Origin of the sequence: Acidomonas methanolica (assembly GCF_004346035.1) — a bacterium.
Taxonomy (GTDB): domain Bacteria; phylum Pseudomonadota; class Alphaproteobacteria; order Acetobacterales; family Acetobacteraceae; genus Acidomonas; species Acidomonas methanolica.
Map to the genome: position 1 here is coordinate 1 of NZ_SLZN01000020.1, position 44,299 is coordinate 44,299.

Here is a 44,299-nt window from a genome sequence, read left to right on the forward strand (position 1 = left end):
ACCCCGATATTATGCGGAGCAGAAACCAGACCAAACCCGCAGAAAACCGCCATCCCGGATCACCCGCTCCGCATAATCCCGGACTCCACATAATCGACCTTATGCGGTGCTCCGCATAATGGTGAGATCGGGGCGGCATGGTCCCGGTGCTCCAACGAGGGACGCGATTATCTGAGCCTCAAGCTCGACGATCCGAGCCTCAATGCCCCGATTTTCGCCAATCTCGTCGATGGCGAGGACGGCGAGGGCTACAACCTGATCTGGTCCCGCCCTAACGGCCGCCGCAACGGCGACTGAGGCGCCTGCGAACCCCGCCCGGCTGGTCCGGGCGGGGCCTTCCTGCCAGATGACGCGGCTGGAAGCGGTGATCCCGACCGCGCCCCCCGATCACATGCCGTGCGGGTGAAAGAGAAGGACAAGGCTTTCCCTCAGCCTTCCCATTGTACCATGCGCGAGAGCGAACCGCGTCAAGGACGCGCGGTGCCCCCAATTTTGCCCGGCGCACCCGTTCCGGGCACGCCGGACAAAATCGGCACCCCCACGCGCCGGCAAGCCGGTCGCCTGCCGGCGATCCCTGACCCGGTCCGCTCCGGCATGAGCCGTCCGTCCTGTCTTCGAGAAACGAAAGGAGCAGGACGATGACCAATTTGCACGACACGATCCAGGAACTGCGCGCCGAACTCACCAGCTACGGCCTCAGCCGCCGCGAGCGGGCGCAGATCACGCGGGAACTGAAACAGGCCCTCGCGGAACTGGCCGCGAAGACCCGCGCGACGGACGAGGAGGCTCCCGCGTAAGCGGGGCCTTTTCTTCTGGTCGCCTGCCGATCTTCCGTGGAGATCACCCGATCTCCAGAATCGGGCTTCCTTTTTCCAGCGTCGCGCCGGGATACTGGCCGTCCGGGCAGGCAGGGCCGCCCGGTCTCATGCACACGAGGGAGGGCGTCATGCCCGGAGCAGACTGGCAGGTCCAGGCGCAATACCAGTCTTTGCGCCACGCGATACCAGCCGAACTCGGCTGGGAATATCTGCGTCGTAACCGGCGCTATCGTGACGAACAGCGCGCGGTGGCGGCACTTCCGCCCGACGACCCCCGACAGGCGGCATTCGCCCGCCGCTGGGGGCCGCGATTTCGCCGCCGATCCTGACCTGCCGTTCGGTGCCCTGGCCGCGCTCTGGTCGCGCCTGATCCTGCCGACGGTGCTGATCCTCAAACCGCTCGCGCCGGGCCAGACGCTCGCACCGCGTCGTCTGGACGTCCATGCCCTGTCGGATGCGCGCCTGATCGAAACACCCGACGGCGTTTACATCACCTGCGTCTGCGGCGGCGTGACCTGGCAGCTCTGGATGGAGCGGGATTGGCCCAGAGCGCGCCATTTCGCCTTCGATCACGCCTATGACCGCTTCACGCCGCTGCGGGCGCATGAAACCTTTCGCTTCTGGCGGGTGCTGTCGGGCCTGTCCGATCCCGGCCCCTGGCACAGAATGTCCCGCCAGTCCCTCGACCGGCATATCCTCGCCCTGCGCGTGGCGGATGCCCGCGCCGCCGGCATGAGCGAGCGCGTCATCGCCGAGCGGCTGTTCGATCAGCCGGTCGGTCGCTCCGTGGACTGGCCGGACCTGTCGCTGCGGGCGCAGTTTCGCCGTCTCGACCAGCTCGGAAAACGCATGATCGACGGCGGCTATCGCGATCTGATGGGCTATCCGCTGTCCCGCCGCATCTGAGCGCGGCCTGTCTCCAACACCCGTCATCCCGTCGAGTCTCCGCGCCTGTCCTGTCGGCAGCGGAGCAGAAAAACGTCGTATTCGGAAGGCATGTTTCGCGCCACGACGGAAAACGGCGGCGTTCGGGGAGGAAAAAGGACGGGTTCCGCTTTCGTTTCATGGACGTTTTTGTCGCCGACAAAAACGTCCATCCCCCTACCGCCGATTCTCCACGAATTTCCCTTCATATCCCGCCGGTCCCTGTCCGGCGCGGTATGGAAAGGGAGATATGGTCATGGCGATCACACCGCGCCTGATGCGTGTTCGTGAAGCGGCCCGGTTCCTGGGGATCTCGCTCCGCACGCTTGAAAAACATCGCACCTACGGCACCGGGCCGCTCTACCGGAAGGTCGGCGGACGGGTGCTGTATTCCGTCGAGGACGTGATGGACTGGACCGCCGGGGGCGCACGTCACTCGCCGTCCGAGACGACACCCACCCGCGTCTTTCCGGCGCGCCCGCTGACCCAAGAAGAACGGGAGAGCCTGTAATGGCCGCCGGGGAAAGCTGGCGGGAGCCAGACCGCCGCTTCGTGGTCAGTGGACCGGCCAGTCCGCGCGATCTCCGCGACCTGATGGGGCGCCCGTTCTTCGGCCTGGGGAAAACACCGCGCGTCATCCCCATCGAGTACGAGACACGGTATGCCGGCGTGTCGGTATCCGCACCGCGTGGAGCGGGGATCGCCACGATCTGGGACGCGGACGTGCTGATCTGGCTGACCGGACAGATCGTCGATGCCCTCAACCACGGTCTCTGGGTCTCGCGCCATGTGCGTTTCACGCCCTGGCGACTGTTTCGGGATCTCGGCTGGGCCACGGGGGCGAACGAGTATCAACGTCTGCACGGCGCGCTCGGGCGTCTGGCCGTCACGACCGTCGCAACCAGCATCCGTCACGGCGCGGACTGGCGGAACAAGCCGTTCACCTGGATCAGCGGCCTCCGTGTCACACAGGACGAAGGCGTCGCCCTGACACTGCCGGACTGGCTGATGGAGGCCGCCTGCGACCGGTCGCGCGTCCTTACCCTCGATCCCGCCTATTTCCACCTTGGGGGCGGCCTGGAACGGTGGCTTTACCGGCTGGCGCGGCGGCACGCCGGACGACAGAAGGATGGCTGGCGCTTCGATCTGGCGCACCTGCACGCGCGCTCCGGCAGCCTGACCCGGCGTCGTGATTTCGCCGCGAAAATCCGTGCCATCGCCCTCGCGCGGACGGTCCCAGGTTACACGTTTCGCGTCATTTATGGCGGAAAACTGGGAGTTTTATGCGCCGTTCCAACGAGTCAATCCACAGAGGGTGTGGATAACGATGTGAAACCTGTCGTCGGACCGGCGGCGCATAACATCATCGGACCGTTGGCGGAATCATCGTCGGACCGTTGGCGAAAATCGGCGCAACCCTTTGTTTATGAAGGAGAAATCGTCCTCTTAACTTATATAACTTATATAATAACTTATTATGGAGGGGATTTCGGTCTTTTCGCCCCCCACTCGGCAGCCCCGATGAGGCGGGAAAAAGAGGCTCGGGAAGCGGTCGCGGATCACGGGGCAGGTGTCCCATGATCGCCCTTTCTTTCCGGCCGGACGCTGTTCTCACCACGGTTGAACTGACGTGGATCGAGAAACGCATCGAGCACTGGGTACGGTTCGGCCATCCCGTCGAGGATCGCATTCTCGACCGTCGGCGCAGGCTGATGAGCTTCACGCCGGACAGCGTGTTCGCGTTCATCCGGTGGGCCGCGAACGATTTCGGAACCGTGGTGTCCTGCATCGACATCGTGCGCGCCGTCGGGGCTCAGGAAGCCTGCCAGACGGTGCCCTTCGTGCGGCCCGGTGGCGAGAGCCTGTTGCGCCAGAGCGGCTGGCCCAAGGTGCGGCGCGTGCTGGAGGCGATCGACGGCGTGGAGGCGCTGGGTGTCGATCCGGCGGTCGCCTGTCCCGATCACTGGCGGCATCTGCATCACCGGCTCACGGCAGCGCAGGAACCGCGTCCCTACACGCGAGACCGCCACGAGGCGTGGCTGCGCAGGGGAGCCGTGTCATGACCCGGCGCGGCTGGTTTTTCACCACGTATCTCGCGGCGCTTGGCACGCTGGCGATGGTCGATTTCCATCCCGAACCGCGCTGGGTCTGGAACGAGACGGCCAGCGTGCCGGTCGGGCTGTATCGCATCCAGCCTACCGTCCCGGTGCGCATCGGCGACATTGTTGCGCTCCGCCTGCCCGAGAGGGAGGCCACGCTGCTGGCGACACGCGGCTACCTGCCGTTCGGCGTGCCGCTGCTCAAGCCGGTCGCGGCCCTTGCGGGGCAGAATGTGTGTCGCTCCGGCATCCACGTCACCATTGACGGCAAGCCGGTCGGAGACGCGAAGACCGTCGATCATCGGGACCGCAAGTTGCCGGCCTGGCAGGGCTGCCAACGCCTCGAACCGGGGCAGGTGTTCGTCATGAATGCTGCCGTGCCGACCAGTCTGGACGGGCGGTATTTCGGCGTCCTGCCGATGGACACCGTCATCGGGCGCGCCGTGCCGGTTCATGTCCGCACGGGCGAGGCGGAGCCACCGCCGCCGCATTTCGATCCCCTCCCGGATCTGCGCGATCCGGTGCGGGAACGGCCGTTGCTGGCACCGCCCATGATGCCCGTGAAACCGGGCGAACCGCCGATCGAATGACGGTCGTCCGGCACATGGATTTTCCATCACGCCTATCATTTCCGAAAGGACTTCTCTCATGAGCCAGATCGGATTTTTCACGCGCACGTCAGATGGTTTTGCCGGGCGTGTGCGCACCCTGTCGCTGGACGCCGAACTGACCTTCGTGCCGGCGGAAAACAACGGCGCGGAGCATGCACCGGATTACCGTATCCATCTCGGGGACGGGGAGACCGGACCCGAGGTCGGTGCCGGGTGGATCCGCACCGGGGAGCGTGCCGGCGAGTATATTTCCATCGTGCTGGACGATCCCGCTTTTACACAGCCGGTTCGCGCCACCCTGTTCCAGGCGGGACGTGGCGGACGCGAATGGCAACTGGTGTGGAACCGGCCCGCGAAACGTCTGGGAGGCCGGGAATGAATGCCCGGTTTTTCCTGTCCGCTGGCGTGTCAGGGAGCATGTTGGCCATGCTCGCGCTGACGCTCTCGCCGGTTTCCATCCGCGCACAGGATTGGGGCGGTCTCGTGCAACAGGCGGCGGCGCGGAACGCGATCCCGTCCGCATGGGTGCAAGCGGTTCTGCAAGCCGAAAGTGCGGGCGATCCGCACGCGATATCCGGTGCTGGTGCAATGGGTCTGATGCAGCTCATGCCGGGCACCTGGAAGGAGGTCCGGCGCACACTCAATCTGGGGGCCGATCCCTTCGATCCGCATGACAACATCGCAGCCGGGGCAGCCTACCTGCGATGGCTGCATGACCGCTATGGCGATGCCGGTTTCCTTGCCGCCTACAATGCCGGTCCCGCCCGCTATGACGACCATCTGGCGACGGGCCGACCGCTTCCGGGAGAGACGATTTCCTATGCCGTGCAGGTCCGGACTCTGATCGATAATCCGGGTGCGTTTCTCTCCGGTCCGAGGTCGAAAATCGTCGTGGACTGGCGCGCGGGATCGCTCTTTGCCGGTGCGAAAACCGTCCCGAAATCGATAGCATCGGCCATGGTTTTGGAGGCGCAGAACGGCCCGGATTTTTCTCTCTTTCCGGCCGGATTTTTCAACAGACGCGATGCTGCCCGCCATCCCGATTTCTTCGTCGCTGCTGGGGCCGCGCCACAGGAGAGCGGTGCGGGGAAGGGAGTCACGAAACCATGAGCGCATCACAGGGAAGAACGGGATCGGGAAACGGCAAGATTAAAGGGTGCGGCACTCCGTCCGGCCCGAACCTGCGGTTTTGTCTGTCTGCACATGGGGTTGGCATCCTGCGTTGCGGCACTGTCGATTTTCGGTCCGCAGTGCGGCGGTTTTCCGGAAACGGGCCGTATTCTGCCAGTCCTGACAGCACTCTGCGGCAAACGGCGGTGATTTGCGGTGTTGGTCATGTCGTTTGATGATGACACAAGGTTCCGCGTCCGGCCCGGTCGCATCCGTGGCAAGGGGAGCGGAAAGACCCGAAGTTTTCTCTCGCGGATGCGTGCCTCCGTGCGGCGATCCGGAGCGTCCCGTAAGCTTCATACGCATGGTTCTGCCGGCCCCACCAAACCTGATGGTTCGGAGGGCGGTGCCCCACGTCGCGGCGGTCGCTCCGGCGTCCGGAAGGGACGCGGCGCGTCCTTCGTGCGGGCGCGCCAGATCGCAGGCTGGAATCATGCGAAATCCGGTAGCCGCCGCGTCATCGTCAAGTCGCGCATGATCCGCGCTCCCGGCCGTGACGGCAGGGCGCGCGCCCACTTGAATTACATCCAGCGCGACGGCACGTCCCGCGACGGGCAGCGGGGGCAGCTTTACGGGCCGGAGACCGATCGTGCCGACGCCGATGCCTTCCTCGAACGCGGGCAGGACGACCGGCATCAGTTCCGCTTTATCGTCTCGCCGGAGGATGCCGAGCAAATGCAGGATCTGACCGCCTTCACGCGCGATCTGATGACGCAGATGGAGGCGGACCTCGGCACGAAGCTGGATTGGGTCGCGGTGAACCATTTCAACACCGGCCATCCCCACGCTCATATCGTCATCCAGGGTCATGACGACCGGGGCGAGGATCTGGTGATCGCCAGCGATTACATCACCCAGGGGGTGCGTGAACGGGCGACCGAACTGGTGACGCTGGAACTCGGTCCCGAGACGGCGCTGGAGCAGCGCCGCAAGCTGGAAAATATGGTCGGGCAGGACCGCTTCACCCGGCTCGATCGCCAGCTTCTGGCTCTGGCGGAAGACGGTCCCATCGACATGCGTGGCGACCAGGGGGGCGATCATGTCCTGCGCCAGCGGCGGCTCGCGAAGCTGGAGCGGATGGAGCTTGCCAGCCAGGTCGAGCCGGGCATTTGGCAGATTGCGCCGGAGATGGAGAAGACGCTGCGCGACCTCGGCGAGCGGGGCGATATCATCCGCGCCCTGAACCGGGCGATGCGCGAGCAGGGTCGCACGCCCGATCCCGCCCTGTTCGTCTTCCATGGTCCGGCGTCGCGCGAGACAGTCGAGGGGCGGATTCTCGACCGGCATCTGTCCGACGAACTGGGCGAGCGGATCGGCCTGGTTATGGACGGGGTGGATGGGCGCACCCATCATGTCACTGGCATCGACCCGGCTGCCCTGGAAGGCGCGCGAAACGGGAGCATCGTCGCGGTCGGGCTGGAGGTCTCTGGCCCCCGTCCCGCCGACCGGGAAATCGTGTCGGTCGCCGCCGCAGAGGGCGGCGTCTATCGCACCGACGCCCATCTTGCCCGGGTGCGGGCCATGCCGCGTCTTCCGGGCGGCGATGCGGAGGCTTACGTGGCCTCCCATGTCCGGCGTCTGGAAGCCCTGCGTCGTGCCGGTGTCGTCGAACGCATCGAGGACGCGCGATGGCAGATCCCCGGTGATTATCTGGACCGTGCGACGGCCTATGATACGAGCCGCGCGAAACAGCTTTCCGTTCGCGTGCTGTCGAGTTTCGATCTCGACGCCCAGATCGCGGCGGACGGGGCGACATGGCTGGACCGCGGATTGCTGTCGCGCGGCAACTCGAACGTCGTCGATGCTGGGTTCGGACATGAGGTGACGATTGCCCGTAAGCGGCGTCAGGACGTGTTGATGGAGCGCGGGGATGCCTGGTCCGACGAGCACGGGCAGGTCCGCTATCGCAAGGGACTCCTGGCGACGCTGGAGCGGCGGGAACTCGATCGCGTCGGCGGTGAGATGGCGGCCGCGCGTGGCACGTCCTACCGCACCATGGTTGATGGCGAGAGAGTCCGGGGCACGCTGAAGGAAAAGGTCCGGCTGGCAAGTGGAACCTATGCCCTGGTCGAGAACGCGCAGGAATTCGTGCTGGTGCCGTGGAAGCGCGTCATCGAAAAGCGGCTCGGGCAGGAGATTGCCGGCGTCATGCGCGCGGGCACGATTGACTGGCAGCTCGGGCGGGAAAGGGGGCTTGGCGTGTGACAGGATGTGTGCCGACGGCAGGCACACAGTTCCATCGCATTCGACCTGTCAGGCCGCGTGGGTGCGCGCCTTTGGTTTTCCCCGGCGTCTCGCGGCCATCCTGCTGGAAGTCGCGGCGATGTCAGGATCGACATCGCCCAGATGCTCGATCCGCAGCGGCGCCCGTGACGGCAGGCGCACGATCAGATCGAGTTCTCCGCCGATTGCCTCGACATAGCTCCGAAGCGTCGAGAGGTACATATCGGCCTGCTTCTCGATTTTGGAGACCGAAGGCTGCTTGACGTTAAGTGCTGACGCGATTTCGGCTTGGGCCTTGCCTGCCAGCCGACGCAGTTCGCTCAGGCTTTCCACCTGCTCCTTCAGCTCCAGCGCGCGCGCCTCGACGTGGGTGCGGCGCTCTTCAGGGAGAGCGGCGATGACATCGTTCAGATCCCGGCCCATCATTTCTTCCCTTTCTTTGTGGCGTTCTTCGCGGTTTCCAGTCGATCGAGATGGCCCTGAAACCGCTTGTCCGCCTTGGCGATCAGGGTCTTGTAGAAACGCTTTTCGCTGCCGCCCGACTTGTCGCCCGCGACCAGCAGGATCGCCTTTCGCTCCAGGTCGAACGCGAAAGCCACCCGCCAGACGCCGTCATCGGCGTCGAAGCGTAATTCCTTCATGTTCGCAAACGACGAATCATTCAGCGTGTCCGCGTGTGGCCGACCGAGCTGCGGACCGAACGTGGCGAGCAGTCTGGCGGATGCCAGCAATTCGTCCTGCACGGGCGCCGGCAAGTCCTCGAACTCCGCATCGAATTCATCGCCAAAAGCGACAGTCCATTCCATATATAGCCTCCAAGCTATATCGTCAAGATTGGGCTTCAGGGCAGTGCGTACCCTGTGGCCGAGTTCACCGTGGATCGACCGATGCATCGGACACCCGGCGCCATGAGGGAATCGATTAGCGCGGACGACGCATCATGGCGGCGTTTCCGTCAGCCCGTCCAGAAGCACGCGCCCGTCCACCCCGATCGCATCCGTGATATCGAGAAATTCGATCACATCGAGCCTCCGTTCTCCATTCTCGTATTTCGCAACATAGGATTGCGGCTTGCCCAGTCGGGCGGCCAGTGTGGCTTGCGTCAGTCCTTTGGCGTGCCTTGCCGCGATCAGCAGATCCATGAGACGCTGCTGACGTGGAGAGCGCAGCGATTTCGGCATAGGAGCGGTTCCGGATGAAAAGCAGAACCGCCCCGATAATCCTGTATCGGGATTATCCCATTTCGGGATATGGTGGTGCCCGACAGGAAGGGGCACGATCATGACGCAGCGACCCGATGCGGAGGCCATTCCCGGCGATGAGGCGCCGGACTGTCCGATGCTGACCGCGTATGACCACCTTCATCACATCACCTATCTGCGCCTGCTCGACGCCGAGGCGGACGGCGCCGACTGGCGCGAGGTTGCCCGCATCGTGCTCGGTCGTGATCCGGCGTGCGACGGGGCGGCAGCGCGACGATGCTGGGACTCGCACATGGCGCGGGCGCGCTGGATGCGCGATAGCGGCTATCGCCAGCTTCTGACTATCCCCGGCGGGAAGACGGCGGACTGACCGACCCGTCCGATTAGCTACAGTTTCGCCGCCGATTGCCGTACGATTCCTGATTTTTCTTGCTGAAATCTCCATCCTTCCTTCGCTGACAGACGAATGGTTCGTCAGGGGAGGAAGCCATGTCCGCGTCGCGCGTGCTCTGGGGCCAGATTGTTCTGGTCCTCGCCATCATGTTGCTGTCCTGGTGGGGGGCTACCGAGTGGACGGCCTGGCGTCTCGGCTTCCAGCCGGAACTCGGACCGCCCTGGTTAATGCTGGACCATCGTTGGCCGGTATACGCCCCGCCGCTGTTCTTCTGGTGGTGGTATGAGTTCGACGCCTACGCACCGGCGATCTTCGTCCAGGGCGCGCGGATCGGCGTCACGGGTGTCGTCCTTGCCGTCCTCGTAGCGTTCGGGCTGTCGATCTGGCGCGCGCGGGCGCGGCGGCGGGTGGAAACCTACGGTTCCGCCCGCTGGGCGAACCGGCACGATATCCGCGCGGCCGGCCTTCTCGGCGAGGATGGCGTCGTGTTGGGGAAGTATCGGCGCGACTATCTGCGGCACGCAGGCCCCGAGCATGTGCTGTGTTTCGCACCCACCCGTTCCGGGAAAGGCGTCGGGCTGGTCATCCCGACCCTGCTGACCTGGCCGAGTTCGGCCATCATCCATGACATCAAGGGCGAGAACTGGGAGCTGACGGCCGGTTTCCGCGCCACGTTCGGGCGGGTGCTGCTGTTCGACCCGACCAATCCGGCCTCTTCCGCCTATAATCCGCTGCTGGAGGTGCGACCGGGCGCGTATGAGGTCCGCGACGTGCAGAATATCGCGGATATCCTGGTCGATCCCGACGGGGCGCTGGACCGCCGCAATCACTGGGAGAAGACCTCTCACTCCCTGCTGGTCGGCGCGATCCTGCATGTGTTGTATGCCGAGGACGACAAGACCCTGGCGGGGGTGGCGAATTTCCTGTCCGACCCGAAGCGGTCGATCGAGGCGACCCTGTCCGCCATGATGCGCACCAACCATCTCGGCGAGCAGGGGGTGCATCCCGTCGTGGCTTCGACCGCGCGGGAACTGCTCAACAAGTCGGACAACGAGCGATCGGGCGTTCTCAGCACCGCCATGTCATTTCTCGGTCTTTACCGCGATCCGGTGGTGGCGACGGTGACGCGCCGGTGCGACTGGCGGATCGAGGATCTGGTATCATCCGCCCGACCCGCATCGCTGTATTTCGTGGTGCCGCCCTCGGATATCAGCCGGACCCGGCCGCTGATCCGGCTGGTCCTGAATCAGATCGGCCGCCGTCTGACGGAGGATATGGACAGCGCGGCCCGACGGCGGCGCCTGCTGCTCATGCTCGATGAATTTCCGGCCTTCGGGCGGCTGGATTTCTTCGAGAGCGCGCTGGCCTTCATGGCGGGATATCGTATCCGGGCTTTCCTGATCGCCCAGTCCCTGAACCAGATTGAGAAAGCCTACGGCGCCAACAACAGCATTCTGGACAATTGTCACGTCCGGGTGTCCTTCGCCACCAATGACGAGCGCACCGCGAAGCGGGTATCCGACGCGCTCGGCACGGCGACAGAGCAGCGGGATTCCACCAATTACGCCGGGCATCGCCTGTCGCCCTGGCTTGGGCATCTCATGGTCTCGCGGCAGGAGACCGCCCGGCCCCTGTTGACGGTCGGCGAGGTCCAGCAGCTCCCGAAAGACGAGGAAGTGGTCATGGTGGCGGGTTGCCCACCGATCCGGGCGCGCAAGGCTCGCTATTACGAGGATCGCCGTTTCACCGCGCGCCTCCTGCCGCCCCCCGATCCGGCAGGTCTCGCCGCACCGGATGGCAGCGGAGGTGACGATCTCTGGTCCGGGAAGCGCGCGGCCATGGCGGACCCGAGACGGAAGGACCCGGTGGACGCGACCGATGCGGCCGCTTCGGGGAGCGAGACAGACACTGCCAATGGCGGCGTGCGGCGCGAGCCGGAACTGCCTGAACACGAAAACATCGCGCCCGAGCATGCCGATCCGGCGGCGGAGTTCGAACTCCCTGACAATGATCCGGAGGCGGATGCCCGGAGGGCGGCGGAACTGCGGAGGCAGGCGAACATCACCCGTCAGGCCGGCATGGACCGCGCCGACGGCCTCGAACTCGGGGGAGAGTGACCGTGCAAAAGCGAAGCAGGCGACTCAATGTCTATTTCGATCCCGAGATCCATAGGCAGCTCGAGGCCCGCGCCGTCCGGCGGGACATATCCAAATCCGCCCTGGTCGAGACGGCGGTGCTATCGTTTCTCACGGATGATGATGCCGAAAGGCAGGAAGCTGCGACGTCACGTCGTCTCGACCGGCTGTCGCGGCAGATGGCCGGGCTGGAGGAAGATGTCTCGATCCTGGCGGAAACGCTGACCCTGTTCATCCGGTTCTGGCTGACCAGCACGCCACCCCTGCCCGAGAGTGGCCGGGCTGCGGCGAAAGCGCTCGGTCTGGAGCGCTTCGAGGGCTTCCTGACGGCGCTGGAACGCCGTCTCGCCACGGGCGACCGATTCCTGCGCGAGCGTCAGCGCGAGATCGCGGCGAGGCAGGAACCGCGAGGTGACGAACCTGCCTGAACGTCCCCAATGACATACGCTTTTACCGCATCAGCGAAAATCCTTGTTGCGTAATGGGAAATTCGCTCCCTTCTAATTATCCCCGTCGTCGTCCGGAGTGCCCGGATGGCCTGCAAAGACGGGGATACCCATGGTGGTCACACCCATTGACAGCGGTGCTCGACAACGCGGCATCTCCATGCTGCGCACGGCGATGGGACCGGCGATCGCGTCGCTGCTGGCGGACCCTGCTGTCGTTGAGGTGATGCTCAATCCGGACGGAAAGCTCTGGATCGACCGCTTGTCCGAGGGCCTGTCCGATACAGGTGAGACGATCGCGCCCGTCGATGCCGAGCGTATCGTGCGGCTGGTCGCGCACCATGTCGGGGCCGAAGTGCATGAGGGTGCGCCCCGCGTGTCGGCGGAACTGCCGACCGGTGAGCGTTTCGAGGGGCTGCTGCCTCCGGTCGTCACCGCGCCGAGCTTTGCGATCCGTAAACCCGCCGTCGCGGTGTTCACGCTCGACGATTACGTCGAAGCCGGGATCATGACCGACGCCCAGGCCCTTTTCCTGCGCCGTGCTGTCGCGGATCGGAAGAACATCCTCGTCGCGGGTGGGACGTCCACGGGCAAGACCACGCTGGTCAACGCCCTGCTGGCGGAGGTCGCAAAGACCGACGATCGCGTCGTGCTGATCGAAGACACGCGCGAGCTGCAATGCCGCGCGCCAAACCTCGTATCGCTCCGCACCCGTGATGGTGTCGTCACCCTATCCGAACTGGTGCGCTCGGCCCTGCGCCTGCGTCCGGACCGTATTCCCATCGGCGAGGTGCGCGGTCCCGAGGCGCTCGACCTGCTCAAAGCCTGGGGCACGGGTCATCCCGGCGGCGTGGGCACGCTTCACGCTGGCACCGCCATCGGCGCATTGCATCGTATGGAGCAACTGATCCAGGAAATCGTCGTCACCGTACCGCACGCCCTGATCGCCGAGACCATCGACGTCATTGCCGTGCTGTCGGGCCGGGGCGATGCCCGTAGCCTGTCCGAACTGGCCACGGTGAACGGTCTCGATCCCGTGACGGGCGACTACCGGCTGGTCCCGGCCGACCTGCCGGAAAGGACCGGCGCTGCTTCTTTCTCCTTCACCGAACTCAAGGAAACGCTCTGATGTCGCCAATTCATTCCGGGCGCGGTCTCGCGCGTCTCGATCTCCGCCGTGTCCCGAGGCTGCTCGGTACGGCGATGCTGCTGATGTTCGCCATGGCTTCCTCGGCCATGGCGTCCGGTTCGGACATGCCATGGGAGGAACCGCTCAACCAGATTCTTGAAAGCGTGCAGGGTCCGGTGGCCAAGATCGTCTCGGTGATCATCATCACCGTCACGGGTCTGACGCTCGCTTTCGGGGAAAGCTCAGGCGGGTTCCGTCGCCTGATCCAGATCGTCTTTGGACTAAGCATCGCTTTTGCGGCGTCCAGCTTCTTCCTGTCCTTCTTCTCCTTCTCGGGCGGGGCGCTGATCTGATGGCGGGCTATGACGATGACGCGGTGCCAGGATTTCATGTCCCGGTGCATCGCTCGCTGACCGATCCAATCCTGCTGGGTGGCGCACCCCGCGCCGTGGCTATTGCCAATGGCACGCTGGCGGCGGCGATTGCGCTGGGGTTGAGGCTCTGGCTGATCGGCGCGGCGTTCTGGATCGTTGGCCATACGCTGGCGGTCTGGGGGGCGAAGCGTGATCCGTTCTTTATCGAGGTGGGGCGGCGGCATCTCCGTTACCCCGCCTGGCTGCGGGCATAGGGGGATCGGCCATGATATCCCTTGGAGAATATCGCAATCGAAATTCCCTCTTGTCCGACTTCCTGCCCTGGGCGGCACTGGTCGAAAAAGGTGTCGTCTTGAACAAGGACGGTTCCTTCCAGCGCACGGCAAAAATTCGTGGCCCTGATCTGGATAGCGCCACGCCCGCTGAACTGGTCGGCGTGACCGGACGGCTCAACAATGCCCTACGGCGTCTTGGTTCAGGTTGGGCCGTGTTCGTGGAGGCACAGCGTGTGCCGGCGACACTCTATCCCGACAGCGATTTTCCCGATGCGGCTAGTCAGATGGTCGATCTGGAACGGCGGGAGCAGTTCGAGGATGAGGGGGTGCATTTCGAAAGCCGCTACTTCCTCACGCTGGTCTGGTTGCCACCAGCGGAATCCTCCGACCGGGCTGCTCGGTTTCTCTATGAGGGGCGGGAACACGACGGGCCGGACCCGCATGGGATGCTCCATGCCTTCGTGGATCGCAGCGATCGTCTGCTGGCCCTGCTCGACGGTTTCATGCCCGAAGCGGCCTGGCTTGATGACGGCGAAACCCTGACCTACCTGCATTCCACCATTTCCACGCGTAACCAGCGGGTCCGCGTGCCGGAAATTCCGATACATCTGGATGCGCTACTGGTGGATCAGCCGCTCGCGGGCGGGCTGGAGCCGAAACTCGGTGACGCTTTCCTGAAAACCCTGACCGTCACGGGTTTCCCGTCGCGGACCTTTCCCGGAATTCTCGATGACCTGAACCGGCTGGCCATGCCGTATCGCTGGTCCACGCGGGCCACCCTGCTCGACAAGACCGATGCCACGAAGGTTCTGACGAAAATCCGGCGTCAGTGGTTTGCAAAACGCAAGAGTATCGCGGCCATCGTTCGGGAAGTGATGACGAATGAAGCGTCGGTGCTGGTCGATAACGATGCGGCCAACAAGGCGGCCGATGCTGACCTCGCGTTGCAGTCCCTCGGCGCTGATGACGTCGGGCAGGCGTACATCACCGCGACCGTGACGGTCTGGGACGGTTCCGCATCAATTGCCGCCGAGAAACTCCATCTCGTGGAGAAGATCATCCAGGGGCGCGACTTCACCTGCATGGCGGAAAGCCTGAACGCGGTGGAAGCTTGGCTCGGCTCCTTGCCCGGTCATGTCTATGCCAATGTCCGCCAGCCTCCGGTCTCGACGCTCAATCTTGCCCACATGTTTCCGCTCTCGGCCGTATGGGCGGGGCCGGACCGGGATGTGCATTTCAAGGCGCCGCCGCTCTTCTGCGGCAAGACCGCCGGGGCCACGCCGTTCCGGTTCTCGCTGCACGCCAGCGATGTCGGTCACACGCTGATCGCGGGGCCGACGGGGGCGGGAAAGTCTGTGCTGCTGGCGCTCATGGTGCTCCAGTTCCGACGCTATCAGGGCGCGCAGATCTTCGCCTTCGATTTCGGCGGTTCCATGCGCGCCGCCACACTCGGCATGGGCGGAGATTGGCACGATCTTGGTGGTGGCCTGACCGACGATAATCTATCGGAAGAACAGGGCAGCGGTGTCTCGCTCCAGCCGCTGGCGCGGATCGATGACCCGGACGAACGGAAATGGGCCAGTGAATGGCTCGGTCAGATCCTTCTCGGCGAGGGGGTCACGCTGACTCCCGACGTTAAGGCGTATCTCTGGTCGGCGCTGAATTCCTTGGCATCGTCACCACCATCGGAACGCACTTTGTCGGGGCTGGTAGCCCTCCTCCAGTCCAACGCGCTCAAGCAGGCGCTTGCCCCATACTGCCTCGGCGGTCCTTACGGACGGCTCCTTGACGCCGACAATGAGCGTCTGGGGAATGCCGATGTCGTGGTGTTCGAGACCGAAGGTCTGATCGGGTCCGGCGCGGCTTCGTCGGTGCTGTCTTATTTGTTCCATCGCATCGAGGGCCGTTTGGACGGTCGTCCGACCTTGCTGGTCATCGACGAGGGGTGGTTGGTTCTCGATGACGGGAATTTCTCTGGCCAGTTGCGGGAGTGGCTGAAAACCCTACGGAAGAAAAACGCCAGCGTCATCTTCGCGACGCAGTCCCTGTCGGATATCGCCAATTCACCTATCGCGCCTGCGGTGGTGGAAAGCTGCCCGACGCGGATCTTCCTGCCCAACGAGCGCGCCATCGAGCCGCAGATCAGGGCGATTTATCGCGACTTTGGTCTGAACGACCGCCAGGTCGCCATCATCGCCCGCGCCGCGTCGAAGCGGGAGTATTATTGCCAGACCCAGCGCGGCAACCGCCTGTTTGAACTCGGCTTAGGTCCGGTGGCGCTGGCGTTGTGCGCGGCCTCCGGCAAGGACGATCACAGGCTGATCGATGCGGTTCTGGCGGAACACGGGCGAGAGGGCTTTCTTCCGGCCTGGTTCGAGGTGCGTGGCGTCACGTGGGCGGCGGAATTGCTGCGGGAGGGAACCGCGCCATGAGGTCTCTTTCTCTTCTCTGCGGCGTAGTAGCCCTGTTGTCGATTGGCGTTTCACCGGCCCACGCACAATGGGCGGTCTATGATGGTGCCAATCACGTCCAGAATGTTCTGATTGCGGCCCGGACGCTCCAGCAGATCGACAACCAGATCACCTCGCTGGCCAACCAGGCGCAGATGCTGGTTAACCAGGGGCGTAATTTGGCGAGCCTGCCGCTCTCCACGTTGGGCACACTGCAATCCACCATTTCCCAGACCACGGCGCTGCTCGCGCAGGCGCAGAACATCGCCTACAGCGTCCAGTCCGTCGAGCAGCAGTATCAGCAGGCGTACACATCTGTCTCGTCGGGTATGTCTGACAGTGCCCTGTTTTCTCAGGCGCAGACACGCTGGCAGAATTCCGTCGGTGGCTTCGAGGATGCCTTGAAGTTACAGGCGCGGGTGGTAGGGAACATCCCGAGCGACAGTTCGGCCATGACGCAACTGGTCTCGGCCAGCCAGACCTCCACCGGGGCGTTACAGGCCGCACAGGCCGGGAACCAGCTTCTCGCCCTGCAATCCCGGCAGCTCTCCGACATCCAGGCCGAACTCGCTGCCAATGGCCGCGCCACCGCCTTGCAACAGGCGCGCGACGCCGCCGCGGAAGCGGAAAGTGACGCCCAGTATCAGCATTTTGCCCAGCATGACGCTTACGTGCCCGGCACGGTGTCCATGTTCGGCGCCAGCGGGAACTGACCGCCATGGCCACCAACGGTGTCGGCGTGATCGATACTTTCCTGAACACCTTTACCACCACGATCGACAGCGGGTTCGGGCTGGTGAAGGGGGATGTGATCTCGCTGGCCGGAACGCTGTCCGTGCTGGATATCGCACTGGCCGGGTTGTTCTGGGCCTGGGCTGCGGATGAGGACATCATCCAGCGCCTAGTGAAGAAGACGCTCTATATCGGGTTCTTCGCGTGGGTCATCAACGATTTCGACCATCTGTCGAAAATCGTCTTCGACAGTTTTGCGGCAATGGGCATCAAGGTCGGGGGCGGCAAGCTGCCGCTGACGGATTTCATGCATCCGGGGCGTCTCGCGGCCACCGGCCTCAACGCAGCCCAGCCGTTGCTGGACTCGGTCCATAACCTGCTCGGCCCGGTCGCCTTCTTCTGGAACTTCATCCAGATCTTCGTGCTGTGCCTGTGCTGGCTGATCGTGCTGGCGGCGTTTTTCATCCTCGCCGTGCAGCTCTTCGTCGCCCTCATCGAGTTCAAGATTACCTCGCTCGCGGGCTTCGTGCTGATCCCCTTCGCCCTGTTCAATCGCACGGCCTTTCTGGCCGAGAAGGTTTTGGGCAATGTCGTCTCGTCGGGCGTGAAGATCATGGTGCTGGCGGTGATCTCCGCCATCGCCTCGGTGCTCTTCAAGCAGTTCACCACCTCTTATGGCAGTTCCGTGCCTACGGTCGGACAGGCGACCTCGGTGGTGCTGGCCTCGCTCGCGATCGTCGGCTTGTCCATTTATGGCGGCAGCATTGCCAATGGGCTGATCTCTGGCGCGCCGCAGCTTGGGGCAGGGGCCGCCGTCGGCACCGGCATGGCGGTTGGTGCGATGGGCGCCGCTGCCGTCGCGGCCCCGGCGGCGATTGCTTCCGGGGGAGCTATAGCTCTGGGTGCGACAGCGGCGGCCGCGCGGGGAGGAGCCGCAATCGCGGGTGCGGCCACGACAGCCTATTCCATGGGGGCTGCCGGACAGACGGGTGCGGCTGGCATGGCTGCTGCCGCCGGCAATGTCGGGCGCGCGGCCGGTGGTGCGGCGATGAATGCCGCGAAAAGCAAGGCGTCCTCTGCCGTTTCAAGCCTGAAGGACAACTATGCCGCTGGTGGTCAATGGGCCGCGCGCGGCATGGGCAGGGGTTCGGGTGGAGAAGGCAGCACTGGTCCGAATCCCGGCGGTGGAGCGTCGGGCGCAGAGCCGACCGGATCGGGCGGCGGCGGGCCAACCGGTGGTGGTCCAGCAGGCGAGGGTGGTGGCGGAGAGAGTGCTGGCTCCGGCGCGGACAGCAAGCCGCCGAAGTGGGCACAAAAGATGAAGCGCCGCAATGCCGCAGCCCATGCCGCCGAGGCGGCTCACGTCATCCGCTCCGCTGATGGCGGGGGCGGAAGTTCCAGCATTGATCTCTCGGAGAAAGAATGATGTTCCGTCGCTCTACCACACGCTACGGGACCACGCCCGAGCCAGTCACCCCGTATCAGAAAGCAGCCCAGATCTGGGACGAGCGGATCGGGTCTGCTCGCGTGCAGGCCCGGAACTGGCGGCTGATGGCTTTCGGTAGCCTTTTCCTATCTGCCGGACTTGGCGCGGGACTGATCTGGCAGTCCGCGCGCGGGACCGTTGTGCCCTGGGTGGTGCAGGTCGATCGGCTCGGTCAGGCGCAGGTCATGGCCCCGGCGGCGGCCGGTTACAGGCCAGCCGATCCCCAGATCGACTGGTATTTGGCTCAATTCGTGCAGGACGTGCGCTCCCTGTCGTCGGATGCCGTGGTGGTCCGGCACAACTGGCTGCGCGCCTATGACTTCACTACGACGTCGGGCGCCGTGGCCCTGAATGACTATGCCCGCCTGAACGATCCCTTCTCGCGCATTGGGCATGAGCAGGTCGAGGTGGACATCGCCTCAGTCATCCGGGCTTCTCCCGGTAGTTTCCGTGTTGCCTGGACCGAGCGTCATTACCGCGATGGGGCCTTTACCGGCACCGAACGCTGGACGGCCATCGTGTCCATCGTCCTGCGCACGCCCCGAGATGCCGATCATCTGCGCAAAAATCCCCTCGGAATCTACGTCTCCGCCATCAACTGGTCGAAGGAGCTTGGTCAATGATCCGTCGTGCTCTTCGTGTCCTGCCGCTGCTGATCCTGCCTCTGGCCGGTTGCGCGGGGCAGTATCATCCGCCGGTCATCCGCTACGATGACGCCGCACGCGCAACGAGACTTCCCGATCCGCCGAAGCCGGTAGAGGTCGTGGAAGTCCCGAAACCGCTGCCGTTGCCAGGGCAGCTCAAGCCGCTGCCGTCACGACGCGCGGCCCACCCGACTTCCGAAGCAGCCGATCCAGCCGCGCGCGTAACCCAGGCCAATCTGGCGGCGCGCATCCAGCCGACGCGGGCCGGGTTCATCAATGCCGTGCAGGTCTATCCCTATAGTCCGGGCGCACTCTATCAGGTCTATGCCTCGCCCGGCGAGATCACCGACATCATGCTCCAGCAGGGCGAAAAGCTGGTCGGCACCGGGCCGGTGGCGGCCGGGGATACGGTTCGCTGGATCATTGGTGATACCGAAAGCGGGGCAGGGGCGACAAAGCGTATTCATATTCTGGTCAAACCCACCCGGCCGGATCTGACGACCAACCTGATCGTCAATACCGATCGGCGGACCTATCTTGCTGAACTGCGCTCTACGCCCGCGACCTACATGGCGTCGGTCTCGTGGGATTATCCAGAGGACGATTTGATCGCGCTGCATCGGCAGGATAGTGCGGCCGATGATGCAGCGCCCGTTGAAACGGGCCTCACTCTCGATGCCCTGAATTTCCGTTATGCCATCCAGCCGGTGAAGGGCGGGACGCCACCGTGGCTTCCCAGTCGGGCCTTCGATGATGGTCACAAGGTCTATATCGCTTTTCCGGCCGGGATCGGGCAGGGCGAACTGCCACCGCTCTTCGTACTCGGGGCCGATGGGGGACCGGAACTGGTCAATTACCGTGTGCGGCAGAACTGGATGATCGTCGACCGGCTGTTTGTCGCCGCTGAACTGCGGTTGGGGGATAAACATTCCGAGCAGCGGGTGCGCATCGTGCGGACAGATGGCAGGAAGTCATGAGTGGGGAGACCTTAGCAGGCGAGGGCAATCCTGTCGCACCGGCCGTATCCCCGCCGCCCGATCTGCGCCTGCGGGCCGAGCTGCCCCGCGTGGTGCGGCTCTCGCGTATCGTGGTCTGGTCGCTCGGGGGTGTCGCCATGATCGCGGTGGCGTTTGCCCTGGGCTACGCGCTGGAAAGCAGCCGTCAGACGGCTCCACCGGCCGTCAGCCAGGACATGGACGCTCGTCCGTCCGCCGATGGTCTGGCGGGGCTGCCGTCCGATTATGTCGGCAGGGACGTGCCGAAGCTGGGACCAGCGCTGCCCGGCGATCTGGGGCATAGCATCCTGAAAGCACAGGAGCACGGAAAGGTCGTTTCGAGTGGCGAAGACCGGCGGGCCGCGCAGGAGATCGAAGCTGCAATTGGCAGCCGTCTGTTCGTGCAGATGGGGGAACGTGGCCGGGGTACCGAACAGGCCCTACCCACGCCAGGTAATTCAGGCACGCAGACGCCGGCAACTCCTGCGACTGACGCACAGGCCGGCAACCGGGCGTTCCTGTCCGGCCAGCCTGACCGCGCGACGACCAGCTCGGATCACATCATGCCTCCGGCCTCGCCTTATATCCTTCAGGCCGGTACTGTCATCGCGGGCGCACTGAACACGAAAATCAGCTCCGACCTGCCGGGCCAGATTACAGGGCATGTGACCCAGAACGTGTATGACAGCCCGACCGGGCGCTTCCTGCTGATCCCGCAGGGAAGTCTGCTGTTCGGTGCGTATAACAGCGGGATATCCTTCGGCCAGCAGCGCACCCAGATTATCTGGACAAGGCTGATTTTCCCGAACGGGGACAGCCTGGTGCTGGAGAAGTTGCCGGGCGCCGACGCCATCGGCCAGTCCGGCCTGTCTGATGGGGTCAATAACCACTGGGGCCAGCTCTTCAAGGCCGCTCTGGTTACGACCCTCCTCAGCGTGGGCTCGGAGGCGGGCACGTCGTGGAACGAAAACAACCTCATGCAGGCCATCCGTTCCGGGGCCAGCAACGGGTTTTCCATGGTCGGCAACCGGCTGATCGACCGCAGCCTTAACGTCCAGCCGACGCTCACAGACCGGCCGGGGCTGCCGTTCACCGTCACTCTCAATCGTGATTTAATTCTTAAAACTTGGACTATGGCGGAGCAAAAACCATGACCACACTTCTGATTACGGACATTCCAGATGCAAAACCTGTCCGACTGACGGTCGAACTTCCAGCAGCAGTCTACCGAGATCTAAGTGCTTACGCGGAGGCACTCACGGCTTTGCATAAAAAAACCGCTACTCCGCCGCAACTGATCGCACCAATGATCGAGCAATTTATTCTCTCCGATCGGACGTTTCTTCGATGGCGCCAGAAGCAGACGAAGAATCCATCTTCTCAATCATGTTGAGAAAATCCCTCAAGGCCGGATTATGATTCTGCCGAGACCATATGGCATAAAAAGTCAGAGAGATCGGATTTCCGTCGATCGGGCGTAAGCATACCCTAGGTATTTTCACTGCGGCACTTGCCTCAGATGTGAATGCAGCGGCTTTTCGTCTGTTGACATCCGTTAACATCGTGTCGCGGCCGATCCGCAGCCGTTCAATTTGTGGCACCAGCCCTTTTTCCTCAAAATAACGCATAGACTGTGCCATTAGCCACGCTCCCATACCTTCGCGGCGCACCAGGAAGATATGTTTTGCCAACGCTTCCCAGGTTATCGCTGGTAACCGGGCTATCGGGTCGTCAGAAGAAAGTGCGACAACCATGTTTTCGGTCCATAATGCTTTAATGTGGAGGATATCATGCGCGAGTGTCCGTGGTGATGGGACTTCCGGCGAGAAAGCTATATCGATTTCGCGTCTTCGGAGGGCTGGAACCAAAGAATCAGGTGCAAACTCTCCTGAGACGAGACGCGTTTCTTGAAAAGTATCCGAATAAAGGTTGAGCAGATTGTTTAAGAATCCTCCTGCGCTACATGACTGAATACCTAAAGACAACTGACGTTCCACTACATGACTGACTTCTGGGTTGGGTTGAACAGCCTCTCCAATAAGTGCAAGCGCCTCACCTACAATAGAAAGAAAATGTTTTCCTTTGATGGTAACATTTATTCCATTTTGACGATCAAAAATTTTATATCCGATGGATATTTCAAGAGATGAAATCCGCGAGCTGACTGATGATTGAGATATTTTCAAAGCGCGTGATGCTTTCCGGAAGTTTTTATACTCTGCGACAGCTATCGCCTCAACCATAGAGGCGAGCGAGATGTGGCCTCGAATGATCTTCCGGAAAAGTTCATCTTGGTCGATATGTGATCTGCCATGTTGACTGAACATATGAAGATGCTTCCGACTGGTGTTGTTCCTTCATGGTTTCTCAAGGAAAGAAAATTAAGTGGCGATTTATTTATAATATCAGTGATCATTTCATGTTTCTGTAGTGCCTGCCAAGCGATGCATGAAATTAAAAACTTCCGATATATTGCAATCCTGTTTCAAATATTGTGGGGAGCCATGAGCAATCGCTGTACGCTCAATGGTGCTGAGAAAAATGCCATCATCCGCAAGTGCCAGAAGACTGGGGAGTTCGTGACTGACCATGAGGATTGTCGCCCCTAGTCCATCCCGTAGCGCGAGAATGAGGTCATCGAGCCGTGCGGAGGCGATCGGATCAAGGCCGGCAGAAACTTCGTCGAACAGAAGAATTTTTGGATCGAGAGCGAGTGCCCGTGCCAGTCCCGCACGTTTGAGCATCCCACCGGAAATCTCCGAAGGATAAAGATCGATTGCGTCGCTTAACCCGACCAGTCCTAATTTCAGTTGAACAAGTTGCCGAATGGAACGTGCGTTCAGAGACGTAAACATCTGGAGGGGAAGAGCGACGTTTTCTCCAACTGTCATTGAACTCCATATGGCGCCGCTTTGAAAAACAACGCCGAATGAACGATTGATCTCGACACGCTTTCTGTCGCTTTGAGACCAATAATTCGTACCGTTGACCAAAATGGTTCCGGAAGTCGGCTGTAGAAGGCCAACCATACTCCGGATAAGGGTACTTTTTCCGCAGCCGGAGGGTCCCATGATTGCAAAAACCGATCCGCTCTTTACCTCGAATGAGACATTCTTCTGTATTATACGAGAACCATATGAAATCGTCAGATTTCGCACCGAGATGACAGATGATGATTCTGTTTTGTCTATTGCGGCGAGTTCTGTCGTCCTGGTCATGTATTATCCTTCAGGATAAATATTCAAGGCAGACGCCGAGCAGAGGGTCATGACCTAGCAGACGGTACAAAATGCCACAGCACCGAACCCCGGTGCCATGTTCGAATCTCTTCTTCCAGAGTCTGAAAGAATGAATAAGGTCACTCATTTTATGGATCACAAGCATTCTCCAGAGAGTTGGTGTGTAGCTCTGGGGAGAACGTCCAGTATTCGAGTGGCTTATAGTAGATACTGGCATCCGACAGCATAGAGGCGTGGGTCTGGCAAAAGTCCCTGAGCCGGTCATGATCGCCGATGATGTCGACATAGACCGACAGGAGATGGTTAGGAATTTCTCCGAGCGTCGTTTCAATGCGCTGATCTTTGCCCAGGCTATAGTGAGCGAAATGTGCGTTGGAACTCTTGAAGCCTGCCTGTCGGGCCGCGTGGATCAATTCCTGGTAAAGTGGTCGGCTTCGAAACAGCGAAGCAATTTTCCCGCGGCCCTTGATAGCCGCGCGCGTGCCTCGGGTCATGAAAATCCGGATCATGCCGGCATGATGGGCAATCAGTGTTTTCGTTTCGGTCATGATTACTCGATATCCTCAGAGGAATAACTGGGGTGCCGCAGAAGCTACGGCGTGGGAGGGTGGCGCGGGAGCGTGCGGGCATGACGCAGGGCCATGCCGCCGGCGATCAGCGGGTGACGGATCTTGGGCACGCCGATGCGCTGGGAGAGATAGATCCCGGAATGGCCCGAACAGAGATAGGCCACGAAACAGCCGACGGCGATGTAGACCGTGTCGGCGGCGCCGAACAGTTCGACCCCCATCATCGTGCAGGCGAGCGGCGTGTTCGCCGCCCCCGCGAAGACGGCGACGAAGCCGATCGCGGCCATCAGGTCGACCGGCGCGCCCAGCACGCCGGCCAGCGTGTGGCCGAGCCCCGCTCCGATGAAGAACAGCGGTGTCACCTCGCCCCCCTTGTAGCCGGTGGCCAGCGCCGTCACGGTGAAGACCAGCTTCCACAGCCAGCTCCAGGTGAAATCGCCCGGACCGAAGAAGCTGACGATGGCCGCACCCCCCACCTCGGCCGGGACGACGCCGAGGCCCAGATAATCCCGCGAGCCCACGAGCCAGACGAGCGCGATGGTCAGCACGCCGCCGATCGCCGGGCGCAGCCACGCGACGGGGCAGAGCCGCCGGAAGACCGGCGCCAGCCGGTGCACGCCCTCCGCGAAGGCCAGGCTCGCCAGCCCGAAGGCCACGGCGGCAAGGCCGACTTTTCCCAGAAGCAGCGGATTCGCATGGAAAACATCGCCCGCGCGATCGGGCACCCCCGCGACGCCGAGGTGATAGGGAACGTGGTGGACGCCCCAGCGATGGCAGGTCCAGTCGGCGATGATCGAGGACGCGGCGACGGGCACGAGAGCGGTGTATTCGATCCGCCCGACGGTCAGGACCTCCAGCCCGAAGATCGCGCCTGCGATCGGCGTGCCGAAGACGGCCCCGAAGCCCGCGGCGATGCCCGCCATCAGGATGATCCGCACGGCCTGGTCGTCCAGGCGGAACAGGCGCACGAAACCGCCCGCGATGCTGCCGCCGATCTGCACGGCGGTGCCCTCGCGCCCGACCGAGGCGCCGAACAGATGGCTGATGACGGTGCTGACCAAGACCAGCGGGGCCATGCGCAGCGGCACGCCGCCGCCGGGTTCGTGGATCTGGTCGACGATCAGGTTGTTGCCCCCTTCCGCCGACCGGCCGAACCAGTGATAGAGCAGCCCCGTCGTGATCCCGGCCAGCGGCAGCAGGTAGAGAAGCCAGGGATGGGCGAAACGGGTGGTCGTCACGTCGTCCAGCAGCCAGAGGAACAGGGCGCAGAGACTGCCGATGATGGCGGCCATGGGGAGGATCAGGGCCGCCCATTTGAGGGTCGCGCGCAGGTTCGCACGCCATCCGTCGAGCAGAGGGCGAAGGGAAAGCGTCATAGGTATCCGTGAAGGGCTGCGCGGCGCGGGGTCATGCAAGGCGGCTGCCTTGTGACCGGTGCGCGATGGACAAGAGAGAACTGGCATGACTCGATTCGGACTCCACCCCTTGGTGCCGCAATGGCGAGGTAGGAATCATCAGCCCTCGCGGGCGGTTCGACCTTTGCAGGTCAGGCAGAGTCCATTGCCAATTCCGACATGAACAGAACGAAGGTGGAAAGTCAAGCGTACCGCGATACGGAGGCGCACAGGTCTATCTCTCGCTCGCAGCAGAGAGTCTCTTGACGGAACAATGAGCGTTCTCTATTCGATTCGGATAGGAGATGGGGTTCCTCCTTTTAACCGCCGCATCGGCTGATGACTCCTGGCATGACGCGCAACAGCGCACGCCGGAGGTATGTCCTGATGTCGAACCTTTCTTTCCCACCCGTTCTGTTGCCCCGTGGTGCCTCTCGCCTGATCCTGGTCCGGCATGGGGAAGTCCCGGGCATCCAGCCGCCGAGCTTTCGCGGAACGCAGACGCTCGCCTTGACCGATCGAGGCAGGGAACAGGCGATCTCGACCGCGCGGTATCTGTCTTCGACCTCACATGTGAAGGTCATTGCGACCAGTCCCTTGTCACGTTGTAGCGACACCGCGAAGGCCATTGCTGAATATCATGGCGATGTATTTACGCCTTTCGACGGTTTGACGGACTTCAATTATGGCGACTGGCAGGGGCGATCCCATGCGGACATCGCCTCTGCCTTTCCTGATGAGTACAGCACTTGGATGAGAACGCCCGATCTTGCGCGTATTCCCAATGGCGATACGCTTGAAGCGGTTGCCGGACGCGCAGTGGCGGCCGTAAACGTGGCTCTTTCCGGTGCCGAGAACGGCACGGCCGTCGTCGTGACGCACGACAGTGTCATTCGGACGCTGATCCTGGCAATCCTCGGTCTGCCGCTGCGTGCTTACTGGACGTTCAATTCAGACCCGTGCGGTGTGAGCATTTTTACGTCCCGTCATGCGGCGTGGACTGTCGAGCGGATCAACGAGAGCGTTCATACACGCCTGCATTTTCCAGTGATCTGAAGGGTCGGGACTGGCACGGAGACACATCATGGCCGAACACCTGAACGTGCGCCGAATTCTCCTGGACGTCGATCTTTCGATCCATGGACCGACATTGGTTGCCGTGGCGACAGCGATACAGTCCTCCGCCGGTGTGGCCGCCTGTAGCATCACCGTGACGGACATCGACACCGAGACGATTGGGACGGACGTTACCATCGAGGGCGAAAACATGGATTATGAAGGCGTGGTCGAGGCGATCGAAAAGACAGGCGCCGTGGTCCATAGTCTTGATCACCTTGCCGCCGGCGACAGGATTATCGAGAGCGTGCCCAGGCGCCGCTGATGTCGCGGACATTTTCACGATGGCTTCGCGACCCCGAGAACAGGCTCGATATCGTTGCGGGCATGGTCGACGGAATCCTGAACGCCTTGACGCTGGCGTCCGGAAGTTTTCTCAAGGCCGGTCATGCCATTACGTTCACGCTTGCCTTGCGCGTCGGGGCAGCGGCGGCGCTCACCACGCTATTCGTCTTTTTCGTGGCGCATTACGCGCAGGAACGGACGGCGCTCGTGGGGATCGAAAGGGAACTTAATCTGCGTGGAGGCAGCCATTTGGCGGCGACTGCGCTGGGCCGCAAGGCGCTCGTCAATTCGGCGCTGGGGGCAGCACTCGCTGCCATATGCGGTCTGGCCGGCTCGGTCGCCCCGCTGCTTCTGGCAATGATTCTGCCTGGGCCGCCGTGGCTGGGACTCATCGCTACACTCACAATGCTGGCTCTCCTCGGCGTGGCCCTTGCCAGGGCTTTCCACGGATCGCGGATTATATGGGGTACGGCGCTATTCCTTGGAGGTGGTGCGCTGGCCTATGTCGGTCTGAAATTGGGTCTCGTGCAGTGATCGCGGCGTATGGTCGAGGGTAAGCCCTCATGTCCGCCTATCCGGCATGATACGAGGGGGCGTCGTCGCGAGCGTATGAGAAACATGCTGATTGAGCGCCTCGGCGGAGATATAGCCGACAGCGGTTGCGCCAAGGCACAGAACCAGTGAAAGCGCGACGTTCAGAAGCGCGCGCCCGATCGCGCCGTCACGGACAAGGTCGATGGTCTGGAGGCTGAACGCGGAAAACGTCGTATATCCGCCGCAGAGCCCTGCCATGAAAATCAGACGCGTCTCGTTCGTGGCAGGAAACCGTGCCCCGGCTACCGTCAGGGCGCTGAAAAAAGCGATGGCGAAGGAGCCGGTGAGATTGATAAGGATCGTCCCCCAAGGCAGCCGGTGGCTCCATGTCAGCGTCAGCACGCCGACGTAATAGCGCAGCAACGTTCCGATCGCCCCCGCTGCTGCTATCCATAGCGGAGTTGGAAAAGAAAACTCCATGAACTCGTATTCCTCGGCCTGTGTTTTTGTGTTTCAGGAAATCCGTCAGCGGGTCTCAATGATGTGTCAGGATCGGCAGGGTCGCGTGTGCGAAAACATCCTGCGTCGGTCCTCCGAATAGCCATTCAAGGAAATGGGGCCGGGTGTAGGCCCCCATGATCAGCAGGTCGCTCTCGGCCGCCAGGGCGTGCGCGCGGATCTGCTCGCCGACGTCACTCCCGCTTTCGATCTGGAAGCGATCGACGGCGATCTTTACGCCCCGATCGGCAAGTGTATGTGTGAAATCAGGCAATCCGGTTTCGCCACCGTCATGTTCACCGATGACAAAGGTGACTTTTTCCGCCGTCTCCAGGAGCGGCATGGCCGCGGAGATCGCATGGTCGAGGGCACGGGAGGGATGCCATCCGATGACGGGTCGGCGTCCGACAGTGTCGTAATCCTGTAGCGGAGCGACAACCAATGTCGCTTCCGCGTCATAAAGGATGCCGGCAAAGGCATCCGCGACATAACCGGGATCTCCCGCGCGAGGGCGGCCATGAACGACAAAATCCGCGTTTAGGGCTTCCTGCGCCGCGATCTTGCGGACATCTCCCGCGATCTCGACCCATTCCTTGTCGGGTTGATGGCGGACGCCAGCGGCAATCGGGCCGATCCATGCCGACGCCAGCGTGCGCAGCTTGTCGGCCCGTTCTGCGACGTCCTGCGCAAAACGCTGCCGCTCTTCGCCGGTGGGCATCCCTTCATCCGGTGTCTGGAAAGCGGGATTATCGGCGGGGCGGGGGTGGAGAATCCGGATCTTATCGGCACGCAGACGCGCGCCGAGAGCACCTGCCGTCTTGAGTGTGAAGGCGGCCGTGTCAGGCCGATCGAGCACAACCAGAAGCCGCATGACGTCATTCTCCCCTGCTGGTCGATGGTGAAACCACACGGAAGGGAAGACCAGATTGGACAGACTCCCCCCTCCGTAAACTTCGTCGGGTAGGAATCATCAGCCTCCGTCGCGGAAGCGGTTCGATCGCCATCAGGCCATCAGGCAGAATCCATTGCCTTGCTGAATCTACAGCGTATTCGGCGGTGAAGGTCAATCTCTAAATCGGTTTCCTGTCTTGCAATATCGCTTGTGTTGATGTCAGCGGCGCATCCCCTGACCGCATGGATGATTGCTCGCAGCGATGCTCACCGATCATAAATCGTCACATTGAATTTCTTAATAATCCTGACATCGTCGCGGATGCCCAGAACGGAGATCGAAGCCGTCTCCAGATAAAAATGCTCACCCAACGCAGCACGATTGTCGATCCAGACGCCTGCAATGCAACGCAGGATGTGGGCGTGGGCAAACAGCAGCACCGTGCCGTCATGTGTGAGCAGTTGCCGCACAAGGCGTGCGGAACGCTGTTGGAGATCGTCGAGATTTTCTCCCCCGGCGACGTCAGCGGTCCACAGGGACCATCCTTTTTCCTTATGACGGATTTCAGCCGTGGCCTTGCCTTCATAAATGCCATAATCCCACTCCGCCAGATCGGGCTCTACAATCGCCCGTGCCCCGAACCCCGCCAGAGAACAGGTTTCCCGAGCGCGGGCGAGCGGGCTGCACAAGACCTGTGTGAACACCTGCCGTGACAGTAATGGAGCCAGGGCTTTTGCCTGCCGCCGCCCCCGCTCGGTCAACGCAATATCGGTGCGCCCGGTATGTTGCCCCGACAGGCTCCAGGCCGTTTCCCCATGGCGAACCATCCAGACCGTCGTCATTGCTGATACCTTTCATTCAGAAGCGGAAAATGAGATTGGATTGGTAGTACGTGCTGCTTGATCCACCGGCATGATCAATGGCGCGGGACGTCATGAAGCGTGCGACATACTGGGTCCATGTCAGATGACGACCGATTTGCAGTGTCATGGACGCCTGCGGCGCCATGCCGATGAAGCCGCCCCGCAGAGGATCAGAAAACGCGTATCGGCCTGACAGGAAATAGGAATAGACAGCATCGTTCGTGCTTTCCCGCCAGTAAAATGGATATTTCAGCGCGAGCGTCAGCTTTGGCAGTGGAGAGAAATCGAGAAAAGGCGCTACTCCGACCAGGTTGGAGCCGGTCAGGTAGGTGGTTGTGTCGATATAGTTCGTGTTCGGTCCGAATGGTTCGATATAGGTACCTACCGAGCCTGTCCTGCTATTGGCTCCGCCCCCCGAATAGACATCGGTTTGCACGCCGAGCGAGGGCTTCCAGGATATGCGGCGAAAATGATACGCGAGGCTCGTGTTGATCGCGAACGCGTTGACATTCCTTGTTTGCGCCGAATTGGCATAGCGGAACAGTCCGCCCTGATAGAGTCCGCCAAACGAGAATTCGACCGGACCTGCCATCCCGTGCCAGCGTACGCCAAAGTTATTGCGCGTGGTCGAACCGGCGGCTGTTGCCGTAATCGTGCTGATCGCAGCCGGGTGTCCCGAGAGTTTATAGCCGATGTAGAACAGATCGAGGAACGACCAACCTTTCCCGCCAAATGCCTTGAAGTCCGGGGGGGCCAGAGTGACGTCTACCCCGTACAGTCGATTGGCGTAATTTTCGGTATCCTTGAAATCCTGCGGACCCGCATGGGTATCATTGGTCTGCACGAAATCGAAGGCGTCGACGCGGATTCGGGGCCAGATTGAATAGGCACGGAAACCGTCCCAGGAAATGGGAAGATTGGGGGTCTGCCTGTTCGACAGCATGTAGGCGGGGGCGTCGAGGAATTCCTGTCGTCCGAAGATAAAGCCGTTCTGCGCGCCCCATGCGCGCCCTGTGAACTCCACGAAAGCCTGTTGCAGGTCGATCCCCTTCCGGTAGGTGGGGCCGTATCCGAAACCATCCCATCCCGCAGCATCCCCGTTGACGATCTGGCCAAACAGGCGGACATGCGATCCGAGATGAAGGTCGGCACCATAGAGATTGCGAACGGTGAAACGGCCTGAATCGTTGTTGCGATAGGCACCGAGGTCCGGCCGTGAGTCGAACCAGTTGCGCAGGCGCGTTTCGCCGGAGAAACCGAGCCAGACCGACCCGCTGTCGTTCAGGGCGATATATTTGAGTGCATCCAGAGGGTCTTTTCGGTTGCAAGGGTCGCGCAAGGCACTCCAGTCTTCGGCCCATGGTTCCGTGCCATACATTTTGACCGGACCAAAACCAGCGGCCGAACCATCGCCCCGGTTGAAAATACCCCAGTCCCCCTGATGCGAGGGTGCGGATGGCGACGTCAGGCAGCGAGCCGATTGGCTTGTGGCCCGAACCTTGGCAGGAAATCCTGCTGCCTGAGCGTCGAATAGCGGCGAAGGCGTTTTCTGTGGGTACAGCGGGCCGAACGCTTCTGCGACGACCTGCGCTTGCGTACGAAACGGACATATCATGAGACCCAGGCATAACAGACGGCCTGACAACCGGACGTATCGGACTTTCCCGGATGAGCGACCGAGAACGCCACGACCTGAATGTTGGCCGCCTGACGATGCATGCATCAGGAATGTGACCAGCACTATGGCGGTTGCTATCGAAACAACCGTCATGACAGGCGCGTGAGCATATGGTCGCGGAGCAAGAAGAACCGATGCTCTCGATCATCGCGGGATCTATGAAAATGGCGCATGACTCTGGACGCACTCCTCCCTCATTTGCCACAGTGTGGCGAGGTAGGAGTCATCAGCCCTGGGGGCGGTTCGGCCACGGCGGCCAGGCAGAGTCCATTGCCTTCGTTGATAGTCTCAACACCGTATGAAGATTGTCAAGCCAGCCAGGGAAATGCGATGACGAACGTCGATCCGGATCACGACACCACAGGCAGCCGAACCGGCAGGAGCACCCCGCTTCAAGATGACAGTGAACCCATGAGATCGACGGAAAGGAAGACATGAATCACGATAATCTGGACAAAGAGGCAATACTCTGGGCTCGCCTCCAAATCATCGAATATGAATTCTCCCCGGAACAGACAATATTCGCCATGGCGAAAGCCATAGAGGTGCTGGCTTCTGATTCCAGGCTGGCGGATGACGCAAAAGCGAAGATCGAAGAGGCGGCACGGGTCATCAGTCATTTGACAAGCCAGGGATGAACGGCCGATCACTCCCTGAAACTCCCCATCACGTCACGGGGTAGCGCGATCGTCGATGGATGATCCGGTGTGAGACACGCTTGACCGAAATGACAGCGCGCGTTAGCGTCCACGGGTAAGGGAGATGGAGTTCCTCCCGTAACCGCCCTCAGGGCTGATGACTCCTGCCGAAGTGACATTCATTGTCGCGGCAGGAGATTTGTATCCTTCCGCGATAGAACGATGGGAAGGATACGCCGATGGTCTCCAATGCCGATTTCCAGATTCGCAAGGTCGACGCCCTGGAAATTCTTGATTCCCGTGGCAACCCGACCGTGCGCGTGCTCCTTGAACTGGAAGGAGGGCGAACGGCTGTGGCATCCGTGCCGTCCGGTGCGTCCACGGGACGGTTCGAGGCGCTTGAGTTGCGTGACGGGAGTGACGCGTCCGGGGACGCGCTTCCGGAGCGCCCGCGATATGGAGGCAAGGGCGTTCGCCGGGCTGTTGCCAATGTGCGCGACATCATCGCGCCCGCGCTGATCGGGCAGGACGTGCGGCGGCAGGCGGCGCTCGATCGGCTCATGCTGGATCTGGACGGCACCGAAAACAAGGCACGGCTTGGCGCGAACGCGATCCTCGGCGTGTCGATGGCCATTGCGCGTGGCGCCGCAGTCGCGGCGGGCCTGCCGCTCTATGCCAGCCTTGGCGGCAGCGGCGCGCGTCGGCTGCCGGTGCCCATGATGAACGTCCTGAACGGTGGCCTGCATGCCGCCAACGCGCTGGATTTTCAGGAATTCATGATCGTCCCGCATGGCGCCCCGACATTCGGGGAAGCCCTGCGCTATGGCAGTGAAACATTTCATGCTCTTCGTGCGCTATTGCACGCGCGTGGCTACGTGACCTCGGTGGGTGACGAGGGCGGATTCGCGCCGGACCTTCCGGATAACGAGACGGCTTGCAGCCTGATCGTCGATGCGATCGAGAAGGCGGGTTATCGGCCGGGCGCCGACATCGCCATCGCCCTGGACCCGGCGGCATCCTCCTTTGGTCGGGACGGGTCCTATCGCCTGCAATCGCATGGAACGTCGGTAACGCGCAGCGCACACGAGATGAACGAGCTGTATGCCGACTGGATCGCTCGCTACCCGATCATCTCCCTTGAAGACGGATTGGCCGAAGACGACTGGGCGGGTTTCGCGAAGCAGACATCCCGGCTTGGAGATCGTCTTCAGATCGTGGGCGATGATATTTTCGTCACCAACCCCGCTTTCATCAAGCGCGGTATTCGCGAAAAAACGGCCAACGCGGTGCTGATCAAGCTGAACCAGATCGGCACCGTCACCGAGACCGTCGCGGCGATCGAGGCGGCGCGCCATGCGGGCTGGGCCTATGTCATTTCCCACCGCTCCGGCGAAACGGAAGACTCCTTTCTCGCCGATTTCGCGGTCGCGATGGGGGGCGGGCAGATCAAGACCGGTTCGTTGTGCCGGAGCGAGCGGATCGCGAAATATAACCGGCTTCTGGAAATCGAACACGAACTCGGCGTGGAAGCTGAATTCGTCTCGCCATTTGCCGTCCCGCGCGTTTGATCCAGTCACTTTCTCCCGCACGCAAGAGAAGCCCCCTTCCGTGAACCTGCACTCCTACCAGAATGCCAAGTATAGGCTGGCCGATATCGTGCGGGCGCTGCCGTGGCGCGCGGAAACCGCCTTGCGGAATCGCCAGTTGTTCGAGCGCCTGGCGATGGATCGTTTCAACGTGGCGGTCGTCGGACGCTACAGCCGGGGGAAGTCCACGCTTCTCAATGCGATGATCGGTGGTGCCCGCCTGCCCATGGGCGTCGAACCTCTGACGTCGGTTATCACCAGCATCGCCTACGGGAGCGAGGAAAAGGTCGTCGCGCATTTTCGCGGCACCTCGCTGATCGAGGATATCCCGCTTTCGCGCCTACCCGATTATGTGACCGAACACGGCAATCCGGGAAACCGGCGACGGATCGAGGAGGCGGAAATCCTGATCCCCGCGACGATCCTGCGGTCGGGCTTCCGTTTTATCGACACGCCCGGTCTCGGCTCCATTGTGCGGGCGAATACGGAAACGACGCGGGCTTTTCTCGACGAGATCGACCTTTTCGTTTTCGTCTCCAGTTGCGATGCGCCGTTGGACCCCGAAGAGCGGGACATCCTGCTCGACGTGGCCCGTGTCGGCAAGCCGTTGTTTCCGGTGCTGAACAAGGTCGATCTGGTCTCGCCCGAAGAGATGTCCCGCAAGGAGCGCGCGTTGAGAGAGGCGCTGGACCGGCTGGGATGCACGGCAGTCCATGACGTTATTCCGCTCAGCGCGCAGAATGCCCTGACTGCGCGAGCTTCCGGCGACGATGCTGCCCTGGAACGGTCCGGCGTGCCCGCGCTGGAAGAGGCCCTGACCCTGTTTCTTCTGCGCGAACGGCGCGGACGTTTCCTCCGGAGCATGTGCGATCGCGTGACCGAAGCGGTCCGGCAGGATGCGCCCGAGAGTGAAGGAGCGTTGCTGGATCGCATTGCCGTCATTCGTCAGGAGATCGGAGCGGGGGACCGGGAGCCGGAGACGACCGGCGCCGCAGACGAGAAAACGAATGCGCCGATTCCGCCCTGCGCGGCCTGTGTAGCTGCGGAGCAGGCTGTTTTTCGCGACCTGACGGTTCTGCAAAGTCGGCTTCGCGCCCGAGAGAAAGATCGTCAGGATTTTCTTCGCGGGGGTGGATTGTGCCCGGTGCATGCGCGGGCCTTCGGACAACTGGCGGCGCCGCGCGAGATATGCACGGCCTATGCCCCCTTGCTACAGGCCGAAGCGGCACGTCTGCGCGAACGGGCCGAACACGACGCCTTCGGCGCGACGCATGAAAAGACCGTCTGCCCGGCTTGCGCGGTAGCGGCCAGGGCGGCTGGAGACTGTCTTGACGCACTGGCGCGCGCCATGGAGCAGGATCGGCTGGCCGTGCCGAAAGCCGCGGGGCTGTGCGGTGTTCATTTCGAACTGCTTCTGGCCCGCGTTCAGAGGCCGGAAATCCGGCGCGCGCTACTCCGACGACAGGCGGATGATCTGGAACGCCGGGCTGACGACATGAACCGCTTCGCCTTGAAGCAGGACGCCGCTCGGCGCGACGCCATGACGCAAGCCGAGCAAAGAGCGGCTCGTGCCGGCCTGGACCAATGGATCGGTCTTGCGGATGCGTGGTGCGCGACGGAGCACGAGGCAGCTTCGCCAGACGCGCTGACAGGAAGAGACGAGGCCAGTCGATGACCTTCATGAGCCTTCTCTGGCTGGACGAAGACCAACGGAAGGGTGTGCTGCCCTCCGCCGTGCCGGATTGTTTCCACGACCTCTGTCTCGACCAGGTCATGGCGACGGCGGTCGGCGTCGACCCGGATCTGGTTTCTGTCTTCTGTAACCCGCCACACGAGATCGAGACGGTAGTCTATCGGCAGAAGATGTTTCAGGATCTGGAGCGTGGCGATATCGCGGCGTGCGGCCGGGAGTTCATGCTCGCGCTACGCCGGAGCCGCACCCTTGCCGACAATGCGCGACGGAGTGGGAATATCTGGGCCTCCCGACGTTGGAACCTCGATGCGGCGAGGGCATATGCGGCGACCCTGGCGACTCTTCATGGCACGTTGACAAAGGCGGAGCCGTCATCGCCGGCAATGAAAAGTCTGATCGATTGGCTTGCGACGACACTGGCATCCACGCGGCATCAACGTCTTGTGCGCGAAGGCGACGAGATCGTGGAGGCGTTGAACCGCGTTTCATACATGGTTCGGGTCGGCGAGGGCGTTTTCACCGTTCTCCCGTCCGATGACGGTCCGGATTACGGCCGTCGCATTGAGGCGACTTTTGCGCGTTTTCGCCAAGGCGACCTTCAGCCGCTCACTTTCGGTTATGAAGAGGACGTCATTTTTACAAATGTCGAGGGGAAGGTACTGGATTTTGTCGCGACCCTCAATCCGGAGATTTTTGGGAAACTGGATCAGTACTGCCGGGAGTTCGGAGACTATGAGTCTGAGACTGTCCGGCGTCTGGACTATGAATTTCGCTTTGTCATGGCGTGGCTCGACCTCATTGCCCGTCTGAAAACATCCGGCCTGTCATTCTGTTACCCATTGCTATCCGAAAGCTCCCAGGAGGAACGGGTTACGGATGCGTTCGACATCGCTCTGGCTCTTGAACGCGCCAAAAAGAAGGCTGGTCCGGTCGTTTCGAATGAATTCCACCTTCAGGGGCCGGAACGCGTGCTTCTCGTGACAGGCCCCAACCAGGGTGGAAAGACGACTTTCGCCCGTATGATCGGTCAACTGCATTATCTGGCGAAGCTGGGTGGTCCCGTTCCCGGTCAGGACGCGCATCTGTTTCACGTCGATCATATTTTCACGCATTTCGAACGCGAGGAAAACGCCCACGATCTGCGAAGCAAACTCGAAGATGAACTCGTCAGAATCCATAAGATCATCACCGATGCGACGTCGCGCAGTCTGGTCATCATGAACGAGAGCTTCAGTTCCACGACCATGAACGATGCCATCGCCCTCTGCGCGATCGTGTTGAATACGTTTCTGGAGCGGGGACTGATCTGCGTTTGCGTGACGTTCCTTGAGACACTCGCGACCCTTTCGGATCACATAGTACCGATGGTGAGCGACGTCGAGAAAGGGCATGAAGACGTCCGAACCTATCGGATCGTCCGCGCCCGGCCCGATGGAAGGGTTTATGCCATGGCCCTGGCGCGTAAATACAACGTCACGGGTGACGATATTCGGCGACGTCTGGCGTCACAGGTCCGCCCTCGGGAGACGGGCTTATGAAAGCTCACCTCCTGTTTCCTGATCGCGATCTTGATTTGACGGCAGCTCTGCCGCCACAGTCCGCCGCGTTGATCAACGATCTGCGTTTGAACGTTGTCTTTGAAGCCATGGCACGAGGCGATGCGGTGATCGCGAAGATCGTGCCGCATGTGCTGCTGGCCGGGACGGATGACGTTGCGGTTATCCTGTATCGTCAGAGCGTCATGCGGGAACTCATGGAGAAGGAAGATTTCTGCCGAAATCTCTATGCGTTTCTCAAGGAAACACTTTCTGCCGAGCATAAGAGTTACTTGCACATGCGCAATAGGAGCGTCTCCGGCGTTATTTTCGACGCGGTGCTTTCGCTCGAAGTCCTGTCCGGTCCCTTGCAGAAGCTGAAAGTGATTGCGAACAAGCAGAAGACACTGGCGACGTCGACGGCAGTGCGTCGTCTGTTCGAGATATTGGACGAAGAACTGGATGACAGTCTCTTCGCGGACCTGCTCGAATACAGTCGGGTGTTTCGCGTGCCGGAAATGCTTTTGAGTGCTCGACTGGGGGACGGCAATAAAGGTGTCGACTATCGCCTCAGGGGTTTTCCGGGCGCGCGATTTCGGTGGCTAAAGAAACTGATCGGGCAGTGGCTTCCTCCGAACAGTTACAGGCTGGACCCGAGAGATGATAACGGAGCGCGCGCGCTGAACGATCTGCGAGAACGCGCGCTTGGGGGAGCCGCGTCGTCCATGCAGCAGGGCAAGGATCATGTCCTGTCGTTTCTCACGAACCTGCGGGATGAATTGGCCTTTTACGTCGGGGCGCTCAATGTGCGGCGAAGGCTCTGCGCGCGTCAGCTCCCTCTCTGTTTCCCGGACATCGAAGCGTCCGGATGTCGTTCCTTTGATGCGCAGGATTTATACGACATTGCCCTGGCGTTGGCGTCTGATCAGCCGGTCACGGGCAATAATGTGCCGATGACCGGCAGTCGCAAGGGTACGATCATCACCGGAGCGAACCAGGGCGGAAAATCGACCTGTCTGCGGAGTATCGGATTATCGCTGCTGATGGCCCGATGTGGATTATTCGTCGGCGCGGGGCATCTCACGACCGCAATGGTGGGAGGCGTGTTCACGCACTTCAAGAGGGAAGAGGATCGCACGCTTCAAAGCGGAAAATTCGATGAGGAACTGCGACGGCTGGATGATCTGCTGACGTACGTTCGCGACGATAGCGTCGTGCTGTTCAACGAGTCGTTTTCTTCGACGAACGAGATGGAGGGAAGTGCGATTTCTTTCGATGTCATGGATGCTCTCATGGCATCCGGGGTGCGCGTGTTCTTTGTTACTCACCAATATACGTTTGCCCATAGAGGCTTTCTTTTGCGTCGGGATCAGATCCTGTTCTTGAGGGCGCCCGGCCGGAAGGGGGCAGATCGTGATTTCCGGCTCGAGCCCGGGGAACCGAGTGCGACACGTGAAGCCGCAGATCTGTATCAACGCGTCTTCGGGGTGGCGCTATCACCGTCGATCAAGACTACGCCCTCCGGCCTGTGACCGGTCGATGAGAACGGACGGTCCGCTTGCGGGAAAGAAAGGGCAGGATGGGCGATGAGCGATTTTCTTGTGTTCGACATGAATGGACTGTCGGCGGCTGCACCGTGCCGGCAGCGACCGGGGATGCACCACGGCTTCGATGGAAATGAGAGGGCCTTCATGTCGGAAAATCCCGGCCTTGCCCGGACATGTGCAGGTGTGACGCGATGAGCGGTTCGACGACTCCGGCTCCTCCGGTTTGCGCCTCGGGCGGGCTGACCGAAGCAGCGGCACAAGAACGTCTTGTCGCGTTTGGGCCTAACGAAATCGTCAAGCCGCCACCTGGCGCGCTCCATGCGTTTTTCAGGCGGTTGTGGGGGCCGATCCCCTGGCTTCTTGAAGCGGCGCTTTGTCTTGAGGCCGCTCTGGGCAAGACCGTCGAACCGGCGATCATCGGCGGGTGGCTCGTCTTCAGCGCCCTTGTCGGCAGCATGCAGGAACGGCGCGCGCATGCGGCACTCGATCTGTTGCGTGGCCAGCTCCATGTGGAGGCGCGGGTTGTGCGCGGCGGAATCTGGCGTCGGATCGCAGCGCGAGACCTCGTGCCTGGTGACCGGGTGGGCCTCGCGGCGGGCGATCTGGTCCCCGCCGACTGTACGGTCGCGGCAGGTGCGGTCGAGGCGGACCAGTCGGCCTTGACGGGTGAGTCCGCCGCCGTCTCTCGCGACATTGGCGAGACGCTCTATTCCGGCTCGACGATTCGACGTGGCAGAGCGGAAGCGACCGTCACGCAGACCGGCGCGCGGAGCTATTTCGGCCGCACGGCGGAACTGGTCAGGACGGCGGGAGCCGCCAGCCACCTCGAACGATTGCTGTTCGCTGTGGTGCGACATCTTGTGAGCATCGATTCCGCATTGGCCGTGCTGCTGGTCGCGGTCGCGCTCTGGCGGGGAGAGACCCTTCTGCCGTTGATCCCCTTCTTCCTTGTGCTGCTGACCGCGACGGTGCCGATCACGATGCCGGCGGCCTTCACGGCCGCCAATGCCGTGGAGGCGCGCAACCTGGCGAAAGAGGGGGTTCTGGTGACCGGTCTGTCTTCAGTCCAGGAGGCGGCATCGCTGGACGTGCTGTGCGTGGACAAAACCGGCACGCTGACGCTGAACCGCCAGACGATCGCGGCCGTCGTTCCGCTGGCGGGGGAGACAGAAGACGGGGTTCTCGCCTTCGCGGCCGCCGCGTGCGACGAGTCCACGCAAGGCGTGGTCGATGGCCTGATCCTCGGTCTCGCGCGAAAGCACGCCCTGACGCCGTTCACGCGGGAGACATTCATTCCGTTTGATCCGGCGGCCAAGCGGTCGGAGGCCATGCTTCGTCCGGCCCATGAGGGCGATCCGGTCCGGGTCGTTCTCGGTTCGCCGGCGGTGCTCGGGATGCTCGCCGATACGCCGCCTGATTTCACCGCGAAGGTTGAGGAACTGGCGGTCTCCGGTGCGCGACTTCTCGCCGTTGCGGCCGGAGCGGCGGATCGCCCGAGAATCCGGGGCCTTATCGCGCTCGCGGACCCTCTGCGGCCGGATGCCGCGTCGCTCGTGGCAAAGATCGAGGCGCTCGGGATTCGGATTCTCATGGTCACGGGTGACACGCGCGCGACGGCGGAGGTCGTGGCGAAGCAGGTTGGCCTGGGGACGCGCTTCGGAGACGCCAGCCGCGATCTCGATAACTCCCTGGATTTCGACGGATTTGCCAATTTCTATCCGGAGGAGAAGTTCCGTCTCGTCAAGACGCTGCAACAGACCGGTCGAATTGTCGGCATGACCGGCGACGGGGTGAACGATGCGCCGGCGCTCAAACAGGCAGAGGTCGGCATCGCGGTGCAGGACGCATCCGACGTCGCGAAGGCGGCGGCGGGGATCGTGCTGACCCGTCCAGGGTTGGAAGGGATCGTCTCGGTCGTGTCCGGCGGGCGGCGCGTGTTCCGGCGGATGCTGACATGGACGATCACCAAGGTCGCGCGGACCGTCGAACTCGCGGCCCTGCTGACCTTCGGCTATATCGCCACCGGTTTTTTCGTCGTGCCGCTAACAATGATCGTCGTCATTACCGTGCTGAATGACATCGTCACACTCACCCTGGCGACGGACCGCGCCTGGGTTTCGCCCGCGCCGGAGCAATGGGATATCGGTCAGATTTCGCGTCGCGGGGCGGCATTGGCCGCCGGGTGGCTGATCCTGGGCTTTACGGTCCTCTGGCTGGCGCTTCACCCTTTGCATCTTCCGGTCCCGCAAATCCAGACGCTGATGTTCGTCTATCTCATGTATACGGCGCAGGTGACGATCTGGTTGACGCGCACGCCAGGGCATTTCTGGTCGCTCCCGCCCAGTGGCCCGGTGATGATGGCGACGATCGGCAATATCCTGATCGCCGGTCTGATGGCTGGCTTCGGCGTGCTGACCGCGCCCGTTTCGTTCGGCCTGCTGGCCGCCTTGCTGCTTGCCGTCCTGATTGCGGCGCTCCTGTTCGACCAGTTGGGAGGATTGAAGAACTCTCTTGTCCTGCGACCATAGGGGCTTTTGTGAGCGGGATGTTCGACCCGACAGAGGGGGGAGCCTCGGTTATAATCGGAGGGTTCGAAAGACCCCTTCGCGCTAAACTGTTGCCTGTGATTCCATCCCGTGTGTTGTGATGAGGGGATGGTGGCATGGAGCATGCTTGTTTTTTTACGTTGAGGAGCGGCAGTGATGGAAGTCGGTCTGGAAATCAGAGGGCTGAAAAATAGTCTGGTCGGCCCATTTGATTGCGTGATGGGGCCGGGTGAATGCATCGCCGTGACCGGGCGTTCTGGCGCCGGCAAATCGCGTCTGTTACGCATGATCGCCGATCTGGACCCTCATGAAGGTGTGGTCGCATTTCGCGGCTATTTGCAGAATGAAATAGCCGCTGCCCAATGGCGCCGACAGGTTATGTACTTCCCGGCGGAATCCGGATGGTGGTCCGACAATGTGGGCGACCATTTTGCGAACCGGGCTGAGGCAGAGCCGCTTCTGCACGCGGTCGGATTGTCGGAAGACATGTTGGGCATGAGTGTGCATCGTCTTTCCACGGGAGAGCGCCAGCGTATGGCTCTGGTGCGCGGTCTTCTGTTGCAGCCCGACGTGTTGTTGCTTGACGAGCCGTGTTCCGCGTTGGACGCGGTCATAACAGCACGGGTCGAAGAACTGCTCTCGCGCATCAGAAAGGCTGGCACGATGATCGTTCTCGTGACGCATGACGAGGATCAGGTCAGGCGTATGGCGGATCGCCGCTTTCGGGTTTTGGAAGGGGGGCGCATCTGCGAGGACATGATATGACGACGCCTAGCCTGATGACGAATGGCGCGCTGATCGTCGCGGCTGTGCTTGTGGGGTGCGGCGTCGGATTATCGGTATGGGCTTCGCTTGGGGTGGCGCGGAACCTCCTGACGTCAGCCGTCCGAATGGCTATACAGCTTCTGCTGGTCGGCAACGTGCTCCTGTTCGTATTCACCCGCTCGTCTGTGTGGCTGACGGTATTGGTCGTGGCATGCATGTTCGCCGCGGCAGCCTATGAAGCCGGCGCGCGGCAAACGATACGATTGCCGACGGTATGGCATTTCGCCATCGGTACTATGGCGACATTTACCGGGACCACGGTTGCGGTTCTTACGGGATTGTTGACGGTGCTTCACCCTCACCCATGGTATCAGGCCCGGAGCGCCATTCCGATGGTAGGTCTGTTGCTCGGAAATGTGATGAATGCGACGAGCCTCAGTATGAATGCACTGCTCTCCGACGTGTCCCGCGATCGTCGGGCCGTCGAAGCACGTATTAGCCTGGGTGCGAGCCGGTTCGGGGCCATGAGGGGCGTGATGCGGCAGGCGATCCGTACGGCGTTGCTTCCAACGTTCAACCAGATGGCGGCGGCAGGTATCATCACTTTACCCGGGATCATGACCGGGCAGGTACTGGCCGGCATGAATCCTATTGACGCCGCGCGCTATCAGATCGTCCTCATGAGCTTGATCGTCAGTGGAAACATGATCGGCGCAACGGTGGCGGCAAGCCTGCTAACCTTGCGGCTGACCGATGCACGTGGACGTTTGCGTCTTGATCGTCTGAAAAGCGTGTAACGCGCTTCTAACGACGCAAAGGCCATTGTCAATTCAACGGGAAGTGCGGGGCAGTTCCAGATAAAGATACGACGAAGAATACTGGCGTAACAGATAGTCCCTCGACTTTGAGTTGAGAACAGAAAAACCTTAGTGTTGTTGAAAGTGGGAAAGTATAGGTTTCGCAGGAAGGTAAGGATGCCCATCCCGCTTCCGTTACAGGTCGGCCATGAAGGAAAACTTGCACGCACGCGGCATGCTCTTTTGCAGATATCCGAGTGCGAGATCTCCCCGTTATGCTTATTATGTGGGTTTGCTAGGACTGTGAGTCCGCCGCGTGAAAGATTATCCTTGCCTCGTGTTCTATCCTGAATGTGAGGATCGCATTGATGTCGAGCACGTGCTGCATGTGTGCAACGATATTTCGCTCTGGATGTGTGATCCATATAGAGAGGATGTGTAGTCCTGTGAGCGGCCGTTCCTCCGACCTGATGGTAACGATTCAGTAGAGCTAAGTTGAGCATCTGCCTTGATTTAATGTTCTAACCTGCTGATATTACATAATTATATTGCCGCCTGAAGTGAATGTGGGTATCGGCACTTGCGTGCCCCCGCAACCATGAATTTCGTTTAAAAACAAACGCTTAGGCCGCCCATCGGGCGGCCTTTTGCGTTTCTACACCCACAACTGGAATCATATAGGAATCATTCGGCAGAGAATTCCCGCGTAGTTTCGAAACGCGCGGGGTGTGGCGCTGGCGGCCCGGAAAGGGCACGAATCGGATTTGCCTCCCGACCCTTCGTCACCGTGTCGCTTGTAACTTGTCCAGAAAATGCCGGGGCGCGAGACCGACAACGGACTTAAAGTCACGTGCAAAATGGGCTTGATCGAAGTAGCCCAATTCTGCCGCTACAGAGGCTATGGTGCCTTCGCCCTTTGCCAGACATTCGGAGGCTTCTTGGAGCCGAAATCGCCGTATCACCCATTTGGGTGGGACGCCCAGATAGTTGCGGAAAAGCCGTTGTAGAGAGCGTTCCGTCAGTCCTGATCTCATAGTGAGATCAGAGACGGAGCGTATTTCCGGGTTGTGCCGAATATGTTCGACAAGATCGCGGATATGAATAGCTTGAGGATCGGTCGCTTGTGCCGGGACGTGGAGAGCCATTTCTGCATGATATGCTTTTTCAGTCATCGATGGACTGTTGAGTATTTTTCCTATGACCTCACGATCCCAGACAGAGTTATCCAGGGGAAATGTTCTGTCCGTGATTTTATGAGCGGGAGTGCTATCAAATTGTCGAAACATGGCAGGGCGGAATTTGATACCGAAAACTTCGCCACATCCATGTAAGCGTCGAATGAATTTCTTCCGAACGATTCCTACGACTGTCGCTTCCTGCTTCTCGAACACGACGTGAATTGATGGGTACGACAGGACTTCAGACGTTTGCTCTTCTTCGGTATCCCATTGGACCCACCAAAAATGTTCAACCACCGGAGACAACTCGTCTGACGGTAAAATTCTCCCGGTTTTAATACCCGCAGGAAAGGAGAGAATGGCGCGATCCAAAGAGGGGGAAGCTTCTGTCGGGTTTTTACAAGCCATCGTTCGACTTTGAACCTAATTTTTTCATTCCGTGTTTGAGGATAGCGCGATGCATGAAAGATCTGCCACCATTCTGATTAAAGCGCCCCATACTGTGGTTTGGGATGCCCTGACCTCTCCATCGCAGATCGAGCGCTATTTCTTCGGTACTAAGCTGACCACGGATTGGCTGATCGACTCGCCGATGACGTTTCGGGGGGATTATCAGGGTAAGACCTACGAGGATCGAGGCACGGTTCTGACCTTCGATCCGCCGACAGGTCTCTCCTATAGCTACTGGTCGAGTTTTTCAGGCACGGAAGATCTACCGGCCACGCGGCTGATTATTCGGTATGTCCTAGAGCGTTTTCTGCACGAACTGAATCGTTAGGGATTCCCCTTGGCGGCGTGATCTGATTCAAGATGAGAGCCGGGAAGGGGGCTGGCTTTGG

The 44,299-nt window shown here is 61.4% G+C and carries 47 protein-coding genes, 1 pseudogene and 5 riboswitches; of the genes and pseudogenes, 36 read left to right on the forward strand and 12 right to left on the reverse strand.

Annotation, left to right across the window (positions count from 1 at the left end):
- Nucleotides 1-123: 123 nt before the first annotated feature.
- The 11 genes and pseudogenes from EDC31_RS12650 to EDC31_RS12695 all read left to right on the forward strand — a co-directional run.
- A pseudogene (locus tag EDC31_RS12650) lies at nucleotides 124-297 on the forward strand (DUF736 domain-containing protein); the annotation flags it as partial.
- 341 nt (nucleotides 298-638) lie between these two features.
- The gene (locus EDC31_RS17740; RefSeq protein ID WP_164468403.1) at nucleotides 639-797 is read left to right on the forward strand and encodes a hypothetical protein; all 159 of its coding nucleotides are present in this window, start codon (nucleotides 639-641) and stop codon (nucleotides 795-797) included.
- A gap of 149 nt (nucleotides 798-946) precedes the next feature.
- On the forward strand, nucleotides 947-1,147 hold the full coding sequence (locus EDC31_RS18200) for a transcriptional regulator domain-containing protein (RefSeq protein WP_222592975.1): 201 nt from the start codon (nucleotides 947-949) through the stop codon (nucleotides 1,145-1,147).
- On the forward strand, nucleotides 1,050-1,724 hold the full coding sequence (locus tag EDC31_RS12660) for a DUF2285 domain-containing protein (protein ID WP_052511995.1): 675 nt from the start codon (nucleotides 1,050-1,052) through the stop codon (nucleotides 1,722-1,724). Before EDC31_RS18200 ends, EDC31_RS12660 begins: the two co-directional genes overlap by 98 nt.
- A gap of 268 nt (nucleotides 1,725-1,992) precedes the next feature.
- Nucleotides 1,993-2,253 carry a helix-turn-helix transcriptional regulator gene (locus EDC31_RS12665; RefSeq protein WP_042059873.1) on the forward strand — a complete coding sequence of 87 codons (261 nt, stop codon included), beginning with the start codon at nucleotides 1,993-1,995 and terminating at the stop codon, nucleotides 2,251-2,253.
- Complete coding sequence (locus EDC31_RS12670; RefSeq protein WP_042059871.1) at nucleotides 2,253-3,323, forward strand: replication initiator protein A; 1,071 nt, start codon at nucleotides 2,253-2,255, stop codon at nucleotides 3,321-3,323. Before EDC31_RS12665 ends, EDC31_RS12670 begins: the two co-directional genes overlap by 1 nt.
- Nucleotides 3,320-3,805 (forward strand): DUF2840 domain-containing protein, encoded by a 486-nt coding sequence (locus EDC31_RS12675; protein WP_042059869.1) that lies wholly within the window; start codon nucleotides 3,320-3,322, stop codon nucleotides 3,803-3,805. Before EDC31_RS12670 ends, EDC31_RS12675 begins: the two co-directional genes overlap by 4 nt.
- On the forward strand, nucleotides 3,802-4,431 hold the full coding sequence (locus EDC31_RS12680; RefSeq protein WP_042059866.1) for a S26 family signal peptidase: 630 nt from the start codon (nucleotides 3,802-3,804) through the stop codon (nucleotides 4,429-4,431). Before EDC31_RS12675 ends, EDC31_RS12680 begins: the two co-directional genes overlap by 4 nt.
- Nucleotides 4,432-4,489: 58 nt before the next feature.
- A complete protein-coding gene (locus EDC31_RS12685) occupies nucleotides 4,490-4,831 on the forward strand; it encodes a DUF736 domain-containing protein (RefSeq protein ID WP_042059864.1) in 342 nt (113 codons plus the stop codon).
- Nucleotides 4,828-5,562 (forward strand): lytic transglycosylase domain-containing protein, encoded by a 735-nt coding sequence (locus tag EDC31_RS12690; protein WP_239641695.1) that lies wholly within the window; start codon nucleotides 4,828-4,830, stop codon nucleotides 5,560-5,562. Before EDC31_RS12685 ends, EDC31_RS12690 begins: the two co-directional genes overlap by 4 nt.
- A gap of 462 nt (nucleotides 5,563-6,024) precedes the next feature.
- The gene (locus tag EDC31_RS12695) at nucleotides 6,025-7,827 is read left to right on the forward strand and encodes a DUF3363 domain-containing protein (RefSeq protein ID WP_239641694.1); all 1,803 of its coding nucleotides are present in this window, start codon (nucleotides 6,025-6,027) and stop codon (nucleotides 7,825-7,827) included.
- Nucleotides 7,828-7,875: 48 nt separating this feature from the next.
- Here the strand turns inward: EDC31_RS12695 and EDC31_RS12700 are convergent, their stop codons facing one another.
- From EDC31_RS12700 to EDC31_RS12710, 3 genes are read right to left on the reverse strand one after another with little or no spacing between them, the layout of a single operon-like run.
- Nucleotides 7,876-8,271 carry an XRE family transcriptional regulator gene (locus EDC31_RS12700; protein WP_239641693.1) on the reverse strand — a complete coding sequence of 132 codons (396 nt, stop codon included), beginning with the start codon at nucleotides 8,269-8,271 and terminating at the stop codon, nucleotides 7,876-7,878.
- The gene (locus EDC31_RS12705; RefSeq protein ID WP_239641692.1) at nucleotides 8,268-8,738 is read right to left on the reverse strand and encodes a type II toxin-antitoxin system RelE/ParE family toxin; all 471 of its coding nucleotides are present in this window, start codon (nucleotides 8,736-8,738) and stop codon (nucleotides 8,268-8,270) included. The genes EDC31_RS12700 and EDC31_RS12705 overlap by 4 nt, the downstream gene beginning before the upstream one ends.
- 45 nt (nucleotides 8,739-8,783) lie before the next feature.
- Nucleotides 8,784-9,026, reverse strand: a complete 243-nt coding sequence (locus EDC31_RS12710) for a helix-turn-helix domain-containing protein (RefSeq protein WP_042059859.1) — start codon at nucleotides 9,024-9,026, stop codon at nucleotides 8,784-8,786.
- 100 nt (nucleotides 9,027-9,126) lie between these two features.
- Here EDC31_RS12710 and EDC31_RS12715 point away from each other — a divergent pair, with 100 nt between their 5' ends.
- The 13 genes from EDC31_RS12715 (at nucleotide 9,127) to EDC31_RS12775 (ending at nucleotide 21,500) form a co-directional block, all read left to right on the forward strand.
- The gene (locus tag EDC31_RS12715) at nucleotides 9,127-9,417 is read left to right on the forward strand and encodes a DNA -binding domain-containing protein (protein ID WP_042059857.1); all 291 of its coding nucleotides are present in this window, start codon (nucleotides 9,127-9,129) and stop codon (nucleotides 9,415-9,417) included.
- A gap of 119 nt (nucleotides 9,418-9,536) precedes the next feature.
- Nucleotides 9,537-11,558: a conjugal transfer protein TraG gene (locus EDC31_RS12720; protein ID WP_042059855.1), complete on the forward strand. Its 2,022-nt coding sequence runs from the start codon at nucleotides 9,537-9,539 to the stop codon at nucleotides 11,556-11,558.
- Between the two features lie 2 nt (nucleotides 11,559-11,560).
- Nucleotides 11,561-12,004, forward strand: a complete 444-nt coding sequence (locus tag EDC31_RS12725) for a CopG family transcriptional regulator (protein WP_042059853.1) — start codon at nucleotides 11,561-11,563, stop codon at nucleotides 12,002-12,004.
- Nucleotides 12,005-12,134: 130 nt separating this feature from the next.
- Complete coding sequence (gene trbB, locus EDC31_RS12730; protein ID WP_042059851.1) at nucleotides 12,135-13,151, forward strand: P-type conjugative transfer ATPase TrbB; 1,017 nt, start codon at nucleotides 12,135-12,137, stop codon at nucleotides 13,149-13,151.
- Nucleotides 13,151-13,504 carry a TrbC/VirB2 family protein gene (locus EDC31_RS12735; protein WP_132127084.1) on the forward strand — a complete coding sequence of 118 codons (354 nt, stop codon included), beginning with the start codon at nucleotides 13,151-13,153 and terminating at the stop codon, nucleotides 13,502-13,504. The genes trbB and EDC31_RS12735 overlap by 1 nt, the downstream gene beginning before the upstream one ends.
- A complete protein-coding gene (locus EDC31_RS12740; protein WP_042061709.1) occupies nucleotides 13,504-13,779 on the forward strand; it encodes a VirB3 family type IV secretion system protein in 276 nt (91 codons plus the stop codon). Before EDC31_RS12735 ends, EDC31_RS12740 begins: the two co-directional genes overlap by 1 nt.
- Nucleotides 13,780-13,790: 11 nt before the next feature.
- Nucleotides 13,791-16,232: a conjugal transfer protein TrbE gene (gene trbE / locus EDC31_RS12745; protein ID WP_042061698.1), complete on the forward strand. Its 2,442-nt coding sequence runs from the start codon at nucleotides 13,791-13,793 to the stop codon at nucleotides 16,230-16,232.
- A complete protein-coding gene (trbJ, locus tag EDC31_RS12750; protein ID WP_042061701.1) occupies nucleotides 16,229-16,963 on the forward strand; it encodes a P-type conjugative transfer protein TrbJ in 735 nt (244 codons plus the stop codon). The genes trbE and trbJ overlap by 4 nt, the downstream gene beginning before the upstream one ends.
- Before the next feature lie 5 nt (nucleotides 16,964-16,968).
- Nucleotides 16,969-18,408, forward strand: coding sequence for a P-type conjugative transfer protein TrbL (trbL, locus tag EDC31_RS12755; RefSeq protein ID WP_042061703.1), 1,440 nt, complete (start codon nucleotides 16,969-16,971; stop codon nucleotides 18,406-18,408).
- Nucleotides 18,408-19,091, forward strand: a complete 684-nt coding sequence (gene trbF / locus EDC31_RS12760; RefSeq protein ID WP_042061706.1) for a conjugal transfer protein TrbF — start codon at nucleotides 18,408-18,410, stop codon at nucleotides 19,089-19,091. The genes trbL and trbF overlap by 1 nt, the downstream gene beginning before the upstream one ends.
- Nucleotides 19,088-20,089, forward strand: coding sequence for a P-type conjugative transfer protein TrbG (trbG, locus tag EDC31_RS12765; protein WP_132127085.1), 1,002 nt, complete (start codon nucleotides 19,088-19,090; stop codon nucleotides 20,087-20,089). The genes trbF and trbG overlap by 4 nt, the downstream gene beginning before the upstream one ends.
- Nucleotides 20,086-21,261: a TrbI/VirB10 family protein gene (locus EDC31_RS12770; protein ID WP_042055811.1), complete on the forward strand. Its 1,176-nt coding sequence runs from the start codon at nucleotides 20,086-20,088 to the stop codon at nucleotides 21,259-21,261. The genes trbG and EDC31_RS12770 overlap by 4 nt, the downstream gene beginning before the upstream one ends.
- The gene (locus EDC31_RS12775; protein ID WP_081797390.1) at nucleotides 21,258-21,500 is read left to right on the forward strand and encodes a DUF2274 domain-containing protein; all 243 of its coding nucleotides are present in this window, start codon (nucleotides 21,258-21,260) and stop codon (nucleotides 21,498-21,500) included. Before EDC31_RS12770 ends, EDC31_RS12775 begins: the two co-directional genes overlap by 4 nt.
- On the opposite strand, the gene EDC31_RS12780 is transcribed toward EDC31_RS12775, so the two are convergent.
- From EDC31_RS12780 to EDC31_RS12795, 4 genes are all read right to left on the reverse strand, one after another.
- On the reverse strand, nucleotides 21,427-22,434 hold the full coding sequence (locus tag EDC31_RS12780) for a LysR family substrate-binding domain-containing protein (protein WP_081797391.1): 1,008 nt from the start codon (nucleotides 22,432-22,434) through the stop codon (nucleotides 21,427-21,429). The genes EDC31_RS12775 and EDC31_RS12780 overlap by 74 nt on opposite strands.
- 90 nt (nucleotides 22,435-22,524) lie before the next feature.
- Complete coding sequence (locus tag EDC31_RS12785) at nucleotides 22,525-23,325, reverse strand: ABC transporter ATP-binding protein (RefSeq protein ID WP_081797392.1); 801 nt, start codon at nucleotides 23,323-23,325, stop codon at nucleotides 22,525-22,527.
- 149 nt (nucleotides 23,326-23,474) lie between these two features.
- Nucleotides 23,475-23,894: a DUF190 domain-containing protein gene (locus tag EDC31_RS12790; RefSeq protein WP_042055814.1), complete on the reverse strand. Its 420-nt coding sequence runs from the start codon at nucleotides 23,892-23,894 to the stop codon at nucleotides 23,475-23,477.
- A gap of 44 nt (nucleotides 23,895-23,938) precedes the next feature.
- Nucleotides 23,939-25,291, reverse strand: coding sequence for a voltage-gated chloride channel family protein (locus EDC31_RS12795; RefSeq protein ID WP_042055817.1), 1,353 nt, complete (start codon nucleotides 25,289-25,291; stop codon nucleotides 23,939-23,941).
- A gap of 122 nt (nucleotides 25,292-25,413) precedes the next feature.
- Nucleotides 25,414-25,489, reverse strand: a riboswitch (Fluoride riboswitch).
- 112 nt (nucleotides 25,490-25,601) lie between these two features.
- Nucleotides 25,602-25,665: riboswitch (Fluoride riboswitch) on the forward strand.
- A gap of 31 nt (nucleotides 25,666-25,696) precedes the next feature.
- Between EDC31_RS12795 and EDC31_RS12800 the strand changes: the two genes are divergently transcribed.
- Genes EDC31_RS12800 through EDC31_RS12810 form a run of 3 tightly spaced genes read left to right on the forward strand, consistent with a single transcriptional unit; the run spans nucleotide 25,697 to nucleotide 27,244 of the window.
- Entirely contained in the window at nucleotides 25,697-26,365 is a 669-nt protein-coding gene (locus EDC31_RS12800; RefSeq protein ID WP_042055858.1) for a histidine phosphatase family protein, read from the forward strand.
- A 28-nt stretch (nucleotides 26,366-26,393) separates the two neighbouring features.
- Nucleotides 26,394-26,690: a DUF211 domain-containing protein gene (locus EDC31_RS12805; RefSeq protein ID WP_042055820.1), complete on the forward strand. Its 297-nt coding sequence runs from the start codon at nucleotides 26,394-26,396 to the stop codon at nucleotides 26,688-26,690.
- On the forward strand, nucleotides 26,690-27,244 hold the full coding sequence (locus EDC31_RS12810) for a hypothetical protein (protein ID WP_042055825.1): 555 nt from the start codon (nucleotides 26,690-26,692) through the stop codon (nucleotides 27,242-27,244). Before EDC31_RS12805 ends, EDC31_RS12810 begins: the two co-directional genes overlap by 1 nt.
- Before the next feature lie 27 nt (nucleotides 27,245-27,271).
- Here EDC31_RS12810 and crcB read toward each other — a convergent pair whose 3' ends face one another.
- From crcB to EDC31_RS12830, 4 genes are all read right to left on the reverse strand, one after another.
- On the reverse strand, nucleotides 27,272-27,724 hold the full coding sequence (gene crcB / locus EDC31_RS12815; RefSeq protein ID WP_042055827.1) for a fluoride efflux transporter CrcB: 453 nt from the start codon (nucleotides 27,722-27,724) through the stop codon (nucleotides 27,272-27,274).
- Nucleotides 27,725-27,779: 55 nt separating this feature from the next.
- Nucleotides 27,780-28,613, reverse strand: a complete 834-nt coding sequence (locus tag EDC31_RS12820) for a universal stress protein (protein ID WP_042055829.1) — start codon at nucleotides 28,611-28,613, stop codon at nucleotides 27,780-27,782.
- Nucleotides 28,614-28,696: 83 nt separating this feature from the next.
- A riboswitch (Fluoride riboswitch) is annotated at nucleotides 28,697-28,781 on the reverse strand.
- Between the two features lie 119 nt (nucleotides 28,782-28,900).
- Nucleotides 28,901-29,476, reverse strand: coding sequence for a histidine phosphatase family protein (locus tag EDC31_RS12825; protein ID WP_042055832.1), 576 nt, complete (start codon nucleotides 29,474-29,476; stop codon nucleotides 28,901-28,903).
- Nucleotides 29,477-29,492: 16 nt separating this feature from the next.
- On the reverse strand, nucleotides 29,493-31,268 hold the full coding sequence (locus EDC31_RS12830; protein WP_042055835.1) for an alginate export family protein: 1,776 nt from the start codon (nucleotides 31,266-31,268) through the stop codon (nucleotides 29,493-29,495).
- 117 nt (nucleotides 31,269-31,385) lie between these two features.
- Nucleotides 31,386-31,459, reverse strand: a riboswitch (Fluoride riboswitch).
- A 150-nt stretch (nucleotides 31,460-31,609) separates the two neighbouring features.
- On the opposite strand from EDC31_RS12830, the gene EDC31_RS12835 reads away from it, so the two are divergent.
- The 8 genes from EDC31_RS12835 to EDC31_RS12870 all read left to right on the forward strand — a co-directional run bounded on the left by EDC31_RS12835 (nucleotide 31,610) and on the right by EDC31_RS12870 (nucleotide 42,282).
- The gene (locus tag EDC31_RS12835) at nucleotides 31,610-31,813 is read left to right on the forward strand and encodes a hypothetical protein (RefSeq protein ID WP_042055837.1); all 204 of its coding nucleotides are present in this window, start codon (nucleotides 31,610-31,612) and stop codon (nucleotides 31,811-31,813) included.
- A gap of 111 nt (nucleotides 31,814-31,924) precedes the next feature.
- A riboswitch (Fluoride riboswitch) is annotated at nucleotides 31,925-31,987 on the forward strand.
- Between the two features lie 65 nt (nucleotides 31,988-32,052).
- Nucleotides 32,053-33,381 (forward strand): phosphopyruvate hydratase, encoded by a 1,329-nt coding sequence (eno, locus tag EDC31_RS12840; protein ID WP_042055839.1) that lies wholly within the window; start codon nucleotides 32,053-32,055, stop codon nucleotides 33,379-33,381.
- 40 nt (nucleotides 33,382-33,421) lie between these two features.
- A complete protein-coding gene (locus EDC31_RS12845; protein ID WP_052511568.1) occupies nucleotides 33,422-35,074 on the forward strand; it encodes a dynamin family protein in 1,653 nt (550 codons plus the stop codon).
- Between the two features lie 44 nt (nucleotides 35,075-35,118).
- A complete protein-coding gene (locus tag EDC31_RS12850) occupies nucleotides 35,119-36,630 on the forward strand; it encodes a MutS-related protein (protein ID WP_239641523.1) in 1,512 nt (503 codons plus the stop codon).
- Nucleotides 36,627-38,159, forward strand: coding sequence for a MutS-related protein (locus EDC31_RS12855; RefSeq protein WP_042055843.1), 1,533 nt, complete (start codon nucleotides 36,627-36,629; stop codon nucleotides 38,157-38,159). The genes EDC31_RS12850 and EDC31_RS12855 overlap by 4 nt, the downstream gene beginning before the upstream one ends.
- Nucleotides 38,160-38,365: 206 nt before the next feature.
- Nucleotides 38,366-40,702: an HAD-IC family P-type ATPase gene (locus EDC31_RS12860; RefSeq protein ID WP_042055848.1), complete on the forward strand. Its 2,337-nt coding sequence runs from the start codon at nucleotides 38,366-38,368 to the stop codon at nucleotides 40,700-40,702.
- 174 nt (nucleotides 40,703-40,876) lie between these two features.
- Nucleotides 40,877-41,485: an ABC transporter ATP-binding protein gene (locus EDC31_RS12865; RefSeq protein ID WP_042055850.1), complete on the forward strand. Its 609-nt coding sequence runs from the start codon at nucleotides 40,877-40,879 to the stop codon at nucleotides 41,483-41,485.
- The gene (locus tag EDC31_RS12870) at nucleotides 41,482-42,282 is read left to right on the forward strand and encodes an ABC transporter permease (protein ID WP_042055852.1); all 801 of its coding nucleotides are present in this window, start codon (nucleotides 41,482-41,484) and stop codon (nucleotides 42,280-42,282) included. Before EDC31_RS12865 ends, EDC31_RS12870 begins: the two co-directional genes overlap by 4 nt.
- A gap of 782 nt (nucleotides 42,283-43,064) precedes the next feature.
- On the opposite strand, the gene EDC31_RS12875 is transcribed toward EDC31_RS12870, so the two are convergent.
- The gene (locus tag EDC31_RS12875) at nucleotides 43,065-43,868 is read right to left on the reverse strand and encodes a helix-turn-helix domain-containing protein (RefSeq protein ID WP_081797393.1); all 804 of its coding nucleotides are present in this window, start codon (nucleotides 43,866-43,868) and stop codon (nucleotides 43,065-43,067) included.
- 49 nt (nucleotides 43,869-43,917) lie between these two features.
- Here EDC31_RS12875 and EDC31_RS12880 point away from each other — a divergent pair, with 49 nt between their 5' ends.
- Nucleotides 43,918-44,238, forward strand: a complete 321-nt coding sequence (locus EDC31_RS12880; RefSeq protein ID WP_052511570.1) for an SRPBCC domain-containing protein — start codon at nucleotides 43,918-43,920, stop codon at nucleotides 44,236-44,238.
- Nucleotides 44,239-44,299 lie beyond the last annotated feature (61 nt).

Coding starts and splice junctions, on each gene's coding strand:
- trbL (WP_042061703.1), top strand. CDS start 16,969: ATGGCCACCAACGGTGTCGGCGTGATCGATACTTTCCTGAACACCTTT.
- trbF (WP_042061706.1), top strand. CDS start 18,408: ATGTTCCGTCGCTCTACCACACGCTACGGGACCACGCCCGAGCCAGTC.
- EDC31_RS12790 (WP_042055814.1), bottom strand. CDS start 23,894: ATGACCGAAACGAAAACACTGATTGCCCATCATGCCGGCATGATCCGG.
- EDC31_RS12690 (WP_239641695.1), top strand. CDS start 4,828: ATGAATGCCCGGTTTTTCCTGTCCGCTGGCGTGTCAGGGAGCATGTTG.
- EDC31_RS12710 (WP_042059859.1), bottom strand. CDS start 9,026: ATGCCGAAATCGCTGCGCTCTCCACGTCAGCAGCGTCTCATGGATCTG.
- EDC31_RS12685 (WP_042059864.1), top strand. CDS start 4,490: ATGAGCCAGATCGGATTTTTCACGCGCACGTCAGATGGTTTTGCCGGG.
- trbB (WP_042059851.1), top strand. CDS start 12,135: ATGGTGGTCACACCCATTGACAGCGGTGCTCGACAACGCGGCATCTCC.
- EDC31_RS12720 (WP_042059855.1), top strand. CDS start 9,537: ATGTCCGCGTCGCGCGTGCTCTGGGGCCAGATTGTTCTGGTCCTCGCC.
- EDC31_RS12820 (WP_042055829.1), bottom strand. CDS start 28,613: ATGCGGCTTCTGGTTGTGCTCGATCGGCCTGACACGGCCGCCTTCACA.
- EDC31_RS12865 (WP_042055850.1), top strand. CDS start 40,877: ATGGAAGTCGGTCTGGAAATCAGAGGGCTGAAAAATAGTCTGGTCGGC.
- eno (WP_042055839.1), top strand. CDS start 32,053: ATGGTCTCCAATGCCGATTTCCAGATTCGCAAGGTCGACGCCCTGGAA.
- EDC31_RS12830 (WP_042055835.1), bottom strand. CDS start 31,268: ATGACGGTTGTTTCGATAGCAACCGCCATAGTGCTGGTCACATTCCTG.
- EDC31_RS18200 (WP_222592975.1), top strand. CDS start 947: ATGCCCGGAGCAGACTGGCAGGTCCAGGCGCAATACCAGTCTTTGCGC.
- EDC31_RS12705 (WP_239641692.1), bottom strand. CDS start 8,738: ATGCATCGGTCGATCCACGGTGAACTCGGCCACAGGGTACGCACTGCC.
- trbJ (WP_042061701.1), top strand. CDS start 16,229: ATGAGGTCTCTTTCTCTTCTCTGCGGCGTAGTAGCCCTGTTGTCGATT.
- EDC31_RS12700 (WP_239641693.1), bottom strand. CDS start 8,271: ATGATGGGCCGGGATCTGAACGATGTCATCGCCGCTCTCCCTGAAGAG.
- trbE (WP_042061698.1), top strand. CDS start 13,791: ATGATATCCCTTGGAGAATATCGCAATCGAAATTCCCTCTTGTCCGAC.
- EDC31_RS12770 (WP_042055811.1), top strand. CDS start 20,086: ATGAGTGGGGAGACCTTAGCAGGCGAGGGCAATCCTGTCGCACCGGCC.
- EDC31_RS12860 (WP_042055848.1), top strand. CDS start 38,366: ATGAGCGGTTCGACGACTCCGGCTCCTCCGGTTTGCGCCTCGGGCGGG.
- trbG (WP_132127085.1), top strand. CDS start 19,088: ATGATCCGTCGTGCTCTTCGTGTCCTGCCGCTGCTGATCCTGCCTCTG.
- EDC31_RS12715 (WP_042059857.1), top strand. CDS start 9,127: ATGACGCAGCGACCCGATGCGGAGGCCATTCCCGGCGATGAGGCGCCG.
- EDC31_RS12875 (WP_081797393.1), bottom strand. CDS start 43,868: ATGGCTTGTAAAAACCCGACAGAAGCTTCCCCCTCTTTGGATCGCGCC.
- EDC31_RS12835 (WP_042055837.1), top strand. CDS start 31,610: ATGAATCACGATAATCTGGACAAAGAGGCAATACTCTGGGCTCGCCTC.
- EDC31_RS12795 (WP_042055817.1), bottom strand. CDS start 25,291: ATGACGCTTTCCCTTCGCCCTCTGCTCGACGGATGGCGTGCGAACCTG.
- EDC31_RS12775 (WP_081797390.1), top strand. CDS start 21,258: ATGACCACACTTCTGATTACGGACATTCCAGATGCAAAACCTGTCCGA.
- EDC31_RS12665 (WP_042059873.1), top strand. CDS start 1,993: ATGGTCATGGCGATCACACCGCGCCTGATGCGTGTTCGTGAAGCGGCC.
- EDC31_RS12880 (WP_052511570.1), top strand. CDS start 43,918: ATGCATGAAAGATCTGCCACCATTCTGATTAAAGCGCCCCATACTGTG.
- EDC31_RS12785 (WP_081797392.1), bottom strand. CDS start 23,325: ATGACCAGGACGACAGAACTCGCCGCAATAGACAAAACAGAATCATCA.
- EDC31_RS12855 (WP_042055843.1), top strand. CDS start 36,627: ATGAAAGCTCACCTCCTGTTTCCTGATCGCGATCTTGATTTGACGGCA.
- EDC31_RS12780 (WP_081797391.1), bottom strand. CDS start 22,434: ATGTTCAGTCAACATGGCAGATCACATATCGACCAAGATGAACTTTTC.
- EDC31_RS12735 (WP_132127084.1), top strand. CDS start 13,151: ATGTCGCCAATTCATTCCGGGCGCGGTCTCGCGCGTCTCGATCTCCGC.
- EDC31_RS12675 (WP_042059869.1), top strand. CDS start 3,320: ATGATCGCCCTTTCTTTCCGGCCGGACGCTGTTCTCACCACGGTTGAA.
- EDC31_RS12670 (WP_042059871.1), top strand. CDS start 2,253: ATGGCCGCCGGGGAAAGCTGGCGGGAGCCAGACCGCCGCTTCGTGGTC.
- crcB (WP_042055827.1), bottom strand. CDS start 27,724: ATGGAGTTTTCTTTTCCAACTCCGCTATGGATAGCAGCAGCGGGGGCG.
- EDC31_RS12805 (WP_042055820.1), top strand. CDS start 26,394: ATGGCCGAACACCTGAACGTGCGCCGAATTCTCCTGGACGTCGATCTT.
- EDC31_RS12825 (WP_042055832.1), bottom strand. CDS start 29,476: ATGACGACGGTCTGGATGGTTCGCCATGGGGAAACGGCCTGGAGCCTG.
- EDC31_RS12870 (WP_042055852.1), top strand. CDS start 41,482: ATGACGACGCCTAGCCTGATGACGAATGGCGCGCTGATCGTCGCGGCT.
- EDC31_RS12680 (WP_042059866.1), top strand. CDS start 3,802: ATGACCCGGCGCGGCTGGTTTTTCACCACGTATCTCGCGGCGCTTGGC.
- EDC31_RS12800 (WP_042055858.1), top strand. CDS start 25,697: ATGTCGAACCTTTCTTTCCCACCCGTTCTGTTGCCCCGTGGTGCCTCT.
- EDC31_RS12740 (WP_042061709.1), top strand. CDS start 13,504: ATGGCGGGCTATGACGATGACGCGGTGCCAGGATTTCATGTCCCGGTG.
- EDC31_RS17740 (WP_164468403.1), top strand. CDS start 639: ATGACCAATTTGCACGACACGATCCAGGAACTGCGCGCCGAACTCACC.
- EDC31_RS12810 (WP_042055825.1), top strand. CDS start 26,690: ATGTCGCGGACATTTTCACGATGGCTTCGCGACCCCGAGAACAGGCTC.